This window comes from Clostridium vincentii (assembly GCF_002995745.1).
Classification (GTDB): Bacteria; Bacillota; Clostridia; order Clostridiales; family Clostridiaceae; genus Clostridium; species Clostridium vincentii.
Genome location: NZ_PVXQ01000027.1, coordinates 1 through 48,225, shown reverse-complemented (window position 1 = coordinate 48,225; position 48,225 = coordinate 1). Strand labels below are relative to the sequence as shown.

Annotated in this window: 37 protein-coding genes, 6 tRNA genes, 2 rRNA genes and 1 other annotated feature; of the genes, 6 read left to right on the top strand and 39 right to left on the bottom strand. The window is 30.8% G+C overall.

Annotated features, from left to right (window positions below):
* Positions 1-208: 208 nt before the first annotated feature.
* Positions 209-2,872 carry a sigma-54-dependent transcriptional regulator gene (locus CLVI_RS11970; RefSeq protein WP_106060363.1) on the top strand — a complete coding sequence of 888 codons (2,664 nt, stop codon included), beginning with the start codon at positions 209-211 and terminating at the stop codon, positions 2,870-2,872.
* Positions 2,873-2,924: 52 nt separating this feature from the next.
* On the opposite strand, the gene CLVI_RS11965 is transcribed toward CLVI_RS11970, so the two are convergent.
* Together CLVI_RS11965 and ybaK are read right to left on the bottom strand one after the other, a co-directional pair.
* Positions 2,925-3,233, bottom strand: coding sequence for a PTS sugar transporter subunit IIB (locus CLVI_RS11965; protein WP_106060362.1), 309 nt, complete (start codon positions 3,231-3,233; stop codon positions 2,925-2,927).
* 177 nt (positions 3,234-3,410) lie between these two features.
* Positions 3,411-3,887 carry a Cys-tRNA(Pro) deacylase gene (ybaK, locus tag CLVI_RS11960; protein ID WP_106060361.1) on the bottom strand — a complete coding sequence of 159 codons (477 nt, stop codon included), beginning with the start codon at positions 3,885-3,887 and terminating at the stop codon, positions 3,411-3,413.
* Positions 3,888-4,071: 184 nt separating this feature from the next.
* On the opposite strand from ybaK, the gene CLVI_RS11955 reads away from it, so the two are divergent.
* A complete protein-coding gene (locus CLVI_RS11955) occupies positions 4,072-5,667 on the top strand; it encodes an ABC-F family ATP-binding cassette domain-containing protein (RefSeq protein WP_106060360.1) in 1,596 nt (531 codons plus the stop codon).
* Positions 5,668-5,716: 49 nt separating this feature from the next.
* Here CLVI_RS11955 and CLVI_RS11950 read toward each other — a convergent pair whose 3' ends face one another.
* From CLVI_RS11950 to CLVI_RS11940, 3 genes are all read right to left on the bottom strand, one after another.
* A complete protein-coding gene (locus CLVI_RS11950; protein WP_106060359.1) occupies positions 5,717-5,935 on the bottom strand; it encodes a YuzB family protein in 219 nt (72 codons plus the stop codon).
* A 16-nt stretch (positions 5,936-5,951) separates the two neighbouring features.
* Entirely contained in the window at positions 5,952-7,169 is a 1,218-nt protein-coding gene (locus CLVI_RS11945) for an NAD(P)/FAD-dependent oxidoreductase (protein ID WP_106060358.1), read from the bottom strand.
* Positions 7,170-7,400: 231 nt separating this feature from the next.
* Positions 7,401-9,125, bottom strand: a complete 1,725-nt coding sequence (locus tag CLVI_RS11940) for a ferredoxin hydrogenase (protein ID WP_106060357.1) — start codon at positions 9,123-9,125, stop codon at positions 7,401-7,403.
* A 276-nt stretch (positions 9,126-9,401) separates the two neighbouring features.
* On the opposite strand from CLVI_RS11940, the gene CLVI_RS11935 reads away from it, so the two are divergent.
* Positions 9,402-10,289, top strand: coding sequence for a phosphatidylserine decarboxylase (locus CLVI_RS11935; protein ID WP_106060356.1), 888 nt, complete (start codon positions 9,402-9,404; stop codon positions 10,287-10,289).
* A gap of 38 nt (positions 10,290-10,327) precedes the next feature.
* Here the strand turns inward: CLVI_RS11935 and CLVI_RS11930 are convergent, their stop codons facing one another.
* The 6 genes from CLVI_RS11930 to CLVI_RS11905 form a co-directional block, all read right to left on the bottom strand.
* On the bottom strand, positions 10,328-11,467 hold the full coding sequence (locus CLVI_RS11930; protein ID WP_106060355.1) for a Card1-like endonuclease domain-containing protein: 1,140 nt from the start codon (positions 11,465-11,467) through the stop codon (positions 10,328-10,330).
* A 129-nt stretch (positions 11,468-11,596) separates the two neighbouring features.
* Positions 11,597-11,671: transfer RNA gene (locus CLVI_RS11925), tRNA-Arg, on the bottom strand.
* Between the two features lie 71 nt (positions 11,672-11,742).
* Positions 11,743-12,609: a sensor histidine kinase gene (locus CLVI_RS11920; RefSeq protein WP_106060354.1), complete on the bottom strand. Its 867-nt coding sequence runs from the start codon at positions 12,607-12,609 to the stop codon at positions 11,743-11,745.
* 148 nt (positions 12,610-12,757) lie between these two features.
* A complete protein-coding gene (locus CLVI_RS11915) occupies positions 12,758-15,880 on the bottom strand; it encodes an AAA family ATPase (RefSeq protein ID WP_106060353.1) in 3,123 nt (1,040 codons plus the stop codon).
* Positions 15,877-17,085: an exonuclease SbcCD subunit D gene (locus CLVI_RS11910; RefSeq protein WP_106060352.1), complete on the bottom strand. Its 1,209-nt coding sequence runs from the start codon at positions 17,083-17,085 to the stop codon at positions 15,877-15,879. The genes CLVI_RS11915 and CLVI_RS11910 overlap by 4 nt, the downstream gene beginning before the upstream one ends.
* A 132-nt stretch (positions 17,086-17,217) precedes the next feature.
* A complete protein-coding gene (locus CLVI_RS11905) occupies positions 17,218-18,030 on the bottom strand; it encodes a DUF1189 family protein (RefSeq protein WP_106060351.1) in 813 nt (270 codons plus the stop codon).
* Between the two features lie 171 nt (positions 18,031-18,201).
* Between CLVI_RS11905 and CLVI_RS11900 the strand changes: the two genes are divergently transcribed.
* Positions 18,202-19,362, top strand: coding sequence for a L,D-transpeptidase (locus CLVI_RS11900; protein WP_106060350.1), 1,161 nt, complete (start codon positions 18,202-18,204; stop codon positions 19,360-19,362).
* A 23-nt stretch (positions 19,363-19,385) separates the two neighbouring features.
* On the opposite strand, the gene CLVI_RS11895 is transcribed toward CLVI_RS11900, so the two are convergent.
* The 4 genes from CLVI_RS11895 to CLVI_RS11880 all read right to left on the bottom strand — a co-directional run bounded on the left by CLVI_RS11895 (position 19,386) and on the right by CLVI_RS11880 (position 28,551).
* A complete protein-coding gene (locus tag CLVI_RS11895; protein ID WP_106060349.1) occupies positions 19,386-20,744 on the bottom strand; it encodes a CCA tRNA nucleotidyltransferase in 1,359 nt (452 codons plus the stop codon).
* A 13-nt stretch (positions 20,745-20,757) separates the two neighbouring features.
* Positions 20,758-24,462: a helicase-exonuclease AddAB subunit AddA gene (gene addA / locus CLVI_RS11890; protein ID WP_106060348.1), complete on the bottom strand. Its 3,705-nt coding sequence runs from the start codon at positions 24,460-24,462 to the stop codon at positions 20,758-20,760.
* On the bottom strand, positions 24,449-27,880 hold the full coding sequence (addB, locus tag CLVI_RS11885; RefSeq protein ID WP_106060347.1) for a helicase-exonuclease AddAB subunit AddB: 3,432 nt from the start codon (positions 27,878-27,880) through the stop codon (positions 24,449-24,451). Before addB ends, addA begins: the two co-directional genes overlap by 14 nt.
* 170 nt (positions 27,881-28,050) lie before the next feature.
* A complete protein-coding gene (locus tag CLVI_RS11880; protein WP_106060346.1) occupies positions 28,051-28,551 on the bottom strand; it encodes a GNAT family N-acetyltransferase in 501 nt (166 codons plus the stop codon).
* Between the two features lie 227 nt (positions 28,552-28,778).
* Between CLVI_RS11880 and CLVI_RS11875 the strand changes: the two genes are divergently transcribed.
* On the top strand, positions 28,779-29,348 hold the full coding sequence (locus tag CLVI_RS11875; RefSeq protein ID WP_106060345.1) for a TetR/AcrR family transcriptional regulator: 570 nt from the start codon (positions 28,779-28,781) through the stop codon (positions 29,346-29,348).
* A gap of 29 nt (positions 29,349-29,377) precedes the next feature.
* Here CLVI_RS11875 and CLVI_RS11870 read toward each other — a convergent pair whose 3' ends face one another.
* From CLVI_RS11870 to CLVI_RS11835, 8 genes are all read right to left on the bottom strand, one after another.
* Entirely contained in the window at positions 29,378-31,099 is a 1,722-nt protein-coding gene (locus tag CLVI_RS11870; RefSeq protein ID WP_106060344.1) for an oleate hydratase, read from the bottom strand.
* Positions 31,100-31,255: 156 nt separating this feature from the next.
* A complete protein-coding gene (locus tag CLVI_RS11865; protein ID WP_106060343.1) occupies positions 31,256-32,320 on the bottom strand; it encodes a sensor histidine kinase in 1,065 nt (354 codons plus the stop codon).
* Complete coding sequence (locus CLVI_RS11860) at positions 32,317-32,991, bottom strand: response regulator transcription factor (RefSeq protein WP_106060342.1); 675 nt, start codon at positions 32,989-32,991, stop codon at positions 32,317-32,319. Before CLVI_RS11860 ends, CLVI_RS11865 begins: the two co-directional genes overlap by 4 nt.
* Positions 32,992-33,056: 65 nt before the next feature.
* Positions 33,057-34,229 (bottom strand): ABC transporter permease, encoded by a 1,173-nt coding sequence (locus CLVI_RS11855; RefSeq protein ID WP_106060341.1) that lies wholly within the window; start codon positions 34,227-34,229, stop codon positions 33,057-33,059.
* 1 nt (position 34,230) lies between these two features.
* Positions 34,231-34,911 carry an ABC transporter ATP-binding protein gene (locus CLVI_RS11850; RefSeq protein ID WP_106060340.1) on the bottom strand — a complete coding sequence of 227 codons (681 nt, stop codon included), beginning with the start codon at positions 34,909-34,911 and terminating at the stop codon, positions 34,231-34,233.
* Positions 34,911-35,825, bottom strand: coding sequence for an efflux RND transporter periplasmic adaptor subunit (locus tag CLVI_RS11845; protein WP_106060339.1), 915 nt, complete (start codon positions 35,823-35,825; stop codon positions 34,911-34,913). Before CLVI_RS11845 ends, CLVI_RS11850 begins: the two co-directional genes overlap by 1 nt.
* Positions 35,826-35,975: 150 nt before the next feature.
* Positions 35,976-36,066: transfer RNA gene (locus CLVI_RS11840), tRNA-Ser, on the bottom strand.
* A 23-nt stretch (positions 36,067-36,089) separates the two neighbouring features.
* A tRNA-Ser gene (locus CLVI_RS11835) sits at positions 36,090-36,180 on the bottom strand.
* A 128-nt stretch (positions 36,181-36,308) separates the two neighbouring features.
* Here CLVI_RS11835 and CLVI_RS11830 point away from each other — a divergent pair.
* Positions 36,309-37,139 carry an HAD family hydrolase gene (locus tag CLVI_RS11830; protein ID WP_170065655.1) on the top strand — a complete coding sequence of 277 codons (831 nt, stop codon included), beginning with the start codon at positions 36,309-36,311 and terminating at the stop codon, positions 37,137-37,139.
* Positions 37,140-37,192: 53 nt separating this feature from the next.
* On the opposite strand, the gene CLVI_RS11825 is transcribed toward CLVI_RS11830, so the two are convergent.
* The 16 genes from CLVI_RS11825 to CLVI_RS11750 form a co-directional block, all read right to left on the bottom strand.
* The gene (locus tag CLVI_RS11825) at positions 37,193-38,119 is read right to left on the bottom strand and encodes a CPBP family intramembrane glutamic endopeptidase (RefSeq protein WP_106060337.1); all 927 of its coding nucleotides are present in this window, start codon (positions 38,117-38,119) and stop codon (positions 37,193-37,195) included.
* A gap of 166 nt (positions 38,120-38,285) precedes the next feature.
* Positions 38,286-39,659 carry an MATE family efflux transporter gene (locus CLVI_RS11820; protein WP_106060336.1) on the bottom strand — a complete coding sequence of 458 codons (1,374 nt, stop codon included), beginning with the start codon at positions 39,657-39,659 and terminating at the stop codon, positions 38,286-38,288.
* A 210-nt stretch (positions 39,660-39,869) separates the two neighbouring features.
* Positions 39,870-39,960 (bottom strand) — tRNA-Ser (locus CLVI_RS11815).
* A 94-nt stretch (positions 39,961-40,054) separates the two neighbouring features.
* A complete protein-coding gene (panD, locus tag CLVI_RS11810) occupies positions 40,055-40,444 on the bottom strand; it encodes an aspartate 1-decarboxylase (RefSeq protein WP_106060335.1) in 390 nt (129 codons plus the stop codon).
* 14 nt (positions 40,445-40,458) lie between these two features.
* Entirely contained in the window at positions 40,459-41,304 is an 846-nt protein-coding gene (gene panC / locus CLVI_RS11805; protein ID WP_106060334.1) for a pantoate--beta-alanine ligase, read from the bottom strand.
* A gap of 11 nt (positions 41,305-41,315) precedes the next feature.
* Positions 41,316-42,143, bottom strand: a complete 828-nt coding sequence (gene panB, locus CLVI_RS11800; protein ID WP_106060333.1) for a 3-methyl-2-oxobutanoate hydroxymethyltransferase — start codon at positions 42,141-42,143, stop codon at positions 41,316-41,318.
* A 1-nt stretch (position 42,144) separates the two neighbouring features.
* Positions 42,145-43,002 (bottom strand): Rossmann-like and DUF2520 domain-containing protein, encoded by an 858-nt coding sequence (locus CLVI_RS11795; protein WP_106060332.1) that lies wholly within the window; start codon positions 43,000-43,002, stop codon positions 42,145-42,147.
* Between the two features lie 264 nt (positions 43,003-43,266).
* Positions 43,267-44,544 carry a serine--tRNA ligase gene (gene serS / locus CLVI_RS11790; protein ID WP_106060331.1) on the bottom strand — a complete coding sequence of 426 codons (1,278 nt, stop codon included), beginning with the start codon at positions 44,542-44,544 and terminating at the stop codon, positions 43,267-43,269.
* Between the two features lie 57 nt (positions 44,545-44,601).
* Positions 44,602-44,796: a binding site (T-box leader), on the bottom strand.
* Between the two features lie 49 nt (positions 44,797-44,845).
* Entirely contained in the window at positions 44,846-45,076 is a 231-nt protein-coding gene (locus tag CLVI_RS11785) for a DUF1667 domain-containing protein (RefSeq protein ID WP_423237133.1), read from the bottom strand.
* A 14-nt stretch (positions 45,077-45,090) separates the two neighbouring features.
* Positions 45,091-46,500 (bottom strand): NAD(P)/FAD-dependent oxidoreductase, encoded by a 1,410-nt coding sequence (locus CLVI_RS11780; protein WP_106060329.1) that lies wholly within the window; start codon positions 46,498-46,500, stop codon positions 45,091-45,093.
* A gap of 110 nt (positions 46,501-46,610) precedes the next feature.
* Positions 46,611-47,126 (bottom strand): transcription repressor NadR, encoded by a 516-nt coding sequence (locus tag CLVI_RS11775; protein ID WP_106060328.1) that lies wholly within the window; start codon positions 47,124-47,126, stop codon positions 46,611-46,613.
* Between the two features lie 23 nt (positions 47,127-47,149).
* Positions 47,150-47,647 carry an HD domain-containing protein gene (locus CLVI_RS11770; RefSeq protein WP_106060327.1) on the bottom strand — a complete coding sequence of 166 codons (498 nt, stop codon included), beginning with the start codon at positions 47,645-47,647 and terminating at the stop codon, positions 47,150-47,152.
* Positions 47,648-47,767: 120 nt separating this feature from the next.
* Positions 47,768-47,843: transfer RNA gene (locus CLVI_RS11765), tRNA-Ala, on the bottom strand.
* A gap of 4 nt (positions 47,844-47,847) precedes the next feature.
* A tRNA-Ile gene (locus CLVI_RS11760) sits at positions 47,848-47,924 on the bottom strand.
* 7 nt (positions 47,925-47,931) lie between these two features.
* Positions 47,932-48,048, bottom strand: a 5S ribosomal RNA gene (rrf, locus tag CLVI_RS11755).
* A gap of 63 nt (positions 48,049-48,111) precedes the next feature.
* Positions 48,112-48,225 (bottom strand): 23S ribosomal RNA (locus CLVI_RS11750); the annotation flags it as partial.

Genomic DNA, 48,225 nt, shown 5'->3' with positions numbered 1-48,225 from the left:
TGTGGATTAAAAGGATTTGGAGATATTAGTTACAATTAAGAGTAAAAATGCTTAAGGGAAGTTATAAATATATACTGTAAAATAATGGATAATAAAATAGTTGCCCACTTTTACTTGACTCAATCTTAAACATTATATTATTTGACTAGCAAAATTTTAGATGATATCATTTTCATAAAGATACTTTTACCATTTGGAGGTACTGAAAATGAAATGTATAGATATAATAATGAAGAAACTTGTAGAATTGAATTACGTTGATGGGATTGATGCCAAAACTTTATCTGAACTTTTAGATATGTCTAGAGCTAATGTAAGCCATGAATTAAATGCTCTATATAAAGAAGGTAAAGTAAATAAATCAAGTGGTAGGCCTGTATTATTTTTTCTTGAGACCACGAGTAGCTTATCTAATCCTTTAGCTCAATTAGATCAATTATATGAAAATAATATAAGTCTTAATGATGCTGTTAAACAAGCTAAGGCTGCTATACTATACCCTCCTAATGGTATGAACTGTTTAATCCTTGGAGAAACCGGAGTTGGTAAATCCATGTTTGCTTCTTTAATGTATGATTATGCAACAGCAATGAATATGAAACCAAAAGGATCTCCTTTCATTACCTTTAATTGTGCTGACTATTGTAATAATCCACAGCTTCTTACCTCTCAACTTTTTGGAGTGAAGAAAGGAGCTTATACTGGCTGTGACGTAGATAAAGAAGGTTTAATCGAACAGGCTAATGGAGGGATTCTCTTTTTAGATGAAGTTCATAGACTCCCTCCAGAAGGACAAGAAGCCCTTTTTATATTTTTAGATAGTAATAAATTTAGACGCCTTGGAGATTCAGAAAGTAGAACTTCTGATGTATTAATAATAGCTGCAACAACTGAGAATCCTGATTCTACATTATTAAATACTTTTACTAGAAGAATTCCTATTGTAATAACCATTCCAGCTCTTAGTGATAGGACTTTCGAAGAAAGATTGTATCTAATAAAGAACTTTTTCAAATATGAGAGTGTTCGTTTAAATCAAGAGGTATATGTATCATTAAATTCTATTCGTGCATTATTATCATATAATTGTTCAAATAATATAGGCCAATTAAAAAATGATATTCAGCTAATTTGTGCAAAAGCATACTCAGAATTTTTAACTAATTCAGCAAAGGATGTACGAATATCTAGTAGAAGTCTTCCTCCCTATATTAAGGAAGGACTTTATAAAGAACGAGAACATAGAGTTTTATGGAATACTCTAGTAGGGGAAGAAATAGAATACTTTAAGTTTTCTGGTACTTCTAAGGAAGGTAATCAAATTTTTAACACAGGATATAATCATATCTACGATTTTATCGAACGAAAGCTTGCTGAATTGAAGTCTCAAAGTACTTCGGATGTAGAAATTGAGAATATCCTTGATAAGGATATTTCTAAATATTTTCAAAAACACATTTCTGGAGTATCAGATGAGCTTAACAGAAAAAATTTACTAACAATTGTAGATAATGACATACTTAAATGTGCTGATGAGGTTATGGATTTTATAACTACCCATTTAAATAGATCCTTTACCGATATTTATACCCCTTTTGTTTTACATATTAATACTCTAGTAAATAGGATATATAATAAAAAGACTATTATAAATCCTCATTTATCAAGGATAAAAGAACTTTATCCTAATGAATTTTCTGTAGCATTAGAGGCTAAGACTATTATAGAATCCTATATTAATAGACCAATTCCAATGGACGAAGCTGGTTATCTAACTTTATTCTTAGTGCCTGAACATTCTTTGGAAAATGAGAATACTGATAGGGTAAAAATTATACTTATTGCTCATGGAGAATCAACAGCAACCTCCATTGCTGATGTTGCTAATAGACTATTAGGTGAGGATTATGTCATAGCTATTAATGCTCCCCTTGATATAGCACCTTCTGCTATACTAGAAAACTTAAAAAAGGTAGTAAAAGAAAATGCTTCCGCTGCTGGTTACCTTCTTTTAGTTGATATGGGATCTCTTACAACTTTTGCAGATGTAATCCAGAAAGAATTTAATGTTAATATAAAAGTTATTTCTCTAGTCTCTACTCTCCATGTACTAGAAGCTACTAGAAAAGCTTTACTTGGCTCTTCACTTGAAAGTATTTATAAAGATGTTCTTATGGTAAATTCCTATATTGAAACCCATAAAAATGCCCTTACTACTACTTCGAATAATAGAAAAATGGTTATTATTACAGCTTGTTTAACTGGTGAAGGCGGATCTGTTGCTATTAAAAGTTTTTTAAATAGTACGCTTAGATATGACAAGAATTTATTTGAAATAATTCCTTTAACATGTTTGAATAAAAATTCCTTTAAGCAAGAAATACTTAGTATTCAAAAGGAGAATGAGATATTATTTATTATTTCTTCATTCCCTGTTGATATTAACTTAATACAATATAGTATGAATGATGTTTTTAATATGAGTATAATGAATAAAATACAAAAGATTGTGGACATGAGAGCTACAATGTTGTCTATTCCTCAAATAATTGATGAAAACATAAAAAATATAGATGCTAATAAACTGTTTAATGATGTGATTACCTTTTTAAAAGAATTAACAGATCAAATTAAGGTGGAGCTATCAGAGGAAATTACAATAGGATTAATTCTTCATTTATCATTTGTTATTGGAAGGCTTAAAAATAATACACCATTAACAGATTATCCTCATAAACGAATTTATATATCAGATAATATTGATCTTTATAATATTGTAAAACCATATTTCGAAAACTTTTGTCAAAGATATAATGTAGATTCATCAGACGATGAAATATGCTACATAATAAATTTTTTCTTGAAGGATTGATAAAATAAAAAGCAAAGGTGCAACTTTATATTGCCCTTTGCTTTTTCATATTTTATTTATCATACAGCTTTAATGCTAATTCTAATACTGCAAATCCATTTAAATCACTATAATCTGGGCCAGGAATTACATCAATTGGAATTTGCTTTTTTTCAAATATTGCCTTAACTTTCGGAAATTCATATGTAAGTTCGGGTCCTAATAGAGCAATATTCATAATTTCTAGATTTTTGAAAATTTGTTCCTTGGGATAGGCTTCAATATCCACTTCTAAATTCTTATTCCTTGCAGCCTTTCGCATATTATCTATTAACTCTCTTGTTGATATTGAAGTATCACAAAACAATCTAATTTTTATCATATTCATACCTCCTTAAAATTAACTTAATTAACTTAATAATAATATTCCTATTATATCCTAATACTTATAATTCTTAAACATAAAATATCATTTTATACCTTTCTTTATTCTCCAACTATTCTGCTATCTACTCTAACTCGCAATTTCCTTGCAAATGGATACACCAATGTGCCAATTCTAAACTTTTAATTTTAATTCCTCAAACCTTCCCCCAATAGAATCTGCTATTGCCTTAGGTTTAACCTCAATTTGAACCCCGATTTTCCCCCCACTAAATATCATATTAGCAAGTTCTTCAGCAGATATATCTATGAAGGTTCTATACAATTTTTTCATCGCTAAAGGTGAACATCCGCCTCTAATATATCCTGTATGCTTATTTATATCCTTCACATGGATCATTTCTATTTTCTTTTCTCCAGCTACTTTGGCTGCCTTCTTTAAATCAAGTTCATCATTAACTGGTATTACAAAAACATATAGTTCTCTAGATTGCCCTTGAGCAACTAAAGTTTTAAAGACACATTCAACACCTTTGCCTATCTTTTCTGCTACGGCCACTCCATCTATTTTGCCATCTTTATTCTCGTAGGAATATGTATTATAAGGAATTTTATTCTTATCTAAAAATCTCATTGCATTAGTTTTTTGCATTACATTTTCCTCCTGTAATTCAGCCCCTAGGGCTTTAACTCCATTAATTAACTTGATTTTAACACTAAACTTACAAAATTGTAAATAAACTCTTCCGTTAAGTTTGTCTTCATGGTTCTCTTATTGCTTCATTATATGATATAATGGTTAAATGACTAAAAAAATATGAAATGAGGTAGAAATATTGATATCTGTGTCAAATGTTAGTTTAAGATATGGTGCGCGTAAATTATTTGAAGACGTAAATATAAAGTTTATTCCTGGTAACTGCTACGGTGTTATAGGCGCAAATGGAGCTGGAAAGAGTACTTTTTTAAATATTTTATCTGGTGATATTGAACCTAATACAGGGGATGTTACTTTAGCACCTAATACAAGAATGTCTGTTTTAAAACAAGATCATTATCAATACGATAATTTTGAAGTTCTTGAAACAGTAATAATGGGTAATGAAAGATTATATCAAATCATGAACGAGAAGGATACATTATATGCAAAACCTGATTTTTCTGATGAAGATGGTATAAAGGCTGCTGAATTAGAAGGAGAATTTGCTGAACTTAATGGATGGGAAGCTGAATCTGAAGCTTCTTCATTATTACAAGGTTTAGGAATAGGGACTGAAGCTCACTTTAAGAAGGTTGCTGAAATTAGTGGTTCTGAAAAAATCAAGGTTCTACTCGCTCAAGCTATCTTTGGTAATCCTGGAGTTTTAGTACTAGATGAGCCTACTAATCATTTAGACCTTAAATCAGTTAACTGGTTAGAAGATTTTTTGATTAATTTTAAGGGGACAGTTATAGTTGTGTCCCATGATAGACACTTTTTAAATTCAGTTTGTACTCAAATGGCTGATGTTGATTTTGGTAAGATTAGACTTTATGTTGGTAACTATGACTTTTGGTATGAATCAAGTCAATTAGTTCTTCAAATGTCAAAAGACCAAAACAAGAAGAAGGAAGAAAAGATTAAGGAACTTCAAGACTTTATCGCAAGATTTAGTGCTAATGCTTCTAAATCTAAGCAAGCTACTTCTCGTAAGAAGTTATTGGATAAGATCACTTTAGATGATATTCAACCTTCTAGCAGAAGATATCCTTTTGTAGGCTTTAAACCTGAAAGAGAAGTTGGTAATGAAATACTTGCTGTTACAGACCTTTCAAAGACTATTGATGGAGTTAAGGTTTTAGATAATATAAGCTTCAATGTTACTAAGGGTGATAAAATTGCTATAATAGGTAATGAAATTGCAGTAGCAACATTATTGAAAACATTAGCTGGTGAACTAGAGCCAGATAGTGGGGAAGCTAAATGGGGAGTTACCATTACAATGTCTTATTTCCCTAATGATAACTCTAAATACTTTGTTGACTGTAACTTATCATTAGTAGATTGGCTAAGACAATATTCTGATGAAAAAGCAGAAAGTTACATAAGAGGTTTCCTTGGAAGAATGTTATTCTCTGGAGAAGAAGCATTAAAACAAGCTGATGTATTATCAGGAGGAGAAAAGGTTAGATGTATGTTATCTAGAATGATGCTTTCAAATGCAAATGTATTAATACTAGACCAACCTACTAACCATCTTGATCTTGAATCAATAACAGCTGTAAATAATGGATTACAAGACTATAGCAGCAATCTATTATTTGCTTCTCACGATCAACAATTTATTGATACTATAGCTACTAGAATAATTGAAATTAAGGATGATGGTTCTATCATTGATAAAACTATGCCTTATGATGAATATTTAAAGCTTGCTGCTTCAAATAAATAGTAGTATAAAAAAAGTTGGATTCTTCTAGAATCCAACTTTTTTTTGTTATTTACATCATATCTTTTATTTTCTCATATAATTGATCAGCGGTTTCTGCCTGAATTAATTCATCATTTACTAAAGCATACGGTCCTACTGCACAATCTCCACAATATCCTAGGCATGATTCTACTGATACATCTGCATCATTAAAATTCTCTTTTAATTTATTCATAGTTTCCTCTGTTCCAAAAGTAAAGTTATTCTCACAAAATTTTATTTCTGTCATCTTTCTACCTCAATTATTATTTATTATTTTTTAATTTATCTAATAACTCTTCTACCGATATATTTCTCAAATTAACCTCATCTAATATTATTTCCTTCTCTATTGCAGATTTAAGAAGAGGTGATCTTTTCATATCTCCTATAACAATTGCACCAATGATTTTATTATTATTTACAAATATTTTCTTGTAACTCTTTTTATTAATACCTTCGTCTACTAACACTTTTGTAGCCCTTAACTCATCAATACATCCCATAGAAAATAATGAAACCCCAAAAGCATTTAAGGTTGTTACTGGAGTTATTTTTTCATATATAGTTTCTTTACCTGTAATGTTATAGCCTGCAACTTTGCCTTGTGCTATTGCAATATTCCATAATCCAATTATTGCATTATCAAATTCGGCAATATCTCCTGCTGCATAAATATTTTTTATATTAGTTTCCATCTTATTATCTACTATTATCCCTCTTGCTGTTTCTACTTTAGTATTTGAAACTAATTCCTTATTAGGATTAATTCCTGTGGAGTAAATAACCATATTACATTTTAATTCTATTTTTTCATCTATAAGAACTCCTTCTACCTTAGAATTCCCTACTATTTTCTTTACTCCTGTATTAGTTAATATCTGAATTTCATAATCTTGTATTATATTCTTTAATATTTCAGAGGCTCTATCATCTAATTGACGTGGCATAAGCCTTGGTAATAATTCAATAATTACAACCTTCTTACCATGCTGATATAGTATCCAAGCCATTTCTAATCCCTGTATTCCGCCTCCAATAACTATTATTTGTTCTCCTTCATTGAGGCTACTTTTGATATTTAAAGCATCATTAAGACCTCTTAATGAATATACATTTCCCTTATTTATGCCATCAATGGGGGGTATATTATTACTGGATCCAGTTACGATTAACAATTTATCATACTTAACTTTACTACCATCACATAATAATAATTCAAGGTTATCTGTATTTATACTTACTACCTTTGTATTAATAAATACATTTACCCCATTTTGTTCATACCACTCTTTCTTTTGGAGAAGTATATTATCTTCAGAAAGTTGATCAAAAATGCCCTTGGATAACCTTATTCTACTATATGGATAAAATTTTTCTTCTCCTATCAAATATATATCCGCGTCTAAATCTATTTCTCTAATTGCTTTAATTGCTGTTATTGCCGCTATCCCATTTCCTACAATTACAATTCTTTTAGTCATCTACATCTCTCATTTCATTCTAATATTTGTGCCTATAATACTATTATTACTATTTTAATTTAATATTATTCCCTATATTTTCCAGGGTATAATTTAAATCATTTCTTTATATATTTATTTATTCTTTTTACATGAAAAAATAGCCCTATTCTCGAAGAGAAGCAGCACATAATGATAACTCTTCCCTAGAGATATAGGACTATTTATTATTCAGATATAAAACAATCCAAATTATTTAGTATATTTAAAATGTAATAATTCATGAGCTTTTCCCTCACCTGGTTTTCCCATAAATGTATCATACATTTTCTTTAATGCTTCATTTTCATGAGATTTTCTCTTTGTTGCATTTTTATCTTGATTGTAAAGAACTGAAGCTCTTACAGTCTTAATATCAATTTTTTCTATATCTAAATTATTAACATGAGGTTGTCCTCCACCGTTAACACATCCACCTGGGCATGTCATAACTTCAATAAAATGATATTCTTTGCTAGCCATCTTACCACTATCAATGAATTCCTTAAGATTAGCTGCACCATTTATAACTGCTACATTATAATTATTTCCACCTATATCTATAGTCGCTTCCTTAAAGCCTTCAAGACCTCTAGCGACAGTATAATCTACAACTTCTAATTCCTTCTTTTCAACAAAGTCTTTAGCAGTTCTGAGTGCTGCCTCCATAACACCACCAGTTGCTCCAAATATAACTCCTGCTCCGGTATATTCTCCCATTGCTGGATCTGCCTTTTCATCTTCTAACTTAGCAAAGTTAATCTTAGCAGCCTTTATAAGTTTAGCTAATTCTCTTGCTGTTAATACTGCATCTATTTCTCTTAACCCATTTGTCTCCATCTCTGGTCTATCAGCTTCATACTTTTTAGCAGTACATGGCATTATAGTTACTGTAAATACATTTGCTGGATCTATATCTGCTATGTGTGGATAATAAGTTTTACTTGCTGTACCAAAAATTTGTTGTGGTGATTTAGCTGATGATAAATTTTTCAGTAATTCAGGATAATAATTTTCAACTTGTCTAACCCAACCTGGACAACATGAAGTAAACATTGGGAATGGTCCCTTCTTTTCTATTCTTTGTATAAGTTCCGTAGCTTCCTCCATTATAGTCATATCAGCTCCAAAGTTTATATCAAATATCTTATCAAATCCTAATTGTCTTAATGAAGCATATAACTTTCCAGTTACATCCTGCCCATACCCCATTTTAAATAATTCTCCCATTGAAGTTCTTACTGCCGGTGCCATAGCAACTATTACATGTTTTTCTGGATCTTCCAGCGCTTTTTTAACTCTTTCTATGTGGCTTTTTTCACTTAAAGCAGCTACTGGACATGCCTCAATACATTGTCCGCATAACAAACAATTTGTATCATCAAGACATTTTTGATCTTCTGCTGTAACTATTCTCTTACCATTTACATTAGCTATTTTTATTGCCCCAGTTCCTGTTTTCTTAATGCAAGCAGCCTGACATCTTCCACATAAAAGACATTTTGTTCTATCTATAACTATAGCCTTGCTTCTATCATCAATATATTCTGACCTATCTTCAATTACAAAAGGTTCAGTAGCTCTGGCCTTTGATTTAATAACTAGTTTTAAAAATTCACAATTTTCTTTCCTGCTACATGGTCCACATTTAAATTCATGCTTACTAAGCAGAGCAGAAATTCTCATTTTTACTCTCTCTTGTACCTTTTCCGTATTAGTTTTTATAACCATGCCGTCTTCTACCTTTGTCAAACAAGCAAGGCTTAAGTTGTTTTTACCTTCTATCTCAACTGCACATACTCCACATTTACCCACATTGCCACATTCTTTTAAATAACATAGTGTAAGTATTTCTACTCCATTGTCTCTAGCAGCTTCAATAACTGTAGATCCATCTTTTACTTCATATGATTCCCCGTTAATAACAACATTTTTCATAGTCTGGCTTACCTCCATACACTAATCGCATTTCTTCAAAATAGTATTCTTATTTACTCTTAGTTTAACATAGAAATATTGCTAATCATTAATTTTCTGACAATTGTTAATAAATTATCAATCGAAATATTATGTTAATTTTTCATAATATTTCAATATTATTTTTCTTATATTAATTTACCATTCTGTTCTTAGTCACAGTATGATAAAATTATATAAGTTGTATAATTAATACTATCTATAAAAAATAATTGAGAATCTAAAAGCGAGGTAACTATGATAAATTTTTATAATAGACAAACAAAGTCCTATGAGGAAGAAAAAGTCGCTGGAGCAAAATACTTAAATTGGTGTTATGAGTCCCCTATCGGTAAAAGTTTTACTGAATTATTATTTAAGAAGAAATTAGTTTCAAAATTATATGGAAAGTACTGCGATACAAAACATAGTAGGAAGAAAATTCAATCCTTTATTGACGATTTCGATATAGATATTAATTTAGCCAATACTAAGGTTTCCGATTTCACTTCCTTTAATGATTTCTTTATTAGGACCTTAAACAAAGAAGCCAGACCTATAGATACGGATACTAATACCCTGATTTCTCCAGGTGATGGTAGACTTATAGCTTATGATAATATTTCTATGAATAAGCTTGTTCAAGTTAAGAATCTTACCTACAGCTTATCTGAACTTTTAGGTCATAGTAAAATTGCTAGCGAATATGAGGGTGGAGTGTGTCTTGTTCTAAGGCTTTGTCCTACTGATTACCATAGATTTCATTTTATTGATTCTGGTACACCTTATAAAAGTAATTTTATTAATGGTTCTTACTACTCAGTAAATCCTGTGGCACTTGAAAGAATTCCTAAACTTTATTGCCAAAATAAAAGGGAATGGTCAAAGTTTAGCTCAGATAATTTTGGAGATATAATTCATGTAGAAGTTGGTGCTACTTGCGTAGGAACTATTATACAAAGCTATACTCCTGATAAAAAAGTATCCAAAGGAGAGGAAAAAGGGTATTTTAAATTTGGCGGTTCAACTACCATAACATTTATAAAAAAAGATACAGTAACGCTCTGTGAAGATATCTTTACTCAAAGCTCTCTTGGCTTTGAAACTAAGGTTGTTATGGGGGAGACTATTGGTCTAAAAAAGTAACTACACCACATTTTTGATGTAAAATTAAAAAAGAAGGGCTACTGCCCTTCTTTATTTATTATCTCAGCTAATTTATTTTTAAACTTCCTTATATCATTATCTATAATCACTAGATAAATGCCCATTTCCTCTGCCCTGCTAGCTATAAGTATCTTTGAAGGAGATCTAGTTGCAACTAATATCTTAATAGCATTGGTACCTCCTAATCTTTCACTATAAACCTGTAATTCATTTAGGGCATCCTCATCATACTTTTCACTATCCTTACATGAAATACAAATGAGTATAGAATCTTTTATGGAAACTACATCTAATTCATTTCTTACTTCTGTTGAATCCTTGCTCCAGTTAAAAACAAGTCCACTTCTGGTCTCATCTACTTCCACAATCTCCTTCATTACTAAATGAGTTATTACCTCTAACCAAGTACCACTTTTAAAAATAGCACCCTTTAGATAATAATTTTTAAATTGAACTACTATTGTATTCTGTTCCTCAGAATATTCCAGCCCCTCTATTCCTTCAAAATAGTTTAAAGCTTTTTTTACCAAATCAATTTCTTCTTCCTTAAGAGCTTCTTTATTAACTATTACTTTAGATGGATCTTTATAATTATGTATAAAACAATTCTTATCATATAACTTGTGCTTATTTTTATGCCATTTAGAGAGATTACTCGAAATAACATTTACTATCTCTATTATTTCTTCTTTAGAACATAAATCGGATGAATCCTGAGTAATATTTCCTCCCGCTGACCTTATTATCTCATCTATCGTCATATCCTTGAGAGCTTTCTTAATTACTCTGTAATTATCTGTAAATATATATCTTTTTTTATTTGTTAAATCTACATAAACACTCTGTATCTTCAATTCTGAAGACAACTTTAATAGCAACAAAGAATTAATTGCCTCTCCTCCAGATAAATTCACTAGAGCCTTTTTATTATTGCTAATTATACTTTCTAATTTTTCGATATCTCCAAGTTCTGATATTTCATATTTTATCAGGCAGCTAGGAATCTTTTCTCTAAATAACTTATCTATTTCTTCAATCTTGATTTTATCCTTTGAAGCAATAATATATATTAAAACTTTTATTTTAAATTTGTCAGCTAATAATATATTTATTTCATTATGTGGATCCTGCTGAGTTATTAAAGTATCAAATTCCATAAGACTAACATCCTTTTTGTTTTTATTCTTTTATTAGTTTAGCCAATTAAATATAAAAAATACTATTTTCTCTATATAATAGTATTTTTTGCACCAAAAAAGATCTAGTCTTAAAAAGACTAGATCTTTTGGTAGGGCGTATAGGAATCGAACCCACAATGTACCGTCCGTAGCGGCAAGTTATATCCGTTTAACTAACGCCCCATAAATAAATACCAGTATTATCATATCATAAATGAATTAATATCACAAGTGATTTACTGGTACTTAGTATTTTAAAAATATATATCAGAAAATTCCACTTCTAATTGTTCAACCTTACTTCTTGATTCAAGTTGATAATTTCTTTCCTCATTTTTTAATATAATTAAAGGTAAAGTAACTATAAATTCCGATCCATGTCCCACCGTGCTAGATAGTTCAACTTTTCCTCCATGAGCTTTACTTAGATAATTAACTAAATCAAGTCCTATCCCGGTTCCTGAATGCTCCTTGTTCTTATTTTGTTTAGCCTGTATAAATCTATTAAAAATCGACTCCTGCTCCTCTTCTGGTATACCAGTTCCTTCATCCTTAACAAATATCTTTATTTTTTCCTCACCTACAACTACAGATACTAAAACTTCTGATCCATTCGGAGAAAATTTTAGTGCATTAGATATTAAATTCATAACTATTCTATCTATTGCCTGCGGGTCTACTCCACAAACACATTCTTCCTCATTAGTATCAAATATTATCCTAATTTCTTTAAGCTCAGCATACTTTTCAATCGAAGTCGCAGTATTTTCTATTAGGCTAATTATATCAATCGTTTGCTTCTCTAGTTTATAATATTTTTTTTCTAATTTTGAAGCATCCATTAAATTATCAATAAGCTTTAACATTTTCAAGTTATTCCTTCTTATTATTCCCCTATAATTTTTTCTTTTTTCATCTATCTTTAAACCTTCGCTATCTATTTCACTTTCAACACATTGTAAAATACTTAACATAACATTTATTGGACTTCTTAAGTCATGTGATATATTCAGTAAAAAATCTTCTTGCAATCCTATTTTCCTCTTTTGTTCCTCAATTACTGTAATCAGCTCTTCCTTACATAGATTATTTAACCCATTTAAACTCTCATTATAATTCATTGCTTCCCCTTTCCAAAAAATCCCACTTTTGTTAGTTTTCCATATTTTTACTATTATAATTTATGATACCATATTTTTTTCTTTTAGACAATATATTCTTAATATATTATCTTTATATATTTTGATTTTATACTATAGACATAATATATTAGCTAGCACTAAATTTTGCGCTGCTACCCTCCGCACATGTAGTTATTTCTAATTTAGTTTCAACTCTTTCCTTTAATTCAGGAACATGTGATATTATTCCTACAAGTCGTCCCCCACTTTGTAATTCTAACAATGAACTAATTGCATTATCTAAGGATTCAGAATCTAAAGTTCCAAAGCCTTCATCTATAAATATAGTGTCTAAGGATATTCCTCCAGCATTTGATTGAACTACATCTGATAATCCTAAAGCTAATGCTAATGATGCCTTAAAACTTTCCCCACCTGATAAAGTTTTTACATGTCTACACTTTCCAGTATAATTATCATAAACTTCTAGTTCTAACCCCTGCTGAGCAGTTCCTTTTCCTTTATCTTCTTTCCTCTTTAGGATATACCTCTCCCCTGTCATCTTTGAAATTCTTATATTTGCAGAATCAATTATTTCTTGAAAGTATGATGCTAACACAAATCTTTCAAATGTAATATAAGGACTCCTTTTGCCATTTGATAAAGCTGCAAGCTCACCTATTACCTTGTACTCTTCCTCTTTATCTTGGACTTCCTGCTGAATTGCTTTTATTTCCTTAATTATATTAGTATTATTACTTATAATTGAATATATTTCTTTTGATTCTTTATTCACTATTTCTTCTTTTATTCTGTTTTCCTTTATGTCTTCCTCATATTTTTCTAATTCTACAAATTCTATATCCTTCGTTTTTTCTTTAAGCTCTTCATTTCTATCACTTAAGGATTTAAATTCTTCCTTATAATAGCTAATTTCATTAGAAATCTTTTCTATATTGTTAATATATCTTTTTGTATCCTCATATTCTTCACGACTTGCAAAATCAGATATTTTTATTTTTTCTTCCATGAGATTTGTCTTGTTTTTTATTTCATCTTTTATCTCATTTAAAGAATTCTCTATTTCATGAAACTTTGAATTTTCCGATGCTAAAGAATTATTAAATCTATTTGCCATATCTACTGCAAGCTTTAGTAATTTATTGTACTCCTGTACTTTCTGCTCCAGCTCGTTAATCCTTCTATCTAACTCCTTTGTTGATCTAATCTCCTTTGGAACCTCTGCCTCAATATGCTTTAAAATTTCTTCCTCACCTTTAAGCTCACCAAATATCAATGTATAGTCTTTCCTTAGAATTACTAGAGCTTCTTCTCTTTCCTTTAATTCGACCTCAACTTTCTCAATTCTGCTGTTTGTTGGCTCTTTTGTAGCTATAATCTTGATTATATCATCTACGTTTCTTTTGAGTATTGTTAATTTCTCTGCTTTTTGTTTTCCAATATTCAATATATTGTTATTAGTTTCATTGTCATACTCACTGCTACAATTAATTTGCTTTGATAACTTTTCTAATTTGCTGCCTATTATATCTCTTTCTAAAGTATCTATTCCTTCCTTAACCTTAGTAAGTTCTAATAATATGGAATTATATTCAACCTGCATCTCTTCAAATAGCCTTTTGCTTTTCTTAAGTTCCTCTTCTGTTGGAACCCCCTTTATTCTTATCGCTGGTGTAGGATGTTCTAATGCTCCACATACAGGACACGGCATATTCTCCTTTAAGTCCATAGCTAAAATCCCAGCTTGTGCTTTCATATATATTTCTTCTTTAATTTCATAGTCATTTTTACATTTTTTATATGAAACTTCTTTCTCCTTAAACTTAACTCCTAGCTTCTCATATCTACTTTTGCTGTCTGTTAACTTAATAGTACAAGCATATAGTTCTCGAACCTCTTCAATTAATACCGTGCTCTCTTTAATTTCTTTATCTATTAATATTTTTTCTTTTTCTGCTTCTACAATATCTTTCATTAAAGCTTCTTTGGTTTTTAGCTCTTTCTTTAAATTTTCCAGCTGCTTTTCTTCCCCTTTAGTTAACTCTAAATTGTTTTTTGTTTTTAAACTTAGTCTTTCTATATTCTTAGTTTTTTTATCAAACTCTACTATCTTAGGCTTCTTTTCATTTAATAAGTTAATCTCTTCTATTAATTTTAATTTTTCTTTTTCTCTTTTCTCTTCATTTATTAAGGTTTCTTCTGCCCTTCTTAATTCAACCTTAAGCTTATTAACCTTAATCTCACTATTATTTTTATCTATATTTTTATTTTCTCTATTTCTCTTTTGCCGTATGATCTCGTCTTCTATATAAAATATATCTTTAGCCTTATTTATCTTCTCTAACAGTTCTTCTTTCTTCTCTATAGTGGGTTTATCATTTATCCTATCCTTTAGTTTCTCATAAACCTTTTTTGCCTCAATAATAAGATTATTATTATTTTCACCTTGAAACTTCTCTATTTGACATTTCTCTATATATTTTCTTATTCTATTTAATTCTTTATCTACCTTGCTACCAGCCTCCTTACTCTCGATAATTAACAACTTAAGCTTTCCTATTACATAAGTTATTTCAAAATCATCACCTATAATAATTGGTTCCTCACTTTTAATATTTTTAATATTTACTAATATCCTATCCTTTGATTTTTCTAACCCCTTAGATAATTCTCTTGATTTATCATATAAAAAAGACTGTATTCTTTCATAGGTATGGGTTCCAAATATTTTTCTAAATATAACTTCCCGTTCCTTAGAATCAGCTAGTAAAAGTTTTTTAAATTCACCTTGAGGAAGCATTACTATTTGCTTAAACTGTTCCTTATTTATTCCTAAAATTTCATTTATCTTATTGCTTACATTACTGGATCCAGTTCTAACTTTGCCATCTGGTAATACTAATTCAGCCTCTGCACTCTGATTAGTAAATCCCTCTCCCTTAACTTTAGGTTTTAACTGTTGAGGAATTCTCTTAACATGATATATATCTCCCCTTAATTCAAAATCTAACTCTACAAAGGTTAACCTATTACTAGCCGCGAAATCACTCCTTAGAGAGTCCGTTTCCCTAGAGCTTCCGCTAGCCTCACCAAATAGAGCATAACTTATTGCATCAAATATAGTTGTTTTCCCTGCGCCCGTAGCACCTGTAATTAAAAATATGTTTTTCCCATCTAATAAACTAAAGTCTATTGTCTCTTCTTTAGCATAAGGACCAAAGGCTGATATGACTAGTTTAAATGGTCTCATTTATCTCTCTCCCCCTTTAAAACTTGATCTATTACATCTTTTATAATTGCTTCCTTATTAGCTGACATTTCTCCGGTTCCTATCCTATTATAGAATTCTTTAAATAACTCTAATTCTGATTTATTCTTATAGCCCTTAGATGCTGAAGTTTCACTTTGTCTTATATTCGACTTTTCCTCTCTTTTCAGTAACATTATGTTAGGATATACTCCTCTAAGCTTCCCTATAGGGTCCATAATTTTCCCCTCATCAGTTAATATCGCTTGAATATAATCTTTCTCATTACATTTATCTTCAAGGGAAGTCTTTATTAAATCCTTTATTGGGCCTTTTATTATTCTCATATTTCTTATAGGAATTAATTCTTCTTGCCTTATTATAGGCTCCTTATCTCCATTAAATTCTACGATGGTTACTCCATTTTTATGATTAATTTCTGAAAAGGAGTATTTTAATAAGGAGCCAGAATATCTAATAGTATCTCTCCCTATCTTCTGCCTTCCATGTAAATGTCCTAGGGCAACATAATCAAAATTTTCGAATATCTTTCCATCTATCAGATCTGTGCCACCAATAGACAAGGGCCTCTCTGAATCTGAAGTTTTTATATCTGCTAATTTATATTTATCTTCCCCCTCAGCCTCTATAGCCTCTTCTCTTTTTAGTGTCACATACCCATGAGCCACAAGAACATTTCTAGCGCTCTTATCCATATTTTTCTCTATTTGTCTCACGTGAAACACCATGGCATCGTTATGATTCTTTATATCTGGATTTTCATATTTCCGCCTGATTACAGCAGGATCTACATATGGAACAAGATAGAAATTTATTTCACCTAGCTGATCCTTTAGTGTTACTTTCTTTATTTCATTTTCAATTATTCCTGAAATATATAGACCTTTCTTTGCTAATATCTCACTACCAAAAGCTACTCTCTCTCCACTATCATGATTTCCAGAAATAGCAATTATTTTAACCTTATGCTCAATTAAGACCTTACTAAATATTTCATTAAGTAACTCTACAGCTTCTACAGGAGGAATCGATCGATCATATATATCCCCTGCGATTACTAATACATCTGGTTTTTCCCTTTTTATTAGAGCAACAAGACTATTTAAAATATATCTTTGGTCCTCTATCATTGAGAACTCATTTACTATTTTACCTATATGCCAATCACCAGTATGGATTATTTTCATACATTTATCCCCCTTAAATACCAGCTTATTTTTATATTTAGTTATGCCCACTAAGCACAATGTCCACAGTTTTTACTGAATATAATTACTTATAGAATAAAAAAGTGGCAAAACCACTTTTTATTTTAATTTCTATTGAATTTTTATATTTTCATCCATTGATTTTTTCATATTATTTAAAATCAAGCCTGTATATACTACAGTACCTACAATTCCAGCAGTACTAAATAGTGCTGTAGGCATTAGTATTCCTAGTATTGTAATCAAGATGTTAGGAAGAGTTCCTATATATGCTACTAAAGAAAATAACTCTCCTAGCTTTAAATTCAACTTTAATAATCTGTTAGATATCATAGAAAAAACACTTATAAATAAAGTCGTTATTAAATAGGTTATAAATAATTGGGCTATACTCACTATAATAACAACAAAATAAATCAGAATCTTAAATGAATTTATAGAATTTATCACAACTTCATTATTTATTTCTCCTTGGAAGCCTATTTCTTTATAGGAGGTTTTCATTTCAGGCAATCCACTCTGATCAGTTGAATTTACTATTACTCCATCTCTTAAAATTAATATATATATATCAGAATTAATAGTCATACTCCTAAGATTATCAGCTTCAGCTAATGTAGTATTTTCATCGATATATACTAAAGTATTATTTTCATCTATCTCTAAAGGAGATGTCTCTATATCCATAACACCATCATTAATTTTAAATTGATATTTATCTTCATTTAAATCTTCAATAGTTTTATTTACTGATAAATCAATATTAACTACATTTGATATTGCCTTAGCTCCACCAAGAATAAGGCATAAAATTAAAATATAAAATATTGCTCTGCCCTTTCCCTCTTTCATATATTTAGGAAATCCGCCTACACTATATGTAGATTTAATTAACTTAACAAATACATTTGTTTTATTATTCATACATTTCTCCAATCCTTTTACTATAGATAGATTTTTTAATTTTTATATAACTCTATTTTAACTCTATTTTAACTCTATTTTAGCCTATTGTTCAATAAAAATAATCTTCCCTATTGTTTAAACTTTCTGAAAATAGTCAATACTTATTAATATCACATTACAGGAGGTGCTATGATGGCAAAAAGAGCTCAGCTTACTTTTGGTAAAAGAGGCTCTCAAAACAATAACAATAAACTATACCTATCGATTTTATTAATTATTTTGATGTTAGGTTCTTTAGTTTTTTATGAATATTATACTTATAAAATTTTGGTAAGAGATTTTTCCTCAAGTTTTGATGAAAATGAATTTTCTAGTGCGAATAACATATTATTAACAGACGGGTCCTTTAACCCCTTTAAAGTGATTTATTTAAAGGATGACTTGTCAGCATATTTTTCTACTAAAATTACTAATCTATCTATTGAGCTGAATGATGGCAATATAAATGAAGTTTCAGCTTTTAATATAATAGAAGAAATTAAGCGTTATGATATTCCCATTACTATTCCTGAAGAGCTTGCTTCAGGAAATTCCTATGAATCTGCAATAGATCTGTTTGATTTGGGTAAATATATACAAGCTTATAAGATTTTCTCTACAGTAAAGTCAACTGATTTAAATTACGCTAGTTCAATAGAATATACAAGAGAATGTAAAAAAAATATAACGTTAAATATTATTAATGAATCAACTCAACTTTGCACTAATAAGGAATTTGATAAGGCATTAGCTCTTTTAGATAGTGTAAATTTAATCGTTGGAGAGAGCACTGATATTGTTTCAAAGGTTGAAGAAGTAAAGAAGTATTACTCTGATTCCTTAACTTCTAATAATGATTCAGCAGCGGATGTTTCATCCTCATTAGCTATCATAACAACTTCCAATATAAACACACTTTCCTTAGAAAGTATAACATCGTACTTAATTCAAGTAGATATATCCAATCAAAAGACTAATATATTTAAAGGTAAGCTTAATAAATGGAATCTTATTAAAAGTTTTACCTGCTCTACGGGAATAGATTCTGAAAAAACTCCATCTGGAGTTTATACCATTAAGGAAAAAGGGTCATGGTTTTTCTCCGACACTTACAACCAAGGTGGTAAGTATTGGGTCCAATTTTATGGAGATTATCTCTTTCACTCCCTTCCTTATGATGAAGAAAAAACTACTGTTGTTGACTATACACTAGGAAAACCTGCCTCACATGGTTGCATAAGGCTAGCAGAATCAGATTCAAAGTGGATATATGACAACATTTCTAAAGGAAGTAAGGTAGTAATACAATAGTTAATAGCTTATCTTAATATTTGTTAAGATAAGTTTTTTATGGCTATTACCAAGTCGCTCTTTTCATTTGGTAATTTTTCGTCAATAACATCTTCAAGTAATCTATTTAAAATTATACCTACTTCTTTTCCTGCCGGAATTCCAAGGTGAATGAGATCTTTACCATTGATAGCTAAGTCTTTTAATGTTGTACAATACTTTTCTGATACTACCTCATTAAAAATTAATTCAATCATATGGATTTCTTTTAAACTATTTTCTAATTTATCAGGAGATTGAGCTAAAGCATCGGCTCTTTTTACTGAAAGGAGCCTTTGAAATTGTAACTCATTGCCCTCTAATTTTGATAAGATTTTTCTAACATTCTTTTTTCTTGGTTCGATCTTAATGTCGTGATATTTAATTAGTTCTATGATATCCTTTAAGTCACTTCCACTAATCCCCTCTGCATTTGTGATCTTCATTCTTCTAAAAATCTTTGCTGTGATTTTAGAAGAAATATCTCCATGCCCATAAAAATGACCAACTCCTTTTTCATCAATAGTATAACAACTTGGTTTAGCAATATCATGGAAAAACATAGTCAATTTTAAAACTAAATCTTGAGCCTTATTAGTCGCAACAAGGGTATGTTTCCATACATCATAAATATGATAAGGGTTATTTTGTTCGAATCCCATCATAGCCTTTGTTTCTGGAATAATAAATCCTATTATTTCTTTAAATTCATTAAGTATATTAATCGCATTTTTACCTTGTAGCATTTTACTAAATTCTACTGTAATACGTTCAATTGATACATTTTTTAGTAATTTTTTATTTGTAAACATTGCAATCTTTGTATCTTCCTCAACTTCAAAACCTAATATAGACGCAAATCTAATCCCTCTTAGAATTCTAAGAGCATCTTCCTTTAGCCTTTTATCTGCATTTCCAACGCATCTAATAACCTTATTCTTAATATCAGCTACACCATTAAACGGATCTACGATTCCTTTAAAATCATTATAAAATATAGCATTTTGAGTATAGTCACGCCTACTTAAATCTTCCGCTAGGCTCCTTGTGAAAATTACATTATCAGGCCTACGGCCATCAGAATATTCACCGTCTACCCTATATGTTGTAATTTCAATGTCCTCACCCTCTATAATAATAACTACAGTACCATGTTTTAATCCCATGGTAAGTTGTCTAAATTCTTTAAATACCGCCTGTATTTCATCAGGCATGGCAGATGTGCAAAGGTCCCAATCATGAGGGATTTCGCCCATAATAGCATCCCTACAACAACCACCTACAACACCCGCCTCAAAACCCGCCTCTACCAACATTCTAACAGCCAAGGCAGGATTTTTAGGTACATTGATCTTTATATTCATGGGTGCACCTCCTTTAAATTTTTATTTCCTTATCTAAAGAGAATAAATATAAATAAGACTCTGCTACAGCCTTACCTGTTATCTTCTTAAGAGCCTCTCTATAATAATTAATCTGAATTATATATTTCTTTAACATCTCTTCCTCATTACCCTCTTCTACATAGTCCGTCTTATAATCTACAAGAATAATGTTAGCCTCTTCATAGAAGAAACAATCTATTACCCCTTGAAGTCTTACCTTTTCATCTTTAATATTTTCAGATAACCCGTCTTCAATGTCTAATGGACTAATTTCAGTATAAAAAGGTAGTTCCCTATATATTTGAGACCCCTTATTATAAGCTCGCAACATCCTATTCCCTAAGTTACTCTTGAAAAAATTAAATATCTTATTAGCTTTAATTCCCTTTAATTCTTCTTTACTTAAAAGATCTCTATCCACTAATTCTTTTAACTGACCTTTTATTTCATCCAATGTGCTTATTCTTGATAAATCTATCTTTTGCATAACAAAATGCATTGCCGTACCCCTCTGAGCAGATGTAAGCCCCTTCTCTTCCTGTAAAAACTTTGGTTTTATTTCAATCTTTTGTTTATATATCTCATTAATATAGTCTTCTTCAAAGTCCTCATGGTTTTTCTTTTTTAAATCCGATACAGAAAAATTACTCTTTATAGTAGTAGCCTCTTTGAATTTATAACTAAAACTCAATCTTCTTTCTATTTCTTTATCCACAGTTCTAAATTCCGAATCTATCAACAGGCTCTCTTTTCCGATTTTATCCACAGCCTCTAATTTTTTATCCACAACTAGTTCAGATTTATTCCAAAACTTAACTTCCCATGTGGATAAATCATCTTTTACATTTATATCCATGGCTTCAGCTAACTCTCTTAATAAATTTCCATCTTTATGTTTACAAATCGCCATACCCATCCAATCTAAATAGGACTTTCCTTTAAGAACTTCAGAGGACAATATTTCCTCTCCATTTAAAGATGCCGCGCTACAAGATTTTTTACACCACTTTGTTATATCTGCAGTTGCACCAGTTATAATGAGTTTTTCCTTGGCTCTAGTAAAAGCAACATATAATATTCTCATCTCTTCAGATAAGGTTTCAAGTTTAATCCTTTGCTTTATTGCTTCCTTTGGAAGTGTACTATAACTTACTCTTTTTTCTAGGTTAACAAGCTCTGGTCCTAATCCTAATTCCTCATGAAATAAAATGTTTTTATTTAAATCCATTAAATTGAACTGCTTTCCTGCCCCAGATAAAAATACTACTGGAAATTCTAATCCCTTACTTTTATGGATACTCATTATTCTAACTACATCTTCATTTTCGCCTAAAATCTTAGCACTACCCATATCTCCTGAAGATTTTCTAAGCTTATTTATGAAGTTTATAAAATTAAATAGTCCCTTAAAGCTGGTTTCTTCATATTGCTTAGCCCTTTGGAATAATATTCTTAAATTTGCTTGTCTTAGTATTCCATTAGGCATTGCCCCAACGTATCCATAGTAAGCAGTATCAGTATATAAATACCAAATAAATTCATCAATAGGAGTGAAAATAGCTCTTTCTCGCCAAAGTTTAAGATTTTCAAGAAAGCTGTTACACTTTCCTTTTAAAATAGAATCTTCCTTATTTAAAGCTATTAATTCTATATTTTCAAAGAAATAATTATCCTTATTAAGTAATCTTACATCTGCTAACTCTTCAACAGTAAAATTCATTATTGGTGACCTTAAAAGAGCTATTAAAGGAACATCCTGCATTGGATTATCAATAACCTTAAGCAAGGACATAATAGTACGTATTTCAATAGATTCAAAATATCCTGAGGCTGTATCTGCATATACAGGTATGCCCTCTGCTCCTAATTCATCTAAGAATGTTTCTGACCAATTTTTTGTTGCCCTTAAAAGTATTACTATATCCTTATATTTTAGATTTCTATATTCACCAGTATCCTTATCCAAAACCTTAAATTGTTTCTCATCCTTTTGGGATAAAAGTTCTTTTATCCTAGTTGCAACTATTCTAGCCTCTAGGTTTACACTCCCTACATTCTCTTCTTCATCTTCTACAAAAGATTCTTCCAAGTCTTCTTCCATAATATCTTTTCCTGCCTTATCTAGTACATGAAGCTCAACAGCTCCTCCAACTATAGAATTATTATCCTCTAAAAGCTTATAATCAGCCCCTAAATTAAGAGACTCCTCATGGGTATATTCCAATTCTCCAACAACCTTAGACATAAGTTGTTTAAATATAAAATTAACTCCGGTAATTACTTCAAACCTACTTCTAAAATTCTTATATAATTGTATCTTTCTATTTTTTCCCTCATCATTAGAATAGCTACTATATTTCTCTAAAAACAATTCTGGCTTTGCCTGTCTAAATCTATAAATACTTTGCTTTACATCTCCAACCATAAATACGTTAGGGTCAGCACCTAGCTTCCTAGAAACTAAGTCTATAATAGCTTCTTGAACACTATTAGAATCTTGATATTCATCCACTAAAACCTCATCAAAATATTCCTTAAATTTCTTAGCTACCTTTACCTCTTCATTACTTAATATTTTCAGGCATAAATGCTCTAAGTCATTGAAATCTAATGTTCCCTTATCCTTCTTACCTTTAGAAAATCTATCTTCAAACTCTATTACAAGCTCTGCAAGTTCCTTCATATAGGGATAAGCTTCCTGTATTGAAGCTAACATCTCATCAGGGGACATTGAAAAAACATCCTCCTTAAGCTTGCCTATTTTCTTTTTTACATCATTTCTTATTGCTTTAACCGACTCTTGAGACTCTACATCCTCAACTGCAGTTTTTCTGACAGTTTTAAGCTTTGTAAACTCCATCGTAATAAGGTTATTATAAATAGCATCTAGACCACCTCTTAAAGATTCAAATATTCTCTTTAAAGACTCTAAATCGTTATTAATGGTCTCAACATAAGGCTCAAGACCTTCTGTATTTTCACAAAGAACCTTAGCCTGCTCTGACCTGCTAATAAGACCTATAAGCTCTAACTCTATATTTTGTTTTAAAACCTCTACCCATTTACTATTTTCTAATTTATCCCTTGAAGAAATATTAAATTCCTCACTTTTTTCTCTAAGCCACTTTTCTGGCCAAGGACCACTCATGCAAAATCTATATAATTCTAAAATTATTTCCTTAAGCTTTTCATCATCCCTTGATCCACTATAAGCTTCCACGAGTCTTAAAAATTTATCTTCTCCCTCTTCATACTTATCCTCAAAAAGTTCTTCTATAATCTCACTTTTTAATAAGACTCCCTCAGTCTGATCCAGAATTCTAAATCCAGGATCCAAATCTATTATATGAAAATTATTTTTTATAACATCCAAACAAAATGAATGCATAGTTGTTATATTAGATCTACTTAATAGAGTTAACTGCTTTTGTAAATTTTTTGAATCTGGTTTTTTCTCTAAAGCCTTAGTAATTGCTCCAGCAATTCTTTCTCTCATTTCAGAGGCTGCTGCACTTGTGAAAGTTACAACTAATAACCTATCAATATCTACAGGAACTTCTTCATTTGAAATAATTCTTATAATTCTTTCAACTAATACTGCAGTCTTGCCAGATCCAGCAGCTGCAGCTATTAATAAATTGCATTTTCTAGTTTCAATAGCACTTAATTGTTCCTTAGTCCATTTAGTTTCTGCCATTATTATAGTCTCCTTCTACTGTCTCCTTCATTTTTTTCCACACAGCTTCTTCATCTTTTTTCAAAACAAGCTTATATTTATTATCCTTAATACTAGTATCAAACTGGCAAATTGAAGAATAATCGCAGTATTCACAATAAGCTCTTTCTTGAGTCTTACATGGCTCTATTTTTATAGTCCCACTTAACATATCTTCGCAAAGATCTATCATCTTCCCATTAACATAATCTCTTAAGATATCAAACTGCTCCTCAGTAATAACTGAACTATTTGCTGCGAATTCTCCATCTTTCTTAAATGTAGCCGGAATAACTAAAGAATAGGTCTCCATATCATTATCCATAGCACGAACAAGCTGCGCATCTTTAAGTAATAATCCATTCATCTTAAGTTTCTGAAGAACTTGTTTTCTTACTTCCTCATCCTCTAGCTCACTTTTACTCTTAATAATAGGATCATCTATTCTAAAATATAAAATTGCTCCTGGCATGGCCTGTTTATTTAATATAGACTGAGAATTTCTAAGTATAGCATCCAAATAAACTAAAAGCTGAATTTGTAGCCCGTAGTAAAGTTCATTTAAATCAAATTTCTTTGCCCCTGATTTATAATCTATAACCCTTACATAAGTATTGTCATCCATATCAAGGGTATCAATTCTATCTATTCTACCAGTTAGAAAAACTTCTTCCCCAGAGGGCAAATTTAATTTTATTGGAGCACCGTCTTCAAAGCTACCAAAAACAAATTCATTACTAAAAACCTCAAATTGCCCCTTTCTCATTTGCTCTGCTATTATTAATACCGACTTTGTAATAATTCGCTTAAATCTATCAGTGAAATGTTTATATTTTTTACTACTATTGAGTATAGAATTACTATCTTCCTTAAGCTTAATCTGTACAAGCTCTCCAACTATTCTTCTGCATCTATCTGTTGTAAGATCTGACCAAGCTATCTTTTCTTTTTTAACCTTATTTGTAAAATCATCTAATATATCATGCATAAAAGATCCCAAATCAGGTGCTGAAAATTCATATATTTTTCGATCTTTAGCTTTTAGTCCATACTGAACAAAATATGAAAAAGGACACTGAGCATATTTTTCAAGTCTTGATACACTAAATAGTAACCTCCCCTTTTCAGTGCTATAAAGATCCCTTATCTTATCCTTTGCCATTACTTCTCCAGTATTGCTATAACTAAGACCTTCAAATATATTCCCAGCTTTATTCTTATACTCATTCTTATCCTTAAACCAAGCATATACATCCTTCCAATAATCTTCTACCTCGACTTCTTCATAATTTTTTCTTAAAGCTAAAATCAACTTATTAAAAGTAGCTCCAGGAGAGACTATATCAGGATATTTATCCGCTTTATTTCTAACATTATATATTTCGCTTTCCTCTTTAAGATCTGGATAAAGCCTCTTTAATCTAGGTATAACTATAGATGCTCTTAGTGATTTACCTTCGAAATCCGCCATAGGGTAACTTATCATTAAAAATTTTCTAGCTATTGTTAATGCGGTATACACCATAAATTGTTCTTCGAAAACCTTTGATTTAGTAGTTGATGATAATTCTAGACCCATGTCCTTTAATATATCTCTATCTCTATCTGAAAGTATCCCCTCTTCCTTATTGCCGGCCGGCAATACTCCATCATTTACTCCTACTATAAATAAAGCCTTTACATCTCTTCCCTTAATCCTTGCAATATCTCCTACATTAACTTCATCTAAAGTAGCCGGTATTACCCCTATTTCTTTACTTTCAAATCCAGCATTAAGTATTTTATAAAACTCTGCTATATCTGAAGTCTCATCTCCAATTACTTCTACAGCTTGATCTAAAATATCTATTACTATAGCTGGTACCTGGTCATATTCCTTAACCTTACTTTGCATTCCCTTAGTTTCAAAATTATCAATCCAATTATTTATAATATTAAAAGTATCTAATTCAACTAAAAACTCATAAATAGCCCTACATTTTTCCTTTACTGTTTTACCTGACTTAACAGCTTTGTGAAATTTCATAAGAGGCTCGCGTGCCTTAAACATTATGTTAATTACTTCTTCATTTTTGCCATCCTCTTCAATAATCAATTCACCAGTCCATCTAAATCCCTTTATTCCTCTTGCTAAAATGTAATTCTCTAATATATCTATATCTTTTCTATCTATACCTGATAACCCACTTTTTAAATACTTAAAAACACTTTCATAGGACCAGTTTCTAATATACACCTCAAATGCTGACAATATTAAAACAACCATTGGATTATTTAATATGCCTATTTTTTTATCTATAAACTTAGGGATATCATATTCATTAAATATAACTGTAGTAATCTTTTCATAATCATTTATGTTTCTGCATACTACTGATATATCCTTATATCTATAGCCTTCATCTCTAACAAGCCTTATTATCTCCTTAGCTACAGCTTCCATTTCATCATAGGAGTTATTTGCCTTATATAGTCTTATATCTTCTATTTGACCTCTAGCTTCCTTAAATGGATATGTAAAAAAATATTTTTCCAGGTGCTTAAGTTCTCTACTATCTTTAAACCTATCCTCCTTTTGAATATTTAAATCAATAGGCTCTAGATATTTAACATTATTCTCCTTCATAAGCTTTAATATCTTAATCTCTGTAGTCTTAATTGAATTAAATATATCAGTAACCTCTCCATGATTTTCATCACCAATTTCACCCATACATAACGTAATATTTATAGTTTTACATTTTCTAGCCAATACGCCTATTACTTCTATCTGCTGAGGTGTGAAGGTTGTAAATTCATCTATCCAAATTTCTGCTCCATCATATAATGAACAATTATTAAGCTTATCTGCTAATAATGTTAGTTCATCATCTCCATCAATTAAATTCTCATCTATACTCTTATTAAAATTCTCATATATTAACGATAAATCTGTTAGCTTATCCTTTAAATCCTTATCCTCAATCTTATCTAGATTTTCCTTAATTCTCTCTGGTGTAACATTATATTTTTTGAACTCTGTTATAGTATCTGAGACTATATCTATAAAACCTTGTTCTTTTGATATCCTATTAAAATAATGTAAGTTTTCCTCACCTTCTTGAAGTATTTTATGAATAAGCATACTTCTGCCCGAGTCCTTCATCCTATCGTGGACCCGTCCGCCACAATTTTCAAAAACCCGGCTCGCCATTCTCTTAAAACTTAAGACCTCTGCTCGAAGTAGTGCCCTCTCGCCTACCTCCCTTAAAAGTAAAGTCTCCCTTTGGAAGGTGTACTGCTCTGGAACTATATATATTAATTTATTGTAACTGTCTTCTTCTATTTTTTTCTTTATCTGGTTTAGACAGAACTGACTTTTACCACAGCCTGCCCTTCCATAAATAAATCTTATTCCCATAATATTCACTCCTAAAATGAATTTTCTCTTAAGGCACATGAAAAGATCATGCTAATTTATTATCACTTTGATTGTGCCTAAATTAACTAATTCTATAACTTATTATAAATACCTTCCTAAAATCTATTATACTATAACAAAAAGCACCTACTCATCAGGTGCTTTCTCTCTTAACCAATATCTTCGTTGTAAAATTGTTCTTTATATAAATTCATATTCATAGTATCGACGTAGCCTGTATCTGTTTTAAAGGAATTTTTATTAATATTCCTCTTAGTAAATCCACATCTTTTATAACAATTAATAGCCCTAACATTTGGCATGGCTACTTCTATTTCAATCTCTTCAATATCCTTTTCATCAAATAAGAAATTAACTAAAGTTACAATTGAATCTTTCCCATAGCCTCTTCCCCAAAAGCGTTTACCTAAAGTTATTCCAATTGTACAAATATATTCAGATTTAATTTGATAATTTACAAATCCTATAACGATGTCCTTCTCACTTACAATAGTTAAATTATTTTTATTTACTCTTTTTGCTATATGGAAATTATCTAGAATAAATTTTTTATCCGGCAAGATAGAATGATAGCTATTATATTTTCTTACCTGTTTATCCTCACAAATATCGAATAATCTATAGAGATCTTGTTTCTCCATAGATTTCAAGTAAATGTTTTCACCCTTAAGAATAAAATCACCTTCTTACTTATTACTTATTACTTATTACTTATTACTTATATTATATACAAATATTAGCTATGTTAAACCATTATTGGTACTATTTACACTTTATTTAATATTATTTACATAGGTATAAGAAAAATAATTGTAACTTTTCGGTTATAGGTATACAATTTATTTTTATTACAATTTTAAAAATTGAGGTGTTTTATATGATACAAAAAACAAAAGAGTCACTTGCTACTTCTCTTAAAAAAATAATGGCAAAAAAGCCTCTAACAAAAATTACAATTAATGATCTAGTTGTTGATTGTGGTGTTAACCGCCAAACATTCTACTATCATTTTCAAGATATCTATGATTTATTAGGGTGGATTTACAAAACTGAAGCTGTAGGCAGTATTTCAGATTATAAAACCTATGAAACTTGGCAACAAGGTTTTTTGAAAATATTCCAATATGTAAAGACTAACAAATCTTTTTGTATGAACACCTTTAACTCAATGGGAAGGGATCACCTTGAATATTTTTTACACCATGAGATATTTAATCTTCTAATTAATGTTGTGGACGAAGTATCAAATTCTTCTTCTTTATCTTCTAAAGAAAAAGAGTTTATTTCTAATTTTTATACTTTTGCTTTTATTGGAATTTTAACTTCTTGGATGAAAGATGGTATGACTGATAGTCCAGAAAATATTATTGAAAAAGTTGAAAGATTAGTTAATGGAGACATTGAAAAAATGATAAATAAAACTACCCAGTTACATTTACCTAACTGAGTAGTTCATTTCTCTTATAATTATGAATTTTATCTATAAGAAGTTTTTAGGGCATCCTTTAAAATCCTAGGTTTCTTTTTGTATTGAGTTACTGGAATAATTTTTTTATGTTTTATATTTAAAAGAGTATATACAGCTATTTTTGCTGCACGTACAGAATATTCTTCAGTAAATACCATATCTTCTGGAATTTCAACAAACTGACTAATCATAGCAAAATTTGTTGATCCTTCTGGTACGACCTTGGGACGATCAGTCATCTTACGAGGCTGAAACTGCGAATCTATATACGGCATCATGCATGGAATAACATTGATTATAGTGTCCATAATCTCATCTATTTTATCTGCCATTTGTAAGTGATGTAAAAGTTCTATTAACATCTCCTCACCTGTGCATTCACGCATTGGTTTCTTTACATAGTCCCCAACTTTTTCTGTATATAAACCATATCCCCAAAAAATAGTAGTATCAAGTGGTTGATTTTTAAAATGTGGTTGTGACGAAACAACAATACTCATTAACCAACTAGAATCTTTAAATGTCATTAAAGCACCACTACCAGGAATATTAGCAGAAAATTTCTCAATTAGCTTTAAAATTTTATTTCCTTTACAAGTTACAGTAAAGCTTTCCCAGTTAGTTTGATCTGGGTGTCCAAAAAATGGCTCTGGATTACCAAGACCTATTTTCTTCTTAGCTATTTTAGCCCAAAGTTCACCAGCTATTGGTTTGATAGGATTATATTCTGCTGGTGTCTTAAAATCACCTATAGTTGCACTATCTGTCATACAGCCATTTGTAATAATACAAATATCCTCTGAGTTTAATTTTATAACTTTCTCCCCCTGACAATCTTCTAGATGTATTGAAGTTACTGTAACTTCATCACCTTGTTTAAAATCTAAATCAGTTACAGTTGCATTAATACTAAAATCAACATCAAACTCATCTAAATATGCTTTTAGTGGAAGTATTACTGATTCATATTGATTATATGGAGTACGTGTAACCCCTTCTAAAGTTTCAATACGAGAGAATTCAAAAATCATACGTTCCATATATCTCTTGAATTCGAATAAGCTAGACCACTTTTGAAAAGCAAAAGTGGTTTGCCACATATACCAGAAATTAGTTTGAAAAAAATGTGGCGTATTGCTAAACCATTCTTCAATAGTGATATTATCTAGTTTTTTCTCTGATGTGATCATTAATTTACCAAGGGCCATGCGATCATTATTATTAAATCCCATGCTAGATACATCTTGAATTATTCCGTCTTTGTCTATTAATCTAGCTTGTGCATGTGTTGGATGTAGATGATCAAAATTAAGTATTTCTTCTGTCACATTTTTACCTGGTAAATCTAAGGATGGAATACTCGAAAATAACTCCCAAAAATTTTCGTAAGTTTCTTCATTTAGCATTCTACCACCACGACATAAGAATCCATTTATAGGATCTCCTGATCCATCATTACTACCACCAAGAATTTTCATTCTTTCAATAATATGAATGTTTTCTCCTTTAAAATTACAGTCTCGGACAAGATAGGCTGCACCTGCTAAAGAAGCTAATCCACCCCCAACAAAATAGACTTGCTTATCTTCATGATCTATTTCTGTCACTGCCCTATTCTGTACTTCAGATTTCTTTTTAAGTTTATTTGCTGTTATTGCAGCTACAGCTGCTGCACCTGCTACAGCTCCTAAAGCTAGTAGTATATTTTTATTGCTTGGCTTCTTACTCATATGATTCCATCACTTTTCTATTTAATCTATTAATTCTTCTTATTTACTATTATAATTTATATAAACAACATTGTATTTATACAATCTTATGATTTTGTCTAAATATTAAAAAAACATCTAACAATAGTTAGATGTCTAATTAGTTCAAACCGAGCATTATATAGATAGTTCAACTGTAAAAGTAGTACCTTTCCCCAACTGGCTTTCAAAATCTATTTGCCCACAGGATAATTCAACGATTTTTTTAACGATAACAAGCCCCAATCCATTTCCTTCTTTTGAGTGAGATTTATCACCCTTATAAAACCGTTCAAAAATGCGCTCCTTATCTTCATCTGCTATACCTATCCCATTATCAACAATCTTAACTTTTACCTTATCTGTATTTTTATAAAGACTAATTTTTATTATGCCCTTTTGATTTGAAAACTTAATTGCATTTTGAATTAGGTTTAGCCATACTTCCTGGAGCAAATGTTCATCACCTGTAATTTTAGCTTCTTCAAGCTCTATATCAAATTCGATTTCTTTGTTTGACCATTGAACTTCAAGTATTAAAATTGCCTTCCTAATCTGTTCATCCAGAGAGAATGACTTTGCCTGTTCACGAATCATTTTGCTATCAAGTTCTGATATCTTTAATAGGTTAGATGAAAGTAAGGATAATCTCTCGCTTTCATCTACAATTATCTCACTATACTCTGAGAGCTGCTCCGCAGTTAAATTACCCTCTCTAATAAGCTTTGCAAATCCCTTTATTGATGTAATTGGTGTTTTAAATTCATGTGATACATTTGAGACAAAGTCCTTCCTTAATAAATCAATGTTTTTAAGTTCCTGTGTCATTAAATTGAAATCTGCAGTTAACTGACCGATTTCATCCTTACTTTTCACTTTTACTTCGACATCAAAATTACCCTTTGCTACCTCTTTAGATGCTGTGGAAAGCCTCTTTATAGGTTTTACAATTCCTCTGACAACAAATAAAATTATAATTGTTCCAACAATCGAACTAAGTAAAAATGTTAATCCAGTCACTGCTCTAATTCTATGAAATTCATAATACAGTTCAGAACGGTCAATAGATAATTTAGTCAAGAAGCTATTTGCCATGATAATATTAATAACCCCAAAGGTCATTGCATTTAAAAACCACCATATCCCTAAAAATATCATAGTGAATTTAGCATATATAGATTTAAGAAAAAACCTCTTCTTCATATAAATCTTTCCACCTTATACCCAAGTCCTCTTACGGTAATTATCTTAAACTCCTCAAGTCCATCGAACTTTTCACGGAGACGTTTTATATGAACATCAACTGTTCTCTCATCGGTTTCATTATCAAATCCCCAAATTTCATCCATAAGGTCTTGGCGTGTAAATATTTTCTTTGAATAACTTAAAAGTTTAAATAATAAATAAAACTCCTTCTTGGGTAGTAAAAAGGTTTCAGTTTTTGTTGTAACTGTTGCAGTTTCATAATCCAAAGTAACTTCACCAACAACAATTTTGTGTTCATTAGATATCTTAGCACGACGGAGCAGGGCCGACACTCTAAGAATCATTTCATCAAAATCAATTGGTTTTACCATATAATCATCTGTTCCAGCCATAAAAGCCTTTTTCTTATCCTCAAAGCTTTCCTTTGCTGTAATCATCAGGATGGGGAAATTGTATTTTGAGGTTCTTACCTCGTTTGTTAAAGTATATCCATCCATATTAGGCATCATAATATCTGCAATCATAAGATCAATGTGTTCTTTGTCAAGTAAATCTAATGCTTCTAATCCATCTGAGGCAGCAAAAACTTTATATCCATCCCGAATTAAATATGTTGTCATTAACTTTCTGATACTCTGGTTATCATCAACAACTAATATCTTAAACATTTTGCCGCCTCCTTTTATTTTATGACCTGTTAATTATACCTTATTTTATACTATATTTAATATAATTATAGACTTCTAAGTGCATCTATCGGATTTAATCTACTTGCTTTTCTTGCAGGCATATATCCAAATATTATGCCAACTGCTGCTGAGAATCCTACTGCAAGTGAAATAGTTGCTATTGATACTACGAACCCTATCCCCATTATAGTTGCAGCAATATATGCAATTAAACTACCTAGTATTAATCCAATAATTCCTCCAAAACTGGAAAGTAATATGGATTCAATAATAAATTGAAGCTGGATTCTATTTGGTGTTGCACCTAAAGCTTTACGCAACCCAATTTCAGATGTACGCTCAGTAATAGATACAAGCATCATGTTCATAATACCAATACCCCCAACAACAAGCGATATTCCAGCGATACCTGAAAGAAGTAGTGACATTATTGACATCATTGATTCAAAAGATTTTATCATATCTCCCATATTGAATATGGTGTATGCATTATCCTTATCGTTAAAAGCAGAATTTAAAACGCTTTTAATGTCAGTTACCGTATCATCGGCTGTATTAGTATCTGTTAGAAATACATCAAGACTCGTAATATTCTTTACGCCTAAACTACTAAGTGCTGTTGTGTATGGAATAATAACTGTATCGTTATTTGATCCCGCACTAAATCCAGTAGAAGCAGCCAAGGTTCCTATTACGGTATAGGTTGTTCCATTTATCATTAGGTCTTTTCCAATAGGATCCACTCCATAATAAAATTCCTCTACAATACTACTTCCTATAATAGCAACTTTATTCTTACTTTCTAAGTCAATACTATTAATAGCTCTTCCTGATTTAAGAAGACTGGTATTAGTCTTGAAGTAAACCTCATTTTTACCCTGAACCGCTACATTTTCTTTAACGTTACCATTATAAACAATTCCAGTTTTCCCTGAAATAGTAGGTGATATGCCACTTATATTATCTACTTGGGCAATATTTTTCATATCCTCTTGGCTAAGACCTTCCTTTAGTGGAGTACCCATAGCATTAATCGTAATTTTATTCACACCAAGAGAGCTTACTTGATCGCTGATACTAGTCTTTGCCCCCTGTACGATAGTAATCAATGCAATAATAGATGCTACACCTATAACAATACCAAGCATCGTTAAAAATGAACGAAGCTTATTATGAATAATATTTTCCCAAGACATTTTTATACTTTCAAATAGCATCCTATTGCACCTCCTCAGTTAGATAACCGTCTAAAATTTTCACTACTCTTTTTGCATGACGCGCAATACCGGTATCATGAGTAATCATAATAATAGTTCTTCCATCTTTATTTAGCTCTTCAAAAAGCTCCATTACCTGAGCTCCAGTTTTTTGATCTAATGCCCCTGTAGGCTCGTCAGCAAGTAAAATTGTTGGTTCTGTAACAAGTGCGCGAGCAATAGCTACCCGCTGTTGCTGTCCCCCTGAGAGCTGATTTGGTAGATTCCTCATTCTATCTCCTAATCCAACCCGCTGAAGAATTGCCTCTGCACGTTTTCTACGTTCCGAAGATGGAATTCCTGAATATATTAACGGAAGTTCTACATTCTGCAATGCCGTCATACGAGGTAAAAGATGAAAGCTCTGAAATACAAATCCTATTTCTTTGTTTCGTGCTTTTGCAAGATCAATTTCATCAAGATCATTAATATTATTCCCAGAGAGAATATAATCTCCTGATGATGGTACATCAAGACATCCAATTATATTCATCATTGTAGATTTTCCAGAACCAGAAGGTCCCAATATGGATAAAAACTCGCCAGAATTAATTATTAAATTAACATTATGTAGAATTTTTAACTCCTCCTCACCCATATAATAACTTTTACAGATATTTTTCATATTTACTATTTCAGTCATTATTCATCGCCCCCAGTAGAACTAGTATCACTAGTATCGCTAGATTGATTTCCTGGTGCTCCCCCCATACCTGTTGTGGTTTCTGCCTTAGTAGTTTTTGTATACAGAATAGTTTCTTCACTTAAAACTCCACTTTTCACTTCAACTATGGTTCCATCATTGATTCCAGTTGTGATTTCAGTTTTTATAGCTTCACTTTTCTCTCCTTGTTTAAGAACATAAGGATTGTTATTATCATCAAACTGAATAGCCTTCATAGGTAATGTAACAACACCTATAGCATTATTATTTATAAGCTTTACTTCTGCTGACATACCAATTTTCACTGCTTCATCTTTTTCAAGGTCTATTGTTGCTGTAAAGAATGTTACTCCATTCACAATTTGTCCTTCTTTAGACATGCTACTGATTATACCTTTTATTTCTTTATTTATTGCGCCTATTTTAACACTTGTTTCTTTTCCTGACTCTAACGCTGCAATGTCATATTCATCCACTTTAACCTGAATTTCAAGATTATTATAATCCACGATTTCTAATACTTTAGTGCCTGCCATAACCTGTGCATCTTCTGTTGCAGTTAAATTAATAACTTCACCACTTATTTTAGATTTAATTTCATCTCCTGTTGTTGTTTCGAATAATATAGTACCCACTTCAACTAGATCTCCATCAGCTACCTTAATTTCAGAAATTTGCATAACCTTTTCAGACATTACAGCCTGACGATTTTTAGTTTCAATATTTCCTGAGAAAGAATAGTAATTTGTAATATCTCCTGTTTGGGCATCTACACTTTCATAGGATGTAACTTTTGGCCTCATAAGTAAAACTGCAGCAATTCCCACTACTACAATTCCTATTATACTAATAGTTATTAACTTTTTTTTCTTTGAATTTCTTTTTGTATTCATTGATGATCATCCTCCAATTTACTTTATAAAGACATAATAATCTAGTTATATGAACTGAACATGAACTATATCCTTGCCTATAAATCTATAAAATATACTATTATTTTTTTACATAATAAAAAAACACCTAACAATTTGTTAGATGTTTAATGGAGGAGAATCCGGGATTTGAACCCGGGCGCCGGTTACCCGACCTACACCCTTAGCAAGGGCGCCTCTTCAACCACTTGAGTAATTCTCCATGTGCTCTCTATATTAAAGTTATGGTGGAGAGATAGGGATTTGAACCCTAGGTACCCGTAAAGGTACGCCGGTTTTCAAGACCGGTGCCTTAAACCAACTCGACCATCTCTCCTCAACTCACGAATTTTATTATATCAACCCTGAAGAACTATGTCAACATATTAAATTAAATTTCTATTTTATTTTCGGATATCTTCTGTTATATTATATAATAAAACACTTAAATGAATGGAGTTAACTATGATTTTATATATTTCAGATTTAGATGGTACCCTACTAACAAATGCTGCAAGTATTTCCTCTATTAGTAAAAATCTTATTAATGAGGCCCTTGATAATAAAATTAATTTTACAATAGCTACTGCACGTACTCCAGCTACCGCTGTCAATATTTTGAAGGACATTAATATAAATCTTCCTGTGATAACTATGAATGGTTCAACAATATATGATATGAAAACTAATAAGTATCTTTATTATTCAACCATAGACAATAAATTACTATATCCTCTGCAGACCTTAATTAAAGAAGAAGGTATAGATGCGTTTATTTATTGCATGGAAGATAATCACTTATTTGTATATCACAATAAATTAACTCATCCTTACCAAATAAGCTTTTATAATGAGCGAAACTCAACTTCATATAAAACTTTTATAGAAAGTTGTCTTCCTGATGATTCTCAAGTTCTTTATTTTACTATAATGGATTATGAAAATAAAGTGAATTCCCTTTATGAACGTATAAAGGATATAGAAGGACTATCTATTACAAAATATAGAGATACTTATAATAAAGATATAATAAATTTGGAAATATATCATTCATCTTCATCAAAAGGTAGCGCTATTAAATATTTAAAAAATCATTTCAATTTTGATAAAGCTGTAACCTTTGGTGATAACTTAAATGATATTTCAATGTTTCAAGTTTCAGATGAATGTTATGCTGTAGAAAATGCTACAGATGAATTAAAAAGAATTGCTACTAATACCATAGGCTCTAATACAGATGATTCTGTTGCTCATTTTATCTTTGAAGCATCACAAAACCTCAGCAAAAATTGCTGAGGTTATAATTTACAAATACTCATAATACAAACCATTCTTTGAAATAGCATTATCTAAATTATTATCCCATTCTCCTCTTTTAAAAAGATGGAAACCTTCCCTTTGTAGTACCATCTTACAAATAATAATCCTGCAATAAGAATAGCTGTTACAGCCAGTCCACCCTCTGGGCCAAAACCTCCACCATTAATTATATTGTTTTCATTATATATGGTACTAATAATGCCTTTACTATCCATTCCACTTACTGGAAACCCGAAAACATTACCCTGAAAATAATTCCATGTAATATGATATCCTATGCACATCCACAAGTTTCCTGACCATATATACATAAGTGCAAATACCACACCTACTAAAGCTATATTAATAAAAGCGATAAGAGAAAAAGAAGAATTAAAAATATGCATAAGTGAGAATATAACAGCAGAAACACCAACCATTAATGGAATATTTCTCGTTTGTTTCATTACAGAAATTATATAGCCTCTCCCTAAAATCTCCTCTGCAAAACCTACAAAAATATATAATATTAAATATAAAAAAGTATCCAATGAAAATGAAAGGGTCCATGAAGTCACCTTAGCATTACCAGTAGCCACAATAAATATAAAAACAATAGTAATAGATAAAGCTCCAAGTCCTAATCCGCAGAGTAATTCTTTACTATGCTTTCTAATAGATTTGAGTCCCATATTCTTTAAAGGCTGCTTTATAATAAGCTTCCAACAAAAAATACAGACAGCTATAGTAATAATCTCTTGCCCTAATAATAGTGGCATATTAAAACTATTAAGTAATTGATTAAAAGTTTCGGCCATCATTTCCTGAGATCCATTTATACTATCAATGTTTAGAGCGAATATAATAATACCCTCTACAAAAGAAATTATAAACAAAAATAAATTTAGTATAACTAAAATTAATAATATTTGCCATCCTGCTCTGAATTTATTATGCTTATTTTTTAATATTCCCATCTAAATCCTCCTTTTTATTAGCCTGTACCGCTATACCAGCATATTAACTTATAATTCCTATTTGTAATTATTATAATATAAAAAAAGTAATATGTAAATTATTACCTATCTTATATCTACAAAAGTTTTTTTATGGTGGATAGATATGACTTTTAAGTCTCATTTTTTATGTAGCCACCTCAATCATTATCACTGGCTGTGATAATTTATTTATTTTCCATTTTTTGGAGTTCATATACAAAATACACATCACCATTGACACAAAAGTTGCCAACGGAGATGCAAATCCAATTTCGTACAAAGTTGTACCTGATAGTTTACTTAAATAAAAAGCAATAGGTATCCGTATTATAAAAGTGGCTATTAAACTATGTATCATTGGGAACATTGAATGACTGCAACCTACAAAAAACGAGTTCATGCAAAATACAAAGCAAACTAAAATGCAATCAATGCTGTATGATTTTAAATATAGTGCTGCCATTTGTATCACTGCTGTATCATTGGAAAATAATGCTGTAAGTGAAGTTGGACTTAGCTGTGAGTATGCATAGAATCCAATTCCAAATATCAGAGAATAACCTATGCCTGCATATAAGCATTTTTTGGCTCTGTCCGGCTTTCCAGCACCCATATTCTGTGCTGTCATTGCAGCTATTGCTGATGCAAATGCAATTGTCGGAAGCATTGTGAATACGATAATTTTTTCCACAACACCTACAGCTGCGGAAGCAGTTAATCCCATTGTATTTATAACTGCTGTTATAACAAGGAAGGAAATATTTATCAGACCATCCTGTAAAGCAATGGGCAGCCCCAATTTAAATAAGATACTTGCCTTGATGTAATCCATCCGAATATAACTGCGGTTAAATTCAAGTTTAAAACTTTTCTTTTTTAAAAAGATAACTGAAAGAAGTAAGCTTATTGCCTGAGCCAATATTGTTGCAATTGCAGCGCCAGGTGCTCCCATATTGAATACACCAACTAATACGAAATCAACACAAATATTAATCATGCAGGCTATTGCAATAAATATCAATGGAGTCTTTGAATCTCCCATTCCTCTCAAAATACCACTTACTGCATTATATCCAAAAATAAATGGTATTCCACAAGAACATATGAAAATGTATTGCTGAGTATACTTTATTGCCTCTGTTGGTGTGTTCAGTAGATTTGTAATATTACCAGTTAACAACACCATGATAGCGGTTAATACAACAGAGATTACGCTAAATGTAAAAATCATTGTCCCTATTGTTTGAGCAATGTCTTTATCTTTTTTTGCTCCAACATATTGTGCAATTAAAACTGTACCACCTGTTGTTATTCCAAGAACAATCCCAGTAATTGTTTGCATTACCTGACTTCCTATTGCTACAGATGAGACTCCTGCCGAATCAGAAAATTGCCCAACAACAAACAAATCAGTAGCACCATACAGTGCTTGTAAAAGGCTTGCAAGCAAAAAAGGGATTGCAAATTTTAATAATTTCGAAAAAATTCTCCCCTCAGTTAATGAATTGCTTCGTTCCATAAATTAAAGACCTCCTAAACAAAAAATGCTGGATAAAACAGTCGGTTTTATCCAACCATCTTATCCAGCACATAACAATCTATATACCCTCCGATGAATAATGTCAGTATATAAAATTTTTGTATTTTTGTCAACATATCCAAAGTTTCTCATTTTATCTATGAAAGATTATAACAAAAAACCTCAGCAATATCGCTGAGGTTTTTTACTTGGAGGAGAAATAGGGATTCGAACCCTAGGTACCGATAAAAGTACGTCGGTTTTCAAGACCGGTGCCTTAAACCAACTCGACCATTTCTCCACATCCGAATTACATTATATCAATTTTTAATATATTTTGTCAAGAATATTTTTTAAATAGGCAGTCTATAATTGTAGCCTGCCACTTTAAAAGATTAGTTTTCTTCAAGTCTTCCATGCTTTTCATATCTAGATACCTTATCTATCTTATTGTTTTCATCAACAAAAACCACATAAGGCTTATGGTCCTTGGCATCTTCATTATCCATTTCACAATAGGCCATGATAATTATTTTATCATTAACTTGTACACATCTTGCAGCTGCTCCATTTAAACAAATCAAGCCTCTCCCTCTTTCTCCTGCAATAGTATATGTTTCAAATCTTTGCCCATTATCAATATCTACTATTTGTACTTTCTCATATTCTAAAATTCCTGATGCATCTAATAGATCCTCATCTACAGTAATACTTCCCACATAATCTAACTCAGCTTGTATAACTTTTACCCTGTGTATCTTACCTTTTAACATTGTTATTCTCATCTTAATATCCCCCACTACATTTTAAATGTAAAATTATCTATTAATCTTGTTTTTCCTATATAAATTGCTATGGCTATTAATGTAGGCCCCTTTATTTCTTGAATATTCTCCATGGATAAAGCATCCACCACTTGGATATAATCAATTTTTGCTAGCTTTTCACTATCTATAGTATTTTTAATAGAATTAATAATATTATTACTACTTCTTTCACCTTTCTCAAGGGATTCTTTAGCTAGTTTCAAGGATTTATTTAATACTATTGCAGCAATTCTTTCTTCCTTGCTTAAATAAGTGTTTCTAGAACTCTTTGCAAGTCCATCCTCTTCTCTAATTATAGAACACCCTACAATCTCTACATCTATACTTAAATCCCTTACCATTCTCTTTATAACAGCTAATTGTTGAGCGTCTTTTTGTCCGAAATATGCCTTATCAGGTGTAACTATATTAAATAGCTTACTAACTACAGTACAAACACCTGCAAAGTGACTTGGTCTACTTTTTCCACATAAGTTTTCTGTTAATCCATTCATATTTACAATAGTACAGAAATCATCAAAATACATTTCTTCCTTATCTGGATTAAATATTAAATCTGCACCAGCATTTAAACATAATGTAGTATCCCGATCTAAATCCTTAGGATAGTTTTCCAAATCCTCATTAGGTCCAAACTGAATTGGATTTACAAATATACTAACTATAACTCTGTCATTTTCTTCCGATGCCTTCTTTATCAGACTTTCATGACCTTCATGTAAATACCCCATAGTTGGTATAAATCCAACTGTTAAACCCTCTTTTTTCCACTGTTTTATAACTTCTTTAACTTTTTTAATTCTATCTTCTAATTGCATATCTCCATCTCCTAATATAATTTCTCTATGATTTCATCATCTATTTTAAAGCTATGTTCATCTGCTGGAAAAACACCATCACGAACCTCTTCAATATACTTAGTAAAAGCCACTTTCATCTCTTCACCTAAATCCGTATACTTCTTAACAAACTTTGGAGTAAAATCTGAAAACATTCCTAACATATCTTGATATACTAAAATTTGACCGTCACAGGCTACCCCTGCACCGATTCCAATTGTAGGTATGCTTAACTTACTTGTAATATACTCTGCAAGCTTAGCTGGAACACATTCAAGTACTACAGCAAAAGCTCCAGCCGCCTCAACAGCCTTAGCATCCTCTAAAAGTTTCTTAGCAGTTTCCTCATTTTTTCCTTGTACTTTGAATCCCCCAAATGTATTAACTGACTGTGGGGTAAGTCCTATATGCCCCATTACAGGTATTGAAGCATTAACTATTGCCCGTATCTGCTCAGCCACTTCTGTTCCACCCTCTAACTTCACCGCCTGTGCCTTTCCTTCTTTAACTAATCGTCCTGCATTTACTATCGCATCATAAACTGAAGTTTGGTAAGACATAAAAGGCATATCTGTTACTACTAATGAATTTTTAGCGCCTTTAGCAACTGCTTTTGAATGGTGTATCATCTCTTCCATAGTTACAGATAATGTATCTTCATATCCTAAACATACCATTCCTAATGAATCACCTACTAAAATTCCATTTATCCCTGAATCATCAATTATTTTAGCTGTTGAATAATCATAGGCTGTAAGCATAGTTATTTTTTTTTCTTTTACTTTTGCCTCTTTAAATGTAACACTTGTATTTTTCATCTTAATCTCCAATCATATCTTCTATTTGTCTATAATTCCTATCCTTATTCTTTTTCTTAGCAATTCTTATTAACTTTCTAGATAATAATTTATATAATTCTCTATCCTCATCACCTAGACATTCTAGATGATTTTTAATAGTTCCTCCATCTGCCCTCTCAATAGGACCTGTTAAACTATTTATAATTCCATCAGAACCTATATTCTTAATATTATTAGATATTAGTGGGTATAGAGACTCTAGGGCATCTTCTTCATTGAATCCACATTGTTTAAGGTCTTCAACAGCAACTTGTACAAGAGCTATTACATGATTACTTGCAATAACTGATGCGACATGATACTTAACCTTATTTTCTGCAGAAATAACTTTTATTTTATTCCCTATTCCAAGGATTAGATTTTTAATTATATCCATTTTTTCTAATGGACCTTCAATTGTAAAAAAAGCTTTATCTAAATCGTTATAAGAATTATATTTATGGTTGAATGCGAACATTGGATGGATTGAATAGCCATATGAATTATAGTATTCAATATTAGAAAAGACCCTTGATGATAAGGATCCACTACAATGACAAATGATTTTACCTTTGATTGACAGCTGTTTAACACTACTCCATATCTTTTTTATCGTTTCGTCTGGAGTCGTAATGAAAATAGTATCACATTCCTTCACTAAATTCTCCATATCATAATAATATTTTGAATCTGTAAATTCTGCTGCTTCCTTAGCCGAATCTAAATTTTTACTATAGTATCCAATAACATTTAAGTTATTATCTCTAAAATATTTACCTAAGGAAAACCCTACTTTTCCTGCTCCTATAAATCCTATTCTTATTGTTACCACCTCCATAATTAGAGTGTGATACTACTAGTCCCATTCCTATGGATATGAGCTGTCATAAATTGAAAAATCATTGCCTGGTGCAGCTTTCTAAAAAAATACCACCCACTAAGAATTTAACATATTCATCTAAATATTTCAATAAGAAAAATATTCTTTCATATCCACATGTATATACAAAACTTGTTACATTAATTTATACTATAATTAAATTGAGATAAAAATTGAGCTATATAAAATAGATTTATTACCTATTTTATATAGCTCATTTAATTATTTTATAACATCACATCGTAAATATTCTCTTAATACATCTGGAACTACTAAACTACCATCTTCTTGTTGATAATTTTCAAGAATAGCGGCTACGGTTCTTCCAATCGCGACCCCTGATCCATTTAATGTATGAATAAATTCAGCCTTATCCTTCTGAGTTTCCTTATATTTAATATTTGCTCTTCTAGATTGAAAATCTTCGAAATTAGAACAGCTTGATATCTCTACATATCTATTGTAACTTGGCATCCAAACTTCTATATCATATTTTAGTGCAGCGGTAAATCCTAAGTCACCCTTACATATTCTAACTATTCTATACGGTAATCCTAATCCTTGAAGTACGGATTCAGCATCCTTTACAAGCTTATCTAGTTCAATATAACTCTCATTCGGTCTACAGAACTTAACCAACTCAACCTTATTAAATTGATGCTGTCTAATAAGTCCTCTAGTATCTCTTCCTGCTGATCCAGCTTCTGCTCTAAAACAAGCTGAATACGCCACATGTTTAAGAGGAAGATCTGATCCTGATAAAATTTCATTTCTATACATATTAGTAACTGGAACCTCTGCTGTAGGAATTAAAAAGTAACCATTATTTTCAACCTTAAAGGCATCCTCTTCAAACTTAGGTAATTGACCAGTCCCTACCATACTCTCTCTATTAACCATATACGGTGGTAAAATTTCTGTGTATCCATTTTCAAAAGTATGTTTATCTAAATAATAATTTATTATAGATCTCTCAAGTCTCGCTCCTAAGCCTTTGTAGATTGTAAATCTAGCCCCTGCAACCTTTCCACCTCTTTCAAAATCCAACATATTTAAGTCAGTTCCTAAATCCCAGTGAGCTTTTGGCTCAAATTTAAACTTAGGTATCTCCCCCCAAGTCTTAATTTCTAGGTTATCTTCATCAGTCTGGCCGTCTGGGACTTGTGGATTTGGTATATTAGGTATTCTTAACATTATATATTTTAAGTTTTCATCTATTTTAGTTACTTTTTCATCAAAAGATTTAATTCTATCCCCTAACTGTCTCATTTCGTCCATTACTGCTACTACATCTTCTCCAGCTTTCTTCCTTTTAGGAATTTCAGCTGAAACCTGATTTCTTTTTCCTTTTAGTTCCTCTACTTCAACTAATATTTTTCTTCTTTCTCCATCTAAAGAAACAATTTCATCTATTACCGAAACATCGAAATTTTCTCCTCTATTTGAAAGCAATTTTTTTATTTCCTCCGGATTAGTTCTGATTCTTTTTAAATCTAACATTATTCTTCCTCCTTAAATATTTAAAAATAAATATAAAAAAAGAGCCTTATTTCCCATAAAAGGGACGAAAGACTCCGCGTTGCCACCCTAATTGATAGAATAATTCTATCCACTTAGTAAATTTAACGATTTCCCGTTCTGCTCATCACAGATCCTCAAAGGTGGATTCATAATAAATAACTATTAGTTCACACAAAACCACTAACTCTCTTAAAATTATATTATTATTACTAGCCTTATCAAAGGTTTATTATATTATATAACATTACATAGTTTATTGTCAATATTTCACTAAATTATTTTAATCTCTTTCAATTTTTCTAGTACTTACTATATCTATCCCTGTATTAAGGATATTTTTACATATTATATCTCCAATATTAATGGGACTACTTACATATATTCTCCCTAATACCTTTGAAAAGTCAATGAACACGCTTCTATCAACCTGTTTATTGCTTTTAACAGATATTACTCTATGCTGCTCATCGCCTTTTACTCTAACTAGACTAGTAAATACTTCATTCAAAATATATACCTCCTTTACTATACTTCATCAAATTCTTTTATCCTACCTATCCAGACTTTAGAATCTTTTGAATCTTCAACAATTTCAGTAGGCTTTTTATCCATTTCTCTAGCTAAAATATTAACCATTTTTCTTACACAAAATGATCCATGACAATTGCCTAATGCTGCTCCCGTTCTTCTTTTTATCCCCTGGAGAGTTCTAGCCCCTAGTGGTCTCCTTATTGAATCTACAATTTCCCCTTCTGTCACTTGATTGCAAAGACATATTATATTACCATATCTTTTATCCAATGATATTATCTCATTTCTTTCATCCATAGTCATATCTCTAAATCTATAAAATTCCCTTCTTCTGTCTATGAAATCTTTCTTTTCAGTTGCTTTTAAATTCAAAGCTATCGCATCACTAATAGTTTTTGCTATAGCTGGTGCCAAGGTTATTTTCCCATAATGAGTACCAGTTACCCTTATATACCCCTTATCCATACAGGTATCGTCTATGACCATTAAATCCTTTTTATAAGCGTCACTAAATATATTACTTACATTACTTTTGTGAATTCCCGGCACTAGCATATTTGCATACTCTATTCCATCATCTATATTTACTGCCCTAGGATTTTTTATACCTAAAATTGATCCTCCAGAAATATTCGGCATATTTAAGACAAAAGTATTATCATCTAACACCTTCACCACTATTTTCTCTAATGCTTTATCTATATTATCATCTACTAAATAATAACTCATATTTTTTGAAAATTTAATAATGCTATTTTCTTCTGATAGTTTATCTATATTTTCATCTATATATACTTCCTTTGCAATAGTATTTATAACTACTCTACATGTGAATTTATTTTTGTTAGTAGTTACCTTAAACCCCTTTGAAATATTACTTATATTCAGTACTTCTTCCTCAAATCTAACATTAACTCCATTATCTGCAGCTACCTCTCCATAGGCTATTGCTAAATCATACGGCGTAATAATAGCTACATTTTCTGAATATAATGCTTTCTTAAAAGGTATATTCAAATTTGGCTCTATATTTAAAGCTTCTTCTTGGCTAATTAGATGAACCTTATCAATTCCTCTAATCTTTGCTCTTTTATACATATCTTGTAAATTTAAAATATCTTCATCATTATCACCTAATCTTAAAGAACCTATTTTTTTATAAGTTACTTTAAATTTAGAGCACGCTTCTTCGATAAGTTCACTACCTATTTTTTCTAAAGAAGCCATTACAGTGTCTGATGTTTCCGAGCCATCATAAACTACTGATGTATTTATAAAGGATATATCATCCGCTATATCATAATGTTTTTCTATTAAAGCTATATTTAAATTGTATTTTGACATTTCATAAGCAACAGAACATCCTATTATTCCGCCGCCTACTACCAATACATCATAATCCATAGTCATCCTCCATCTAGTGAAACTTGATTGAGATGGTCTTTGACCCCATCTGAATCTTAGTTGAATTTTGTATCCTCAAGTGGCCATTATCTATCAGATAAATTCTTTCTCTAATACTCATCTATAATAAATCCATTTTTATTTAATTCCTCTAATATTAACTTCATATTACTTTCTGTATCCGCTGATATGGTATGAATATGAACTCCTTTTGTTAGTAATGATAATAGCTTAGCATCACTCTTTTTGTAATTAATCAAGAATTTTTCTAAATCATTTAAATTTTTAATCATAAGCATTCCTTTTATTTCACCATATAAAGGATGTTCCACAATTACATCTTCTATAATTCCACCATATTTAATTACAATGTTAAGTTCTTGACCTAATTTACTTTCATCATGAGTTACCGCTATAATTTGTTTTATTCTATTATCCTCTTTGCCAATTATATATCCATCAGGAGTAGCTATTATTTTATTTCCCTTTGCTCTTAATATAGCTATATCCTTTACAATAATTTGTCTAGTTACTCTATAGCTATCTGCCATCACTGTACCTTTTAAAGCTTTATTATTGCTTATTAATAATTTTATTATATCTTCCCTTCTTTCAATAGAATTCATGTTTTTCTTACCTTTCTTCTCTACTAATTATTATCATCACATTCTTTTACTATTTTAAGATAAATATTTATTCCTATCTCTTTATAATGATGTTGTTCTATAGCTTCTAAAAATTCACTGTCATATCGATTAATATTATTTAGTAAAGCTACAGATTTTTTAGGATGATTATAATATGTATCTATTTTTTTATTAAAATTATATTTTTTTAACTTCCCATTAGTAATTTTATCTACTATTACTATTACTGACTTATCTATTATATTTAAACTAGCTGATGCTTTCCCTATATCATGTAGTAGCGCTATTTTAGCTAATTTATCTATATCTATATCTTCCTGTTTATATTTCGTCAAAGCATCATTACAGACTCTTATACAATGATGCATATCCGAAAAACTTAATTGCTTAAATAACTTTTTTTCGTCTTTATTTAAATATTTATCAATTATTTCTTCATCTATAGGCTTAAATTTTGCAGTTATTGCCCACATAAATTGTTTAACTCTATATATGGCCATAATATTTCTCCTTAATATTATTATCTTCTATGTAATAATATCATTATAGACATTTATTATCAATAATATATAAATTCTACAAAACAAAAAAGCTATGAATTAAATTCATAACTTTTTTAATGGTGGAGGTAAAGAGATTCGAACTCTTGACCCCCTGCGTGCAAGGCAGGTGCTCTCCCAACTGAGCTATACCCCCAAAATGGTGGACCTTCAGGGATTCGAACCCTAGACCTACCGGTTATGAGCCGGTTGCTCTAACCAGCTGAGCTAAAGGTCCTAGTTTAACCTGGCAACGTCCTACTCTCCCACACAGTTGCCCATGCAGTACCATTGGCGCAATAGAGCTTAACTTTCCTGTTCGGAATGGAAAGGAGTGTTTCCTCTACGCCATCATCACCAGATTCTTCAGATTTATTCTCTGAAAATTGCACATATATATATTAAGTTATTCTTGTATTTCTCTATTGGTTAAGCCCTCGACCTATTAGTATCAGTCAGCTTAATATGTTACCATACTTACACCCCTGACCTATCAACCTCGTGTTCTTCAAGGGGTCTTACTAGCTTACGCTATGGGA

Coding starts and splice junctions, on each gene's coding strand:
- addA (WP_106060348.1), bottom strand. CDS start 24,462: ATGGCAGAAACTAAATGGACTAAGGAACAATTAAGTGCTATTGAAACT.
- CLVI_RS11820 (WP_106060336.1), bottom strand. CDS start 39,659: ATGGAACGAAGCAATTCATTAACTGAGGGGAGAATTTTTTCGAAATTA.
- CLVI_RS11910 (WP_106060352.1), bottom strand. CDS start 17,085: ATGAAAATAATCCATACTGGTGATTGGCATATAGGTAAAATAGTAAAT.
- CLVI_RS11965 (WP_106060362.1), bottom strand. CDS start 3,233: ATGATAAAAATTAGATTGTTTTGTGATACTTCAATATCAACAAGAGAG.
- CLVI_RS11865 (WP_106060343.1), bottom strand. CDS start 32,320: ATGAAGAAGAGGTTTTTTCTTAAATCTATATATGCTAAATTCACTATG.
- CLVI_RS11860 (WP_106060342.1), bottom strand. CDS start 32,991: ATGTTTAAGATATTAGTTGTTGATGATAACCAGAGTATCAGAAAGTTA.
- CLVI_RS11940 (WP_106060357.1), bottom strand. CDS start 9,125: ATGAAAAATGTTGTTATTAACGGGGAATCATATGAAGTAAAAGATGGA.
- addB (WP_106060347.1), bottom strand. CDS start 27,880: ATGGGAATAAGATTTATTTATGGAAGGGCAGGCTGTGGTAAAAGTCAG.
- CLVI_RS11845 (WP_106060339.1), bottom strand. CDS start 35,825: ATGAATACAAAAAGAAATTCAAAGAAAAAAAAGTTAATAACTATTAGT.
- CLVI_RS11770 (WP_106060327.1), bottom strand. CDS start 47,647: ATGGCCATATATAGAGTTAAACAATTTATGTGGGCAATAACTGCAAAA.
- CLVI_RS11875 (WP_106060345.1), top strand. CDS start 28,779: ATGATACAAAAAACAAAAGAGTCACTTGCTACTTCTCTTAAAAAAATA.
- panC (WP_106060334.1), bottom strand. CDS start 41,304: ATGCAATTAGAAGATAGAATTAAAAAAGTTAAAGAAGTTATAAAACAG.
- CLVI_RS11945 (WP_106060358.1), bottom strand. CDS start 7,169: ATGACTAAAAGAATTGTAATTGTAGGAAATGGGATAGCGGCAATAACA.
- CLVI_RS11830 (WP_170065655.1), top strand. CDS start 36,309: ATGATTTTATATATTTCAGATTTAGATGGTACCCTACTAACAAATGCT.
- CLVI_RS11900 (WP_106060350.1), top strand. CDS start 18,202: ATGATGGCAAAAAGAGCTCAGCTTACTTTTGGTAAAAGAGGCTCTCAA.
- CLVI_RS11950 (WP_106060359.1), bottom strand. CDS start 5,935: ATGACAGAAATAAAATTTTGTGAGAATAACTTTACTTTTGGAACAGAG.
- CLVI_RS11905 (WP_106060351.1), bottom strand. CDS start 18,030: ATGAATAATAAAACAAATGTATTTGTTAAGTTAATTAAATCTACATAT.
- CLVI_RS11850 (WP_106060340.1), bottom strand. CDS start 34,911: ATGACTGAAATAGTAAATATGAAAAATATCTGTAAAAGTTATTATATG.
- CLVI_RS11930 (WP_106060355.1), bottom strand. CDS start 11,467: ATGGAATTTGATACTTTAATAACTCAGCAGGATCCACATAATGAAATA.
- CLVI_RS11935 (WP_106060356.1), top strand. CDS start 9,402: ATGATAAATTTTTATAATAGACAAACAAAGTCCTATGAGGAAGAAAAA.
- CLVI_RS11775 (WP_106060328.1), bottom strand. CDS start 47,126: ATGAATTCTATTGAAAGAAGGGAAGATATAATAAAATTATTAATAAGC.
- CLVI_RS11895 (WP_106060349.1), bottom strand. CDS start 20,744: ATGAATATAAAGATCAATGTACCTAAAAATCCTGCCTTGGCTGTTAGA.
- CLVI_RS11915 (WP_106060353.1), bottom strand. CDS start 15,880: ATGAGACCATTTAAACTAGTCATATCAGCCTTTGGTCCTTATGCTAAA.
- serS (WP_106060331.1), bottom strand. CDS start 44,544: ATGTTAGATTTAAAAAGAATCAGAACTAATCCGGAGGAAATAAAAAAA.
- ybaK (WP_106060361.1), bottom strand. CDS start 3,887: ATGCAAAAAACTAATGCAATGAGATTTTTAGATAAGAATAAAATTCCT.
- CLVI_RS11870 (WP_106060344.1), bottom strand. CDS start 31,099: ATGAGTAAGAAGCCAAGCAATAAAAATATACTACTAGCTTTAGGAGCT.
- CLVI_RS11795 (WP_106060332.1), bottom strand. CDS start 43,002: ATGGAGGTGGTAACAATAAGAATAGGATTTATAGGAGCAGGAAAAGTA.
- CLVI_RS11825 (WP_106060337.1), bottom strand. CDS start 38,119: ATGGGAATATTAAAAAATAAGCATAATAAATTCAGAGCAGGATGGCAA.
- panB (WP_106060333.1), bottom strand. CDS start 42,143: ATGAAAAATACAAGTGTTACATTTAAAGAGGCAAAAGTAAAAGAAAAA.
- CLVI_RS11855 (WP_106060341.1), bottom strand. CDS start 34,229: ATGCTATTTGAAAGTATAAAAATGTCTTGGGAAAATATTATTCATAAT.
- CLVI_RS11780 (WP_106060329.1), bottom strand. CDS start 46,500: ATGGATTATGATGTATTGGTAGTAGGCGGCGGAATAATAGGATGTTCT.
- panD (WP_106060335.1), bottom strand. CDS start 40,444: ATGAGAATAACAATGTTAAAAGGTAAGATACACAGGGTAAAAGTTATA.
- CLVI_RS11920 (WP_106060354.1), bottom strand. CDS start 12,609: ATGAATTATAATGAGAGTTTAAATGGGTTAAATAATCTATGTAAGGAA.
- CLVI_RS11970 (WP_106060363.1), top strand. CDS start 209: ATGAAATGTATAGATATAATAATGAAGAAACTTGTAGAATTGAATTAC.